The sequence below is a fragment of the Acinetobacter parvus DSM 16617 = CIP 108168 genome (assembly GCF_000368025.1).
Classification (GTDB): domain Bacteria; phylum Pseudomonadota; class Gammaproteobacteria; order Pseudomonadales; family Moraxellaceae; genus Acinetobacter; species Acinetobacter parvus.
The window spans coordinates 574,978-632,648 of the sequence record NZ_KB849212.1 but is presented as its reverse complement, the minus strand read 5'-3'; the positions used below and the strand labels follow the sequence as shown (position 1 = coordinate 632,648).

Annotated in this window: 50 protein-coding genes and 2 pseudogenes (1 of these 52 running past the window's edge); 30 read left to right on the top strand and 22 right to left on the bottom strand. The window is 40.6% G+C overall.

Features of this window, described 5'->3' with window-relative positions; genetic code table 11:
• Positions 1 to 570, top strand: partial view of an alanine racemase gene (locus F988_RS09560; protein ID WP_004682723.1) — the final stretch only. Its footprint begins 594 nt before the window's first position; the window shows 570 of its 1,164 coding nt (coding positions 595-1,164); its start codon lies beyond the left edge, outside the window; it ends in the stop codon at positions 568 to 570.
• Positions 571 to 617: 47 nt separating this feature from the next.
• Here the strand turns inward: F988_RS09560 and F988_RS09555 are convergent, their stop codons facing one another.
• The gene (locus F988_RS09555) at positions 618 to 1,058 is read right to left on the bottom strand and encodes a universal stress protein (protein WP_004682722.1); all 441 of its coding nucleotides are present in this window, start codon (positions 1,056 to 1,058) and stop codon (positions 618 to 620) included.
• 180 nt (positions 1,059 to 1,238) lie between these two features.
• Here F988_RS09555 and F988_RS09550 point away from each other — a divergent pair, with 180 nt between their 5' ends.
• The 4 genes from F988_RS09550 (at position 1,239) to F988_RS09535 (ending at position 4,844) form a co-directional block, all read left to right on the top strand.
• A complete protein-coding gene (locus tag F988_RS09550) occupies positions 1,239 to 1,529 on the top strand; it encodes a hypothetical protein (RefSeq protein ID WP_026040014.1) in 291 nt (96 codons plus the stop codon).
• Positions 1,530 to 1,638: 109 nt separating this feature from the next.
• Positions 1,639 to 2,130 carry a DUF2505 family protein gene (locus tag F988_RS09545; RefSeq protein WP_004682721.1) on the top strand — a complete coding sequence of 164 codons (492 nt, stop codon included), beginning with the start codon at positions 1,639 to 1,641 and terminating at the stop codon, positions 2,128 to 2,130.
• A gap of 206 nt (positions 2,131 to 2,336) precedes the next feature.
• A complete protein-coding gene (gene def / locus F988_RS09540) occupies positions 2,337 to 2,819 on the top strand; it encodes a peptide deformylase (RefSeq protein WP_004682720.1) in 483 nt (160 codons plus the stop codon).
• Positions 2,820 to 2,906: 87 nt separating this feature from the next.
• Complete coding sequence (locus tag F988_RS09535) at positions 2,907 to 4,844, top strand: DNA cytosine methyltransferase (protein ID WP_004682719.1); 1,938 nt, start codon at positions 2,907 to 2,909, stop codon at positions 4,842 to 4,844.
• A 58-nt stretch (positions 4,845 to 4,902) separates the two neighbouring features.
• On the opposite strand, the gene metH is transcribed toward F988_RS09535, so the two are convergent.
• Positions 4,903 to 8,589 (bottom strand): methionine synthase, encoded by a 3,687-nt coding sequence (gene metH / locus F988_RS09530; protein WP_004682718.1) that lies wholly within the window; start codon positions 8,587 to 8,589, stop codon positions 4,903 to 4,905.
• Positions 8,590 to 9,026: 437 nt separating this feature from the next.
• On the opposite strand from metH, the gene F988_RS09525 reads away from it, so the two are divergent.
• Positions 9,027 to 10,655: an inorganic phosphate transporter gene (locus F988_RS09525; RefSeq protein WP_004682717.1), complete on the top strand. Its 1,629-nt coding sequence runs from the start codon at positions 9,027 to 9,029 to the stop codon at positions 10,653 to 10,655.
• Positions 10,656 to 11,366: 711 nt separating this feature from the next.
• Here the strand turns inward: F988_RS09525 and F988_RS09520 are convergent.
• Together F988_RS09520 and radA are read right to left on the bottom strand one after the other, a co-directional pair.
• The gene (locus tag F988_RS09520; protein ID WP_004682716.1) at positions 11,367 to 12,359 is read right to left on the bottom strand and encodes a Tim44 domain-containing protein; all 993 of its coding nucleotides are present in this window, start codon (positions 12,357 to 12,359) and stop codon (positions 11,367 to 11,369) included.
• A 104-nt stretch (positions 12,360 to 12,463) separates the two neighbouring features.
• Positions 12,464 to 13,852: a DNA repair protein RadA gene (gene radA, locus F988_RS09515; RefSeq protein WP_004682715.1), complete on the bottom strand. Its 1,389-nt coding sequence runs from the start codon at positions 13,850 to 13,852 to the stop codon at positions 12,464 to 12,466.
• 282 nt (positions 13,853 to 14,134) lie between these two features.
• Between radA and F988_RS09510 the strand changes: the two genes are divergently transcribed.
• From F988_RS09510 to gyrA, 9 genes are all read left to right on the top strand, one after another.
• Positions 14,135 to 15,550 (top strand): amino acid permease, encoded by a 1,416-nt coding sequence (locus tag F988_RS09510; RefSeq protein ID WP_004682714.1) that lies wholly within the window; start codon positions 14,135 to 14,137, stop codon positions 15,548 to 15,550.
• Between the two features lie 121 nt (positions 15,551 to 15,671).
• Positions 15,672 to 15,884: an LPS translocon maturation chaperone LptM gene (lptM, locus tag F988_RS09505; RefSeq protein WP_004682713.1), complete on the top strand. Its 213-nt coding sequence runs from the start codon at positions 15,672 to 15,674 to the stop codon at positions 15,882 to 15,884.
• 22 nt (positions 15,885 to 15,906) lie between these two features.
• The gene (gene lysA, locus F988_RS09500; RefSeq protein ID WP_004682712.1) at positions 15,907 to 17,157 is read left to right on the top strand and encodes a diaminopimelate decarboxylase; all 1,251 of its coding nucleotides are present in this window, start codon (positions 15,907 to 15,909) and stop codon (positions 17,155 to 17,157) included.
• Positions 17,158 to 17,163: 6 nt separating this feature from the next.
• The gene (dapF, locus tag F988_RS09495; RefSeq protein WP_004676767.1) at positions 17,164 to 18,018 is read left to right on the top strand and encodes a diaminopimelate epimerase; all 855 of its coding nucleotides are present in this window, start codon (positions 17,164 to 17,166) and stop codon (positions 18,016 to 18,018) included.
• Positions 18,019 to 18,163: 145 nt separating this feature from the next.
• A complete protein-coding gene (gene xerA, locus F988_RS09490; RefSeq protein ID WP_010589147.1) occupies positions 18,164 to 19,051 on the top strand; it encodes a site-specific tyrosine recombinase/integron integrase in 888 nt (295 codons plus the stop codon).
• A 428-nt stretch (positions 19,052 to 19,479) separates the two neighbouring features.
• On the top strand, positions 19,480 to 20,229 hold the full coding sequence (locus F988_RS09485; protein ID WP_004682710.1) for an electron transfer flavoprotein subunit beta/FixA family protein: 750 nt from the start codon (positions 19,480 to 19,482) through the stop codon (positions 20,227 to 20,229).
• A gap of 17 nt (positions 20,230 to 20,246) precedes the next feature.
• A complete protein-coding gene (locus tag F988_RS09480; RefSeq protein ID WP_004682709.1) occupies positions 20,247 to 21,182 on the top strand; it encodes an electron transfer flavoprotein subunit alpha/FixB family protein in 936 nt (311 codons plus the stop codon).
• Positions 21,183 to 21,267: 85 nt separating this feature from the next.
• The gene (locus F988_RS09475; protein WP_004682708.1) at positions 21,268 to 21,783 is read left to right on the top strand and encodes a DinB family protein; all 516 of its coding nucleotides are present in this window, start codon (positions 21,268 to 21,270) and stop codon (positions 21,781 to 21,783) included.
• A 296-nt stretch (positions 21,784 to 22,079) separates the two neighbouring features.
• Positions 22,080 to 24,815, top strand: a complete 2,736-nt coding sequence (gene gyrA / locus F988_RS09470) for a DNA gyrase subunit A (RefSeq protein WP_004682707.1) — start codon at positions 22,080 to 22,082, stop codon at positions 24,813 to 24,815.
• A gap of 24 nt (positions 24,816 to 24,839) precedes the next feature.
• On the opposite strand, the gene F988_RS09465 is transcribed toward gyrA, so the two are convergent.
• Genes F988_RS09465 through F988_RS09450 form a run of 4 tightly spaced genes read right to left on the bottom strand, consistent with a single transcriptional unit; the run spans position 24,840 to position 29,752 of the window.
• A complete protein-coding gene (locus tag F988_RS09465; protein WP_004682706.1) occupies positions 24,840 to 25,952 on the bottom strand; it encodes an ABC transporter permease in 1,113 nt (370 codons plus the stop codon).
• Positions 25,949 to 27,079 (bottom strand): ABC transporter permease, encoded by a 1,131-nt coding sequence (locus F988_RS09460; protein WP_004640160.1) that lies wholly within the window; start codon positions 27,077 to 27,079, stop codon positions 25,949 to 25,951. The genes F988_RS09465 and F988_RS09460 overlap by 4 nt, the downstream gene beginning before the upstream one ends.
• Before the next feature lie 3 nt (positions 27,080 to 27,082).
• Positions 27,083 to 28,243 (bottom strand): HlyD family secretion protein, encoded by a 1,161-nt coding sequence (locus F988_RS09455; RefSeq protein WP_004682705.1) that lies wholly within the window; start codon positions 28,241 to 28,243, stop codon positions 27,083 to 27,085.
• Positions 28,244 to 28,255: 12 nt separating this feature from the next.
• Entirely contained in the window at positions 28,256 to 29,752 is a 1,497-nt protein-coding gene (locus F988_RS09450) for a TolC family protein (protein WP_004777299.1), read from the bottom strand.
• A 313-nt stretch (positions 29,753 to 30,065) separates the two neighbouring features.
• Between F988_RS09450 and serC the strand changes: the two genes are divergently transcribed.
• Entirely contained in the window at positions 30,066 to 31,145 is a 1,080-nt protein-coding gene (gene serC, locus F988_RS09445) for a 3-phosphoserine/phosphohydroxythreonine transaminase (protein ID WP_004682703.1), read from the top strand.
• A gap of 77 nt (positions 31,146 to 31,222) precedes the next feature.
• On the opposite strand, the gene F988_RS15220 is transcribed toward serC, so the two are convergent.
• Positions 31,223 to 31,366 carry a hypothetical protein gene (locus F988_RS15220; protein WP_004676793.1) on the bottom strand — a complete coding sequence of 48 codons (144 nt, stop codon included), beginning with the start codon at positions 31,364 to 31,366 and terminating at the stop codon, positions 31,223 to 31,225.
• Positions 31,367 to 31,402: 36 nt separating this feature from the next.
• A complete protein-coding gene (locus F988_RS09440) occupies positions 31,403 to 32,341 on the bottom strand; it encodes a hypothetical protein (RefSeq protein WP_004682702.1) in 939 nt (312 codons plus the stop codon).
• 200 nt (positions 32,342 to 32,541) lie between these two features.
• On the opposite strand from F988_RS09440, the gene F988_RS09435 reads away from it, so the two are divergent.
• Positions 32,542 to 33,015, top strand: coding sequence for a YaiI/YqxD family protein (locus tag F988_RS09435; RefSeq protein WP_004676796.1), 474 nt, complete (start codon positions 32,542 to 32,544; stop codon positions 33,013 to 33,015).
• A 10-nt stretch (positions 33,016 to 33,025) separates the two neighbouring features.
• A complete protein-coding gene (locus F988_RS09430) occupies positions 33,026 to 33,919 on the top strand; it encodes a DMT family transporter (protein WP_004682701.1) in 894 nt (297 codons plus the stop codon).
• A gap of 19 nt (positions 33,920 to 33,938) precedes the next feature.
• Here the strand turns inward: F988_RS09430 and F988_RS09425 are convergent, their stop codons facing one another.
• Positions 33,939 to 34,523 carry a PilZ domain-containing protein gene (locus tag F988_RS09425; protein ID WP_004682700.1) on the bottom strand — a complete coding sequence of 195 codons (585 nt, stop codon included), beginning with the start codon at positions 34,521 to 34,523 and terminating at the stop codon, positions 33,939 to 33,941.
• A 25-nt stretch (positions 34,524 to 34,548) separates the two neighbouring features.
• On the opposite strand from F988_RS09425, the gene F988_RS09420 reads away from it, so the two are divergent.
• From F988_RS09420 to F988_RS09410, 3 genes are all read left to right on the top strand, one after another.
• Positions 34,549 to 35,784 carry a lipoprotein-releasing ABC transporter permease subunit gene (locus tag F988_RS09420; RefSeq protein ID WP_004682699.1) on the top strand — a complete coding sequence of 412 codons (1,236 nt, stop codon included), beginning with the start codon at positions 34,549 to 34,551 and terminating at the stop codon, positions 35,782 to 35,784.
• The gene (gene lolD, locus F988_RS09415) at positions 35,777 to 36,463 is read left to right on the top strand and encodes a lipoprotein-releasing ABC transporter ATP-binding protein LolD (RefSeq protein WP_004682698.1); all 687 of its coding nucleotides are present in this window, start codon (positions 35,777 to 35,779) and stop codon (positions 36,461 to 36,463) included. Before F988_RS09420 ends, lolD begins: the two co-directional genes overlap by 8 nt.
• 87 nt (positions 36,464 to 36,550) lie before the next feature.
• Positions 36,551 to 38,977: a DNA internalization-related competence protein ComEC/Rec2 gene (locus tag F988_RS09410; RefSeq protein WP_004682697.1), complete on the top strand. Its 2,427-nt coding sequence runs from the start codon at positions 36,551 to 36,553 to the stop codon at positions 38,975 to 38,977.
• Position 38,978: 1 nt separating this feature from the next.
• On the opposite strand, the gene F988_RS09405 is transcribed toward F988_RS09410, so the two are convergent.
• The gene (locus tag F988_RS09405; protein ID WP_004682696.1) at positions 38,979 to 39,935 is read right to left on the bottom strand and encodes a lysophospholipid acyltransferase family protein; all 957 of its coding nucleotides are present in this window, start codon (positions 39,933 to 39,935) and stop codon (positions 38,979 to 38,981) included.
• Between the two features lie 142 nt (positions 39,936 to 40,077).
• Between F988_RS09405 and sppA the strand changes: the two genes are divergently transcribed.
• Together sppA and F988_RS09395 are read left to right on the top strand one after the other, a co-directional pair.
• Complete coding sequence (sppA, locus tag F988_RS09400) at positions 40,078 to 41,100, top strand: signal peptide peptidase SppA (protein ID WP_004682695.1); 1,023 nt, start codon at positions 40,078 to 40,080, stop codon at positions 41,098 to 41,100.
• Between the two features lie 165 nt (positions 41,101 to 41,265).
• Entirely contained in the window at positions 41,266 to 42,057 is a 792-nt protein-coding gene (locus F988_RS09395; RefSeq protein WP_004682694.1) for an alpha/beta fold hydrolase, read from the top strand.
• A gap of 37 nt (positions 42,058 to 42,094) precedes the next feature.
• Here F988_RS09395 and purN read toward each other — a convergent pair whose 3' ends face one another.
• Both purN and purM read right to left on the bottom strand, forming a co-directional pair.
• On the bottom strand, positions 42,095 to 42,736 hold the full coding sequence (gene purN, locus F988_RS09390; RefSeq protein ID WP_171055677.1) for a phosphoribosylglycinamide formyltransferase: 642 nt from the start codon (positions 42,734 to 42,736) through the stop codon (positions 42,095 to 42,097).
• A complete protein-coding gene (gene purM / locus F988_RS09385) occupies positions 42,733 to 43,803 on the bottom strand; it encodes a phosphoribosylformylglycinamidine cyclo-ligase (RefSeq protein ID WP_004676817.1) in 1,071 nt (356 codons plus the stop codon). The genes purN and purM overlap by 4 nt, the downstream gene beginning before the upstream one ends.
• Positions 43,804 to 43,936: 133 nt before the next feature.
• Between purM and cxpE the strand changes: the two genes are divergently transcribed.
• The 6 genes and pseudogenes from cxpE to F988_RS09355 all read left to right on the top strand — a co-directional run bounded on the left by cxpE (position 43,937) and on the right by F988_RS09355 (position 51,521).
• Complete coding sequence (cxpE, locus tag F988_RS09380) at positions 43,937 to 45,130, top strand: chloramphenicol efflux transporter CxpE (protein ID WP_004682692.1); 1,194 nt, start codon at positions 43,937 to 43,939, stop codon at positions 45,128 to 45,130.
• A gap of 20 nt (positions 45,131 to 45,150) precedes the next feature.
• The gene (gene hda, locus F988_RS09375; RefSeq protein ID WP_004676821.1) at positions 45,151 to 45,849 is read left to right on the top strand and encodes a DnaA regulatory inactivator Hda; all 699 of its coding nucleotides are present in this window, start codon (positions 45,151 to 45,153) and stop codon (positions 45,847 to 45,849) included.
• 438 nt (positions 45,850 to 46,287) lie between these two features.
• Positions 46,288 to 46,740 (top strand): annotated as a pseudogene (locus F988_RS09370) (CSLREA domain-containing protein); the annotation flags it as partial.
• A gap of 41 nt (positions 46,741 to 46,781) precedes the next feature.
• Positions 46,782 to 47,603 (top strand): IS5 family transposase, encoded by an 822-nt coding sequence (locus tag F988_RS09365; protein WP_004682690.1) that lies wholly within the window; start codon positions 46,782 to 46,784, stop codon positions 47,601 to 47,603.
• Between the two features lie 10 nt (positions 47,604 to 47,613).
• Positions 47,614 to 49,071, top strand: a pseudogene (rbtA, locus tag F988_RS09360) (rhombotarget A); the annotation flags it as partial.
• A 14-nt stretch (positions 49,072 to 49,085) separates the two neighbouring features.
• Positions 49,086 to 51,521: a CSLREA domain-containing protein gene (locus F988_RS09355; RefSeq protein WP_004682688.1), complete on the top strand. Its 2,436-nt coding sequence runs from the start codon at positions 49,086 to 49,088 to the stop codon at positions 51,519 to 51,521.
• 89 nt (positions 51,522 to 51,610) lie between these two features.
• Here F988_RS09355 and F988_RS09350 read toward each other — a convergent pair whose 3' ends face one another.
• The 5 genes from F988_RS09350 to F988_RS09330 all read right to left on the bottom strand — a co-directional run bounded on the left by F988_RS09350 (position 51,611) and on the right by F988_RS09330 (position 54,882).
• Positions 51,611 to 52,000: a DUF3106 domain-containing protein gene (locus F988_RS09350; protein ID WP_004682687.1), complete on the bottom strand. Its 390-nt coding sequence runs from the start codon at positions 51,998 to 52,000 to the stop codon at positions 51,611 to 51,613.
• On the bottom strand, positions 51,990 to 52,313 hold the full coding sequence (locus tag F988_RS09345; protein WP_004682686.1) for a hypothetical protein: 324 nt from the start codon (positions 52,311 to 52,313) through the stop codon (positions 51,990 to 51,992). The genes F988_RS09350 and F988_RS09345 overlap by 11 nt, the downstream gene beginning before the upstream one ends.
• Positions 52,300 to 52,917 carry an RNA polymerase sigma factor gene (locus F988_RS09340; RefSeq protein WP_004676830.1) on the bottom strand — a complete coding sequence of 206 codons (618 nt, stop codon included), beginning with the start codon at positions 52,915 to 52,917 and terminating at the stop codon, positions 52,300 to 52,302. Before F988_RS09340 ends, F988_RS09345 begins: the two co-directional genes overlap by 14 nt.
• Positions 52,918 to 53,074: 157 nt before the next feature.
• Positions 53,075 to 53,851 carry a TrmH family RNA methyltransferase gene (locus F988_RS09335; protein ID WP_004682685.1) on the bottom strand — a complete coding sequence of 259 codons (777 nt, stop codon included), beginning with the start codon at positions 53,849 to 53,851 and terminating at the stop codon, positions 53,075 to 53,077.
• 56 nt (positions 53,852 to 53,907) lie between these two features.
• Complete coding sequence (locus F988_RS09330; protein WP_004682684.1) at positions 53,908 to 54,882, bottom strand: class 1 fructose-bisphosphatase; 975 nt, start codon at positions 54,880 to 54,882, stop codon at positions 53,908 to 53,910.
• Positions 54,883 to 55,055: 173 nt separating this feature from the next.
• Here F988_RS09330 and F988_RS09325 point away from each other — a divergent pair, with 173 nt between their 5' ends.
• Positions 55,056 to 55,250 carry an NF038105 family protein gene (locus F988_RS09325; protein ID WP_004682682.1) on the top strand — a complete coding sequence of 65 codons (195 nt, stop codon included), beginning with the start codon at positions 55,056 to 55,058 and terminating at the stop codon, positions 55,248 to 55,250.
• A 38-nt stretch (positions 55,251 to 55,288) separates the two neighbouring features.
• Here F988_RS09325 and pal read toward each other — a convergent pair whose 3' ends face one another.
• From pal to tolA, 3 genes are all read right to left on the bottom strand, one after another.
• Positions 55,289 to 55,855: a peptidoglycan-associated lipoprotein Pal gene (gene pal / locus F988_RS09320; protein WP_004676838.1), complete on the bottom strand. Its 567-nt coding sequence runs from the start codon at positions 55,853 to 55,855 to the stop codon at positions 55,289 to 55,291.
• Positions 55,856 to 55,877: 22 nt separating this feature from the next.
• Positions 55,878 to 57,161 (bottom strand): Tol-Pal system beta propeller repeat protein TolB, encoded by a 1,284-nt coding sequence (gene tolB / locus F988_RS09315; RefSeq protein ID WP_010589505.1) that lies wholly within the window; start codon positions 57,159 to 57,161, stop codon positions 55,878 to 55,880.
• A 99-nt stretch (positions 57,162 to 57,260) separates the two neighbouring features.
• On the bottom strand, positions 57,261 to 57,671 hold a 411-nt coding region (gene tolA, locus F988_RS09310), incomplete at its 5' end, for a cell envelope integrity protein TolA (RefSeq protein ID WP_004682680.1).

Here is a 57,671-nt window from a genome sequence, read left to right as displayed (position 1 = left end):
AAAAAGCCAGGACAGGCGTATCAGCAATCACAACAGGTTTATTCCGAATATCAAAAACTGATTCAAAAACAGTTTCCTACGTTGTGGAATGATAATCTTTGTTTCAATGGCGGGGGCAGTCCTACTTTTAGTTTTCATACCACAGAAAGTGTTTGCAATGATCTGTCTTTTGGTTCGATGTTATTAAAACCAAGCGATTTTGACAGTCAGTTTTTAGCCGCTTTACGGCCAGCTTTATGGATTGCTACGCCAGTATTAAAAGTATTGTCTTATACCCAACTTCCCGCCATGTCTGTACTGGATAAACTGCCACACAAATCTAAAGCCCTATTTATTTATGGCGGCTATTGGCTGGCCAATTATGTCTATCCGAAACAAGCACATCCGCATTTTCTATATGGACGGAGTAGCAATCAGGAGTTAGTCAATGTTCCAAGAGATTGTGATATTCAGGTCGATGATTTTGTATTTTTAAGACCAACGCAAAGTGAAGCGATTATTCCGCAATTTTCAACTTTAAATTTATATCAGCGAAATACCTTTAAAACATGGCAAAGCTTTCGAGAATAAAAAAAAGCCTTGCACAATAACAAGGCTTTAGACATTCACATAAGCGCTTATTGCTTTACAATCAGCACAGGAATATGTGATTCAGTTAAAACGGCACGCGCAACGCTACCCAATAGCAGACGTTTTACCCCTGTACGCCCATGCGAACCCATAATGATAAGATCGGCTCCCACTTCATCGGCGCCAAAGATAATACCCTCACTGGCTGGGCCATGATGAATTTTGGTTTGAACCTCAATTCCATCGCGAATGAAAGATTGAGAAATATCTTGTAGTTGGGTTTTAGCATGCGCTTCAGCCTGCATAAAATGATCGGTAATGGCTGGTACCACTTGATAAAAATCAACACCGACATATGGATCAACGGCCACCACGCTGAGTACAGTTACTTTTGCCCCTGATAATTTTGCTAAAGACAGTGTATGTTCAACTGCTGCATAAGAAATTGGAGAATCATCCACAGCGACTAAAATATTTTGATAAGACATATTTATTCCTTATTATTTATCGTTGTAAAAAGATAAAAGTACGATATAGGTTGATAACATATTGAACGCGGTCTAGCAAAATATAACGCTAGGAATATCATGGTATTTTTGTAATTCGGCTAAATATTAACTTTAGACACGATGCTGAATTTAACACTATTTAAAATCATGGGAACATTTGTGCTACTGAGTCTGGAAGCATTTAAACAGCAAAAATTTGATCAGATGGCCGCCAAAATTATGGATGACCCTGATAGCTATCTGGCTTTTGACTCCGTTTCGGATTTTTATAAAGCCACATGGCTGGATGAATTTCCACAGGGCACCACATGGTCAGCGACAGGACTGGATGATGGTGCTGAACACTTCTATGCCATCATTGAATACGGCAACCATTACCTATACATCAGCCATATTGAGCACGTAACGGTAAAACTATGTATGCGGTATCATTACAATAAAAATAACTAATCCGTGCAGTCACCCATTTTTTTCAAGAAAATTCTTTGTTCTACAAGAGACAGTGCTATAATTTTGTACAATCCCGAAATCCTAAATACAATGAAACGGAAGTTTAAAGATGGCACATCAATTTACAGTTAACGAAACAATTCACGGTGTTTCAATTGAAGATTTTTCAAGACTGGTTGCCGACACCTCATTGCATGAAGCAGTGTGTAAACGTATTCCAGGTGAGAATCTGGAAATTATTGAATCCAACATCAATGGCGACATTTATACCCTACGCCGTGAATATAACCTTGATGTAAATATTCCAGAAGTTGCGAAAAAATTATTAAAAAATGCGTTCCGTTTAAAACGTTCAGACATCACCAATTTGAAAAACCTGACTTCAACGGTTGAGCTGGGCGCAAACCTGCCACTGGAAGCGAAAGCTGAGCGTAAGGTAACAGGTAACGGTAACCAAGTAGACATTACTCTGACCTGGACGGTAAAGGTGAAAGTACCTTTGATCGGTGGAATGCTTGAAAAGCATGCAGAGGGCGAAATTCGCAAGTTTAGCCAACTTGAGATTGAAATTGTTGAAGATGAATTAAAGAAAAACCTTTAATTTAGATGCGATAAAAGAACTCTCCGTCAGGGGAGTTTTTTGTTTTTAGAAGCGTAGAAAATAGGGCAGAAGCGCAAGAATGACACCAACCACACTGAGTAAAGCGGTACTTTGACAAGATTCTTAAATGAAAATTATGGCAACCCGATTCAATATCCAATACGCTATTATTTACGATTTGATCAAAACAATTATAAGGTTATGCGATGAGCGTGATTTTACCTGTGGCACAGCGTGGTGAAGAAATTTTAAAGCTGAAAGCGGCATTGGTGTCAGATGTGGAATTTAATAGTAAATGGTTGATGGCACTTGCGTCCGCCATGCATGCGACCATGCTTGAGCGCAATGGTGTGGGGATTGCGGCACCACAGGTTTATATTTCCAAGCGTGTGATTATTGTGGCGTCCCGACCTAATCCACGTTATCCCGATGCACCTGAAATGGATGCTGTTGTGATGGTCAATCCTGAGATTTTAGAGTTTTCTCAAGCGACCTGTTTTGGTGAAGAGGGGTGTTTGAGTGTGCCGAATGAACGTGGACAGGTTGAACGTGCTCAAATGGTTAAATTACGTTATTACACTTTACAGGGTGACGTGGTTGAAACCAGCTACGAGGGTTTTCCTGCACGAATTGTGCAGCATGAAGTTGATCATTTGGATGGGGTGTTGTTTGTGGAAAGAATGCATTGATTATTGATCATACGTTTGTCAATACATTTAACAATCCGATTTTATATTTGGCTATAATAGGACAATGATTTTTTTAGCTTGCAGTGAATGAGTACAAATTTAGAATTTGATTTTTCTGAAAAATTTAAGTTTATAGACTTATTTGCAGGGATTGGTGGTTTTCATCTTGCTTTATCTCAATTGGGTATGCAGTGTGTTTTTGCATCAGAATTTGATGAACATGCCAGAAAAACCTATTTAAAAAACCATAAAATTGATGAAAAAGATTTTAATCGAGATATTCGTTCAGTCTCCTATGAATTGATTCCTGAACATGACATCTTATGTGGCGGATTCCCTTGTCAGGCCTTTTCTCATGCAGGAAAAAGAGAGGGGCTAATTGATGGGGCCAAGTCGGAAAGAGGCAATTTATTTTATTGTATTTTGGAAATTTTATCGAAAAAAAGGCCCAGAGCATTTATTTTGGAAAATGTACGTGGACTGGTGAATCATGATGAAGGCCGTACTTTTCAAATTATCAGGCATGAGCTGGAGTCGTTAAACTATTCAGTTCACTATAAAATCTTAAAGGCTAGTGAATACGGCCGTCCACAACATCGCCCACGTATCTTTATTGTTGGGTTTAATAAAGATTTGGTTGAGACTCAGCAGGCGTTTCAATTTCCAGCACCAGTCCCACTTAAATTAAATATGTCGGATGTATGGGAAGCAGAATGTAGTCGCGAAATTGGTTTCACCTTAAGGGTCGGTGGTAAAAGTTCACCGATTAATGATCGCCGTAACTGGGACGGTTATCTGGTCAACCATGAAGTGCGCCGTTTAACCCCTAAACAGGGAAAACGGATGATGGGTTTCCCTGATGATTTTGAGTTTCCTGTGAATCAAACCCAGGCCATGAAACAACTGGGGAATAGTGTCTGTGTGGATGTGGTCTATCATGTAGCAAAAGCAGTGCAGAATTATTTACAACAACATACCATACAGCGTACAGAGGAAAAGGATTTAATGAAATTCAATAAAGGTGAATGGAGTGAATTATATGCTTTCCTGAAGCTTATGCATGATAAAAAGTTATCATTTGGTAATGCTCGGCTAGAAGAAAAACAACCCAATGAATTTATTAAAATTTATGCTCTACAACATATTGGTTCCAGTAAATTTTATGTCATTGGTGACGATCACTTAAAAATTATTGAGGGAAATCAAACGTTTGATTTAGGCTCTATTCAGCATATTTTAAATGATGAAGTGCTTGCCCAGATTAAGAACACTATTCTAAATCCTGAAACAAAAACTTTTAATATTGAACAACAGAGTTTATTGGAATTATTAAAGATTAGCTCTTTTAAAGGCAACTCATATACTAAAGCTGATTTAAATATTTCTTTTGAATTTCAAAATCAAAGTTATCGATATGACCCATTGGGAATAAAATCATTTTTAGGCAGTGCGCCAACACTACTCAATGCAGGATCGACAACCAATTTTATTTATGAGGTGAAGAATTTTAGAGGTACATTACAGGATGTTAATCAAATTGAAACTTCATCAAAAATAAAGGATCGTTTAACTAAAATTGAAGAATTAGGAGGGCAACTCGAATTTTATAAATGTGAAAATGACGTATTTAATGATAATTTACGAAAAGCAGACTCGCTAATGCCAGAATATTTGGCAGAAACAGTACTTAAATATTATAAAGGTCAAGGGCGTTATTTAAGAGATTTAGTCGATGATGAAATCAAAACGATTCGGGTTAAGGATTTTCTAAAAGCAATTTTATTAGGCATGTTCTCTGGTACGCCGTGGGATGGTGCTTATACCTGTAATGGTTTGGTTGTGGTCAGAAAAGATGGTGATCTTTTACTTTATCATGTAATAAAAGATGCAGATTTAAAAGAATATTTATTTTTAAATACCAAACTGGATACAGCTTCCAGTACACGTCATCGTTTCGGTACGATTTACCAGGAAACCAATGGTAAATATTATTTTAAACTGAATTTACAAATCCGTAACACCTGATGATTTAAAATCCCCTCTATTCTTTTAATAAAGGGGATCGTTTTTGGTGTGTGCTTAATTAGGCAATTGAATCATCTAAATTCGGCGCTAACCACCGTTTCGCTTCATCTAAAGTCCAATTTTTCCGTTTGGCATAATCTTCAAGCTGATCTTGTGAGATTTTTCCTACGTTAAAGTAGTCACTGTCAGGATGAGAATAATAGAAACCACTCACAGAAGATGGTGGCATCATGGCAAAGTGTTCAGTCAGCTTGGTGCCAATTTTTTCCTCAGAACCTAACCAGTCAAACAACACGGCTTTTTCCGAATGTTCAGGGCAGGCAGGGTAACCAGGTGCTGGACGAATCCCCACATATTTCTCTTTGATCAGTGCTTCATTATCTAACACTTCATCGGCTTTATAACCCCAAAATTCTTTACGAATCCGCTCATGCAAATGCTCTGCAAAAGCTTCGGCAAAACGATCCGCCAAAGACTGTACTAAAATTGCAGAATAATCATCGCCTTTGGCTTTATATTCATTTGCCAATTCTTCTGCACCAAAAATGGATACAGTAAAACCGCCCAAATAATCTTCTGGTTGAGCAGATGGCTTAATATAATCCGCTAAAGACAAGTTTGGTTTACCTGTGACTTTATCGGATTGTTGGCGTAAATGTTCAAAGGTATGTGTGACATTCTGACCATATTCATCAAATACACTCACGGTATCTGCATCGGTACGTTGTGCAGGATATAAACCAAACACGGCACGGGCATCAAAACGCTGATTATCAATAATGTCTTTTAACATGATCTGTGCCTGATTATATAAATCAGTTGCTGCTTCACCAACAATTTCATCTTCTAAGATTTTCGGGAATTTGCCTGCCAAACTCCAAGAGATAAAGAATGGAGTCCAGTCAAAATACGGTACTAAGGTTTCAAGCGGATAATTTTTAAGAACCTGTGTACCTAACGTATTTGGTTTTGGTGGTACATAGTTGTCATCAATTTTAAAGCCATTTTCAATGGATTCTGCATAGCTTAGTTTGGCTGCTTTCGGTTGCTTATTGGCTAAACGTTCACGAATCTTGGCATATTCCGCACGATGTTCAGCAATAAAGTTACCACGCATTTCTTTAGACAGTAGGGTAGTCGCCACACCCACTGCACGAGAGGCATCTGCTACATAAATCACCGCATCATTTGAATATTGCGGATCAATCTTCACTGCGGTATGGGCTTTCGATGTGGTTGCACCACCAATCAGTAAAGGAATGGTAAAACCTTTACGCTGCATTTCTTTGGCAACAAACACCATTTCATCCAGCGATGGTGTAATCAAACCAGATAAACCAATGATGTCACATTTCTCATCAATCGCGGTTTGCAGGATTTTTTCAGCAGGAACCATAACACCTAAATCGACAATATCATAGCCATTACAGCCCAACACCACGCCCACGATATTTTTACCAATATCGTGTACATCGCCTTTTACGGTTGCCATCAACACTTTACCTTTAGACTGGCTACCTGTTTTTTCCGCTTCAATGTACGGATTCAACCATGCTACAGCTTGCTTCATAACACGTGCAGATTTAACCACTTGAGGTAGGAACATTTTACCTGAGCCGAACAGGTCACCGACCACGTTCATGCCATCCATTAATGCACCCTCGATCACATCAAGAGGGCGTTTGGCTTTTAAACGGGCTTCTTCGGTATCTTCATCAATATAAGTGGTAATCCCTTTAACCAGTGCATATTCAAGACGTTTCTCAACTGATTGATTGCGCCATTCAAGGTTCTCAGCTTCACGTTGTGCGCCACTATGACCACGGAATTTTTCTGCAACTTCAAGCAATTTCTCTGTGGCTTCCTGTCCACTTTCACCCTGATTTTGGTTTAGAACTACATCTTCAACTGCATCTTTTAGTTCTTTAGGAATATCGTCATAAATCGCCATTTGACCAGCGTTCACGATCCCCATCGTCATGCCTTGTTTAATGGCATGGTAAAGGAATACTGAGTGAATTGCTTCACGCACAGGTTCATTGCCACGGAAAGAGAATGATACGTTGGACACACCGCCTGAAATCATGGCATGTGGCAAGTTTTGTTTAATCCAGCCTGTCGCTTCAATAAAGTCAACGCCGTAGTTATTATGTTCTTCAATTCCTGTTGCGACAGCAAACACGTTTGGATCGAAAATAATGTCTTCGGCAGGGAAGCCCACATCATTCACTAACACATCATAAGAACGTTTACAGATTTCACGTTTACGCGCAGCCGTATCTGCCTGACCTGTTTCATCAAAGGCCATCACAATAACCGCTGCACCATATTGTCGGCATAAACGGGCTTTTTCGACAAACTCATCATAACCCTCTTTAAGGGAAATTGAGTTCACCACAGGTTTACCCTGAACGCATTTCAAACCCGCTTCAATGATTTCCCATTTTGATGAGTCAATCATGATTGGCACACGTGAGATATCTGGTTCAGAAGCGACAAGGTTAAGGAAATGCACCATCGCATTTTGCGAATCGAGCATCCCTTCATCCATGTTGATATCGATGATCTGGGCACCAGCTTCAACTTGTTGCTGAGCGACTTCTAAAGCTTCGGCAAAGTTTTCTTCACGGATGAGACGCAGGAATTTTTTTGAACCTGTGACATTGGTACGTTCACCGACATTGACAAATAAAGAGTCATCATAAATGTTAAATGGCTCTAAACCGCTGAGGCGGCAAGCAGGTCTGGTTTCAGGAATTTGACGTGGTTTTATATCTTTAACAGCATTGTAAATGGCACGGATATGATCTGGTGTGGTACCACAACAACCACCTGTAATATTGATGAGACCACTTTCAGCAAATTCTTTTAAGAAAGCTGCGGTTTGCTCTGGCGTTTCATCATATTCACCAAAGGCATTCGGTAAACCCGCATTTGGATGGGCAGAGACAAAAGTATCGGCAACATCAGCAATAGTTTTCACATGCGGGCGCATCGCATCCGCACCCAAGGCACAGTTAAAGCCAATCGAAAGTAAATCGCCATGACGTACTGAGTTCCAGAATGCTTCTGCGGTTTGACCTGTTAATGTACGACCAGATGCATCGGTAATGGTCCCTGAAATCATTAACGGCAATTCATAACCGATTTGCTTAAATACTTCCTTAACCGCAAAAATCGCTGCTTTACAGTTCAGCGTATCAAATACTGTTTCAATCAGAAGAATATCGGCACCACCTTCGATGAGGGCATGCGTTGCTTCAATATAGTTTTCTTTCAGTTCATCAAAAGTAATGTTACGGAAAGCAGGGTCATTGACGTTTGGTGAAATGGAACAGGTACGGGAAGTAGGACCAAGTACACCTGCAACAAAACGTGGTTTATCTGGGGTTGAGTACTTTTCACAAGCAGCTTTAGCTAAACGTGCTGCTTCACGGTTGATCTCGGGAACGAGGTCTTCCATGTGATAGTCCGACATGGAAACACGTGTGCCGTTAAAGCTGTTGGTTTCAATAATGTCTGCGCCAGCATCCAGATAGGCTTCATGAATGCCCTGAATAATCTGTGGTTGTGTTAGCACCAATAAATCATTGTTGCCTTTAAGGTCTGATGCCCAATCTGCAAAACGTTCACCACGATAATCTTCTTCTTGTAATTTATGGCGTTGAATCATGGTTCCCATTGCGCCATCAATAATCAGGATACGCTGGGCAAGAAGTGATTTCAGGGTGGCAAGTGTGGACATAAGGAACCCCAGTACATAGCAAGTTTAAAAAGCAGTCGCATTGTAACAGAAGCTACGCCAAAGCGTGTATTTTCAATGCCCAGTCAGGGTGATTCATCAGACTAAATGGAGAATGTCATAAAAGCTTCATGAAATTGCAATAATTTCGGTGAATAATGCTTTAAAAGACAACATATATTTCGAAATATGATAAATAAGTTTCATATTTTGTTGTGTTTGTTGCAAAATCAGACAAACAGTTTTAGTTTAAAAGTATTTTTATTAACATGCTGTTTTTAATAATTAAATTTTTAAAAAAGAGTGAGATTGTCCTAATAAAATCCCAGAAAATGTGACAAAACTATGAAATTTTGGCTTCATGTGACAGTACTTTGTCATATAATTGTCATAATTTAATTAAACAATACAGGGGATTTAATTATCCTCTTGCCGTCTACATGAATTCTAATCTTCCTCCTGTTTCGGATTCACCGCTTGCCAGTTCACAGGCAAAATCGACGAATGTGCATGTCCCTACACCGAAATTCTTTATGCCGGTGTTTTTAACAATTATTATTGCAACACTTATTTATATTGGTTTTCAGGTGAGCGCTGACTTGGCGCACGTTCCAGCATTAAGTTTATATTCAGTTATTCTTCTATCAACGGCACTTTTTATTGCGCTGGGCTTTGAGTTTGTTAATGGTTTTCACGATACAGCAAATGCTGTAGCGACGGTGATCTACACCAATGCATTGCCTGCACCTGTGGCCGTCATGTGGGCGGGCTTCTGTAACTTCCTTGGCGTTATGGTGGCGAGTGGTGCGGTTGCATACGGTATTATTGCCTTGCTTCCTGTTGAACTCATTATGAATGTGGGAAGCGGGGCTGGTTTTGCCATGGTGTTCGCCATGTTGATTGCCGCAATCTTATGGAATTTGGGGACCTGGTTTCTGGGCATTCCAGCATCAAGTTCACATACCCTGATTGGTTCAATTTTAGGTGTAGGCATTATGAACTACATTCTAAATTCGAGTAACGGTGGTGCATCTGGCATAGATATGGATCAGGTGATTAAGGTCGGTAAGGCCTTACTGTTCTCTCCACTGATTGGTTTCGCCTTTGCGGCCATCGTCTTTTTATTGGTAAAAACAGTCTTTAAGCGTCAACTGGAATTATTCCAGCCGCCAGAAGGCAACAAGCCACCACCACCATTAATCCGTGCCATCCTGATCTTTACCTGTACAGGGGTAAGTTTTGCCCATGGTTCAAATGATGGTCAAAAAGGTATGGGGCTGATCATGTTGATTCTGATTGGTTTGGTGCCGTTGGCGTATTCTTTAAACAAGAATCTTGATGCAAAACACTTGCAGTCATTTGAACAGCTTTCAGTACAAACAGCGACAGTACTGAATGTCAATCAAAATGAATTATCTGATGAGAAAGCGCGTGCTGTACTCACTAAATATATTCAAACCAAAGAGCAAACACCTGAAGTTGTTCCAGCACTTGCCAGCATGACTGCACATTTGGGTGAGCGTGTTGCCAATTATGGTGACTTGAAAGCCATTCCAGAGGCAGCGGTCAGTGAAATCCGTAATGATATGTACCTAAGTACCACCACATTCAAACGTCTGGATAAGGCTCAGGCTTTACCTGGAATGAATCAGGATCAGGCAAAAGTTGTCAAAGAATACCGTAGTAACCTGGATTCATTCCTGCAATACATCCCGAACTGGGTGAAAGTTGCGGTGGCCTTGGCCTTGGGGCTGGGTACGATGGTAGGCTGGAAACGTATCGTGGTGACTGTAGGCGAGCGTATTGGTAAGAACCACATGACCTATGGGCAGGGGATGTCGGCTGAACTTGTTGCAATGAGTACCATTGCTGCTGCTGATGGCTTGGGTATGCCTGTATCCACAACACACGTTTTAAATAGTGCGGTTGCAGGTACCATGGTTGCCAACAAGTCTGGACTCAACTTTGCGACAGTGAAGACAATACTTTCTGCATGGATATTTACCTTGCCAGCAACGATTGCAATCTCAGGTGGATTATACTGGCTGTTCCTACAGTTTGTATCATGATTTGATTTGCTTTAAAGCTAAATCATTTTAAAAAGCTTTGCCGAGGCAAAGCTTTTTTTATGGGTCATAAGATAGTGATAAGTTGAATATTTAAAATAAACATGCGAAAAATTCTTTTAGAAAATTAGGCTTAGCTTGTTTATAGATGAAATTAAAACAGACGTACACAAGGGTAATTTTTTATGGCAATTTAGATACGATACGGACAAAAACCAAGAATATTAGGTTCTAACTCAAATAGATCTGTTCTAATTTGAATGCCTGAATGCCTGAATGCCTGAATGCCTGAATGCCTGAATGCCTGAATGCCTGAATGCCTGAATGCCTGAATGCCTGAATGCCTGAATGCCTGAATGCCTGAATGCCTGAATGCCTGAATGCCTGAATGCCTGAATGCCTGAATGCCTGAATGCCTGAATGCCTGAATGCCTGAATAAGCTAAGAAGATTTACTTGAACCTATTACAAAAATAGTTTCATTCCCCAAACGAGGAATATTTTTACTCTTGATTATCCGCTAAGATAACTAAGATATACAGTTTACTTAACGGTCTGTTTAAATCTATTTAAAAATATAGACAATCGAAATTAGAGTTTACACTCCGCCATTCTCCAAAAAAGAGTGGCTTTTTTTATTTCGATCTCTAAAAAATCGACAAAAAAAGAGCTGTCGAAACAGCTCTTTGCATGTATTACATGATTTTCGATTAAATTAAGCTTGTTGAATACCGGCAACAACCCAATCCTGTTGTGAACCAGCAGGTTTAACAAAATGCCAGATTTCAGTAAATGGTTGAGGCAGGCTGTTTAAATCTTCACTGACTGTACCTGTAAAACGCACGCTGACAACATATTGACCATTTTCAGTTGCAGTGTCTGCCACCATTGCATTCAGGTTACTAAATTCAGCAACATCCTGATCCTGATTGGCCATGATGTCCTGATACATTGAATTAAAAAGCTCAGGTGTTAAATAACGACGAATTTCTTCAACATTACTTGCACTATTGATAGATTGAATGTGGTTGAAACGCTGACGTGCAACACGCAGGAATGCAGCAGGTTCAGTACCATCAGGAAGCTGATTGCCATTACTCATTGAAGCACCACCAAATGGCGCTTGAGTTGCTGCACCACCAGCAACGGATTGACCAAAAATATTGGTATTGTCGCCTGTTTGGCGGGCATTGGCCTGAGGTGGCGTTTGGCGGCCAAAATTATTCTGACCACCATTGTTTGGTGCATAAGGATTATTCGCCGCTAATTTTTTTTTTGCGCCCAATTTACGGAACACAAAGAAAGCGATAGCAGCTGCAAGAAGAACCCAAAGCCAGCTAGGAATGCCACCTTTTTCTTCTTGTTGAGCTTGTTCAGCAGCTTGTTCAGCAGCTTGTTGTTCTGTTGCAGTTGGATTCTTATCATCAGCAAGCGCATTTGCAGCAACAGCACCTACAGCAGCACCTGCCACACCAGCAGCAACCATTGAACCTACACCAGGACCTGATCGTTGAGGTGCGGTTTGCTGAGGTGCTGGCGCTGCTTGACGTGGTTGTTGGTAAGACTGGTTATAAGACTGACTAGTTGAGCTAGAACGGCTCATCCCATGGCTTTTACCACCGCCTGCACGCTTTGCTTCCGCAAGTGGGGCAGCAACCAAGGTTGCCATTAAAAGAGCTGTCATCAAGCCACGCTGGTGTACTTGCATCGAAAATTCCTATCTAAATCCAATTTGTAAATGTATTTATGCAGGTATTTATGCGTAATTTCAACCAGAAAAGTATGTTTTTTTATGTCAAAGCCTGTTTTAGCCTAGCCTAATTCATCGCTCAGTTGCATGGCCTCAGTCAAGGCCTCATGTAAACGTGCCACAGCAATGATCTGAACACCGTCAACTGATTTTTGTGGTGCATTGGCCCTTGGTAAAATCACATATCTAAAACCATGCTTGGCGGCTTCCTTTAAACGTTCCTGTCCATTGGGAACAGGACGGATTTCGCCAGACAAACCCACTTCACCAAAAACGGCCAATTGTTGTGGCAAGGCCTTACCACGTAGGCTGGAGGCACAGGCTAGTAACACGGCAAGGTCTGAACCTGTTTCGGTAATTTTTAAACCACCGACCACATTAACATAGACATCCTGACCAGACGTTTGCACACCGCCATGACGATGCATTACGGCAAGTAGCATATTTAAACGGTTTTGCTCAAGACCCAGTGCCACACGTCTTGGCTGTCCATGTGCATCATCCACCAGTGCCTGTACTTCAACCAGCAGGGGACGAGTACCTTCGCGGCTAATCATCACAATTGAACCAGGAATGGCTTCATCATAACGACTGAGAAAGATGGCGGATGGATTGGCGACTTCACGCAGGCCTTTATCGGTCATGCCAAACACACCCAGCTCATTGACTGCACCAAAACGGTTCTTTACTGCCCGAATCATGCGGTAACGCGAGTCAGATTGTCCCTCAAAGTACAAGACACAATCGACCATATGTTCCAGAACACGTGGCCCCGCAAGTGAACCCTCTTTGGTGACATGGCCTACAATAAACAATGCTGTACCACTATTTTTGGCAAAACGGGTGAGTAGGGCGGCAGATTCACGAATTTGTGACACGCCACCAGGCGCCGACTGTAGGGTTTCGGTATAAAGTGTCTGAATTGAATCCAGAATTGCCACGACAGGCTTTTCCTGTGCCAAAACCTCACAAATACGTTCCACACAGGTTTCTGCCATTACCTTAAGCTGATCTGTGGGAAGATCAAGGCGTTGTGCGCGTAGTGCGACTTGAGAAAGGGATTCTTCGCCTGTGACATATAAGGCATTGCTTTTCTTGCTTGCCATGTGTGTTGCGGTCTGGAGCAGAATGGTCGATTTGCCAATACCAGGATCACCGCCAATCAGCACCACAGAACCTGTGACCAGCCCACCGCCGAGCACACGGTCAAATTCACTGATTCCTGTAGAGAGGCGGGTTTCACGTGAGACTGAAATTTGATTCAGTGTGGTGATGTTGGCGAGCTGACCTGCATACCCCCCCATTTTGGGGCGGGCACGATGGGAAATTGTTGATTCTAAACGTACCTCGGTCAAGCTGTTCCATTCACCACATTCTGAACATTGTCCTGCCCACTTGGGGTGATCAGCGCCACACTGTTCACAACGATAAACTGTTTTAACTTTGCTCATATTTAAGATACGTGATGGATCAATCAAAATTATTGAAAATGTAGCAATAGCGTATCCGAAATACAAATTTTATCTACAGACAGTCGCCAAAGTTGAGTTTGGCACGTAAACTGCTAGGCACAAGGAATGCCAGTTTAAATATAAAGGAGAGGAAAATTGAGTGAAAAAGCAACTAAAAAACCTGAAATTTTAAAAATCTGAAGAAAATCTGCAAAAACTTTTTCTATTGTTAAAGTTTTTAAGCTAATTTTGTGACATAAAAACTGAGAGTTGAATATAACAATGTCAAATGAGTTTCTTGAGCCATCCAGTGAAAATGGAGGGCTGCACCGTAGTTTGTCCAACCGACACTTACAGTTGATTGCAATTGGTGGAGCAATTGGAACAGGATTGTTTATGGGATCGGGCAAAACCATTAGTTTGGCTGGTCCATCCATTCTGTTCATTTATGGCCTAATTGGTGTGATGGTGTTTTTCGTCATGCGAGCATTGGGCGAACTGTTGTTATCCAACCTGAATTATAAATCTTTTATTGACTTATCCACTGATTTAATTGGTCCCTGGGCGGGTTATTTTGTGGGCTGGACCTATTGGTTGTGTTGGGTCACCATTGGTATCGCCGATCTGTCTGCCATTATCTACTATCTGGAATTTTTCAATGGGGGGGAATCCTTTACACCAATGGGTGGATTGCTGATCAGTACGGTTGCAATTCTATTTGTACTTGGACTGAATCTGGTCACTGTGAAGCTGTTTGGTGAAATGGAATTCTGGTTTGCAATGGTCAAGATCACCGCGATTATTGTGTTGATCGTCGTTGGTCTATGGATGATTTTTACTGGATTCACTAGCACATCAGGTACTGTTGCAAGTGTCTCAAATCTCTGGACGCATGGTGGCATGTTCCCGAAAGGTCTGGATGGTTTTCTGGCTGGATTCCAGATTGCCATCTTCGCCTTTGTTGGGGTGGAACTGGTTGGTACAACTGCTGCTGAAACACAGGACCCAAAGCGCAACTTACCTAAAGCAATTAACTCAATTCCAATCCGTATCATTATTTTCTATGTATTGGCATTGTTTGTGGTGATGTGTGTTACTCCGTGGGATCAAATTAACCCTAAAGTCAGCCCATTCGTGAATATCTTCTCACAGGCAGGTGTTGCCTCTGCTGCAATTATCATGAATCTGGTGGTGCTGTCCTCGGTCATGTCATCCATGAACAGTGGGGTATTCTCAACCAGCCGTATGCTGTTTGGTTTATCAACGGATCAACAGGCACCAAAATTATTTGGTAAATTGTCTAAATCTGCCGTTCCTTCAAAAGCATTGGTTTTCTCATCAATCTGTATCTTTATTGGTGCATTTGTACAGTTCATTTATAAAGTACAGACGGGAACCAATGATGAAGTGACAGCATTTACTCTAGCAACCACTTTATCAACCATCCTGTTTATCTGTGTGTGGATTATCATTATGTGGAGTTATATCAACTACCGCAAAAATAGACCTGAGCTGCATGCACAATCAACTTTTAAACTCCCAGGTGGCGTGTTTACCTGTTGGGTGGTGATTTTATTCTTCCTTGCAACCATCTATTTCCTTGCGCTGGATGAAACCACGCTGGAATCGTTAAAGGTCAGCCCAATCTGGTTCGTTATTTTGGCAATTGGTTATATCTTTTATAAAAAGAAAAACTAGCAAATAGCAGAATCTTTTTCTAAAAACGTCAGCGAAACGCTGGCGTTTTTTATGGTTTTAGGCTTTAGCCAATCTAATGATCACGCTATACTGCTCCGAATTGTAAAAGTTAGGTGCTCAGATGCTTAAAGTCATTTGTTCCATCAGTTTATTATTGAGCAGTATGCTACTCACGGCATGTGGTCAGTCAGGGGCGTTGCAATTGCCATCGGACCCAAACCATGACAAACGCGCAACATACCTGCTGTATAAAAATGAAGCCGCTCAGGCCAAGGCTTCATCTAATGTAAATACTGAAAGTCAGGCAACACAATCACAGATCACCTCACCTTAAGTTTGTAAATAAGGACATCTTCATGAGTTTCACTCGCATTAATGGGGTATTGCACGCTGAGCAATGTTCATTGGACCAGCTCGCACAGCAATTCGGCACGCCTTTATATGTTTATTCGAAAGCAACTTTTGAGAAGCATTATCTGGATATGCACCGTGCCTTTGATTTTATTGATCATCAAATCTGTTTTGCAGTGAAGTCAAACTCAAATATTGCAGTGTTGAATGTTCTGGCAAAATTAGGTGCTGGTTTTGATATTGTGACGGGTGGAGAATTAGCGCGTGTGCTTGCGGCTGGTGGAGATCCAGCAAAAATTGTGTTCTCTGGTTTAGGTAAATCCGAAGCGGATATTGAAAAAGCTTTGACCGTAGGTATTGCCTGTTTTAATGTGGAGTCGCATGCCGAGCTGGATCGTATCCAGAAAGTAGCGGCGAAACTTGGTAAAAAAGCCCCAATTTCCTTACGTGTTAATCCAGATGTGGATGCGAAAACCCATCCTTATATTTCAACAGGCTTAAAGGAAAACAAGTTTGGTATTCCAAGTGATACAGTGAATGAGACCTATCAATATGCAGCTTCACTGCCGAATCTGGAGATTGTCGGGATTGACTGCCACATCGGTTCGCAATTGACTGAGACCAAACCATTTGTTGATGCGCTGGATCGGGTCATTTTAATGATTGAGCAGTTGAAAGGCTTGGGTATCAACCTCAAACATATTGATATTGGTGGTGGTTTGGGGGTTTGTTATAAAGATGAAACACCACCAAGCGTTGAGGAATATGCCAATGCGATGCGTCCAGCTTTGGAAAAACTGGGCTTAAAAGTCTATATGGAGCCAGGGCGTAGTATTTCTGCCAATGCAGGTGTATTACTCACCAGGGTGGATTTACTTAAACCAACCAATCACCGTAACTTTGCCATCATTGATGCAGCGATGAATGACTTAATTCGCCCCGCTTTATATGAAGCATGGATGGATATTCAGTCGGTGAATCCAAATCCTGATGTTGAAGTCAAAACCTGGGACCTGGTTGGTGCAATCTGTGAAACTGGCGATTTTCTCGGTAAAGAGCGTGATTTGGCATTGCAGGAAAATGATGTTCTCGCTGTATTGGGCGCAGGTGCCTACGGTTTTGTCATGAGTTCAAACTACAATACCCGTGGTCGCGCTGCCGAAGTCATGGTCAATGGTGATCAGGCCTATGTAATTCGTGAGCGTGAAAGCATAGAATCACTTTGGGAAAAAGAGTGTTTGTTGCCTAAGGAGTAAATTAAGATGTATTTAGAATTTACCAAAATGCATGGTCTGGGCAATGATTTTATGGTTGTTGACCTGATCACGCAGCGCGCTTATTTAGATGCGGTTACTATTCAGCGTTTGGCAGATCGTCATTTTGGCGTGGGTTTTGATCAACTGCTGATTGTTGAGCCACCTGATTTTCCAGATGTTGATTTTAAATATCGAATTTTTAATGCTGATGGTTCAGAGGTGGAACAGTGTGGTAATGGGGTACGTTGCTTCGCCCGTTTTGTGCATGAGCGTCAATTGACCACCAAAACCAAAATTCGTGTGCAGACCAAGGCTGGGATTGTTGAGCCAGAGTTAGGTGCAAATGGTTGGGTTCGGGTCAATATGGGACCGCCAAAATTTCTTCCTGAAGAAATCCCATTTATTACTCAGGAACATGAAGATGCTGAGGGCTTATATCAACTGGAACTTGCAGATAATAAAAGCATCAATATTGATGTGGTGAATATGGGCAACCCACATGCGGTGACTATTGTACCTGATGTATTAACTGCTGATGTTGAGCGTATCGGCCCACAAGTAGAATCACACGCACGTTTTCCTGCACGTGTAAATGCGGGTTTTATGCAAATCATTGATGAAAAGCATATCCGTTTGCGTGTATATGAACGTGGTGTGGGTGAGACCTTGGCCTGTGGTACAGGGGCTTGCGCGGCTGCGGTCAGTGGTATGCGCCGTGGCTTGCTTGCCAATGAGGTTGAGGTTCAGCTTGCAGGCGGTAAGCTACATATTGCCTGGCGTGAGGGTGATGTGGTCTGGATGACAGGTCCAACCACGCATGTCTATGATGCGCGTCTGGATTTAAGATATTTTCAAGGCTAAGGTTAGAATAAATAAACACCCTGAGTTGCAGGTTGTTTGTTTTTTAAAATAAAAATTAATTGCAAAGGGCAAAAATGAATAACTTGATTTTTCTAGCTGATGCATAAGGGGGTTGAGTGTGCAGACAGCTTTGCAACTCCTTTCCATGTGGTTAAAAGAGCGGATGATTCAAAATCAGTCTGAACACACCATCACGGCCTATCAACGAGATCTCACTGATTTCTTTAGTTTTTGTGAAAATAAACAATTACAATTACAGGATGTTGAAGCTTCAGACTTACGTGAATATTTAGCCGAGCGTGTTGAACGCGACCACCTGAGTTCCAGTAGCCTGCAACGTCACTTGACCTCCATCCGCCAATTTATGAAATGGGCTGAGCAAGGACAATATTTACAGCAGAATCCCTCAGAAGATTTTAAGTTAAAACGTCAACCCCGTCCCTTGCCAGGCATGATTGATATTGAAACCATCAATCAGATTCTGGATCAGCCTGCACCTGAAAAACCAATTGAGCAGCAATTATGGTTAAGGGATAGGGCGATGCTTGAGCTGTTATATTCGAGTGGTCTACGTTTAGCCGAGTTACAGGGTTTAACTGTCAAGGATATTGATTTTAATCGACAATTATTACGCATTACAGGTAAGGGCAATAAAACCCGAATTGTGCCTTTTGGAACCAAAGCTAAACAAAGTCTGGTTGAGTGGTTAAAAATCTATCGGATATGGCAGGGTGGTTTTGTAGCAGATTCAGCCGTGTTTATTTCACAGAAAGGTAACGCGCTGACCCCAAGACAGATTGAAAATCGGGTCAAATTACAGGCCCAACGGGCAGGAATCAGTGTCGATTTGCATCCACATTTATTACGACATTGTTTTGCCAGTCATCTGCTTTCTGCCAGTGGCGATCTACGTGCAATTCAGGAAATGTTGGGTCATAGTAACTTATCCACCACCCAAATCTATACCCATCTCGACTTTGAGCAATTGATGAATGTATATGACAAAAGCCATCCTCGGGCACAAAAAAGCTGAATCCTGATATATTATGTTGCAAAATTGGACGTTAAATAGGCAACTCATTTTACAGAGCACACTTAAACAATGTTCTTACTTTATTGCCCATTTTTTGCAAAAAGTGCTGAGTATTTGGATTTGCCCGAAATGATCAGTTACAGAACATCTGCTTTTTGTCTGCAAGATCTATTTTAGCTTGTTGAATTTTATAAAAATATTAATAAAATCAAAATGTAATATTGATAAGAGCGGATAGCTCAATTGAGTTGATTTCTCAGTGCTCTAAATTAGTGAACTGAGCATTTCATCTTTTTTACAGCCACATGGGAAATTGTGACTTGACCGAAATGCCAAATACATTGCAAGATAGAGCACCTAAAAAGTTTCGATCGAAGAGTTAGAATGCTCTTCACTACATTTACTTGCTTAGAACAGCCGAGGATTACATGAAGGCTCTTGTCGCTGTAAAACGTGTGGTTGATGCCAACGTTAAAGTTCGTGTTAAGCCGGACAATAGTGGGGTTGACCTTACCAACGTTAAGATGTCAATCAACCCATTCTGTGAAATCGCAGTGGAAGAAGCGGTTCGCTTAAAAGAAAAAGGAACGATTTCAGAAATCGTTGTTGTTTCAGTGGGTTCTAAAGACGCGCAAGAACAAATCCGTTCTGCAATGGCTTTAGGTGCTGACCGTGGTATTTTAGTTGAAACTGCTGACGAAGTTGGCGCTTTAGAAGTTGCTAAAATTCTAAAAGGCGTTGTTGATGCTGAAAAACCAGAACTTATTCTTCTTGGTAAACAAGCAATTGATGATGACTCTAACCAGGTAGGTCAAATGCTTGGCGCTTTACTTGGTGCTGGTCAAGGTACTTTTGCATCTGAAGTTAAAGTTGACGGTGGTAAAGTACAAGTTACTCGTGAAATCGACGGCGGTTTACAAACTGTTGAGCTTGCACTTCCTGCAATCATCACAACTGACTTACGTCTGAATGAGCCACGTTATGCTGCTCTTCCAAACATTATGAAAGCGCGTAAAAAACCGCTTGATATTAAGTCTCCTGCTGATTATGGCGTTGCAACTGGTACTAAACTTAAAACAATTAAAGTTGAAGCACCTGCTGAACGTAAAGCTGGCGTACAAGTGAAGTCTGTAGACGAGCTTGTAGAAAAATTGAAAAACGAAGCGAAAGTGATCTAATACAGAAGGATACAATCATGAGTATTTTAGTTATCGCTGATCACAACAACCAGACACTTAACGGTGCAACTTTAAACGTTGTTGCGGCAGCTCAAAAAATCGGTGGTGATATTACTGTATTAGTTGCTGGTTCTGGCGCTCAAGCAGTTGCTGATGCTGCTGCTAAAATTGCTGGTGTGAGCAAAGTATTACTTGCTGACAATGCTGCTTATGCGAACCAATTGGCTGAAAACGTTGCTAGCTTGGTTGCTGACATCGCAAAAGGCGGTTACAAATACGTATTAGCTGCTTCTACAACAACTGGTAAGAACATTCTTCCACGTGTTGCTGCACTTCTTGACGTAAGCATGATTTCAGACATCATTGCTGTTGAATCTGCAAATACTTTCAAGCGTCCTATCTATGCTGGTAACGCGATTGCAACTGTTCAATCAGATGAAGCGATTATCGTAGGTACAGTTCGTGGTACAGCATTTGATGCTGTAGCTGCTGAAGGCGGTTCTGCTGTAGTCGAAGCTGTTGCTGAGGTGAAAGATGCTGGTATTTCTAAGTTTGTAAGTGAAGAAATCGTGAAACTTGATCGCCCAGAATTAACTGCTGCGCGTATCGTTGTTTCTGGTGGTCGTGGTGTAGGTTCTGGTGAAAACTACCATAAAGTACTTGACCCATTAGCTGATAAGCTTGGTGCTGCTCAAGGTGCTTCACGTGCTGCTGTAGATGCTGGCTTTGTACCAAACGACTTCCAAGTAGGTCAAACAGGTAAAATTGTTGCACCTGACTTGTATATTGCTGTTGGTATCTCTGGTGCGATTCAGCACTTGGCAGGTATGAAAGATTCTAAAGTTATTGTTGCAATCAACAAAGACGAAGAAGCACCAATCAACAGCGTTGCTGACTACTGGTTAGTGGGCGACTTGAACACTGTTGTACCTGAATTGGTATCTAAACTTTAATTCGCTCTGAATAAAGTTGAAGAACGCCCCGAAAGGGGTGTTTTTTTATGTTAAAAATAAGAATAAATAAATGAGAGCATTACCGATGAATTATACTTTTAAGACCTATTTTCTGATGCTGGCTCATTATAATCAGTGGGCAAATCAAAAGTTATTTTCTACGCTCATCGGCTTAACAGAGGAGCAATTAAATCAAGATTGTAAAGTTTATTTTAAATCCCTTATGCAAACGGCAAATCATGTGTTGGTAGGAGATATACTTTGGTTTGAGCGTATCAAAGGTGTTGTTGCATCAACATATACTTTGGATGAAATTCTTTATAATCAACTCGCCCAATTAGAGAATGCTCGAATTGAACATGATCAAAGTCTGATAAATTTTATTCATGAACATGATGAAGTTTCATTCCATCAAACCATTGCTTATGTCCGTCGAGGTCAAATTTATACTGAGCCTTTGATTGAGATATTGGCACACCTATTTAACCATCAAACGCATCATCGAGGTCAAATGCACAGCATGATCTTTGAGCTAACAGCAAAGTCCTTGGAGCTAGACTTAATTTTCTTTCAAAGAGAATATGCCTATTTATACCGCTGATTTTAAAAAACTGGATTGAAGATTTTATTAAAAATGCCTTTATTTTGATTAAAAAGTAACCTTTTATTCTGTTCACTGAAAAATGGAAAACTAGATTTTTAACTTATTAATTCTAATAAATTTTTTATTGTAAAAAAATGCTATTTTCAGATTAGCAAACTCCCAGTTAACCTGTCATTTATGCTATAATTTTTCGCTATATTTTTTAATTTTAGTTCAAGTTTTTGGATTAAATTTTTGCAAGATTGAAGACATAAAAACAGGTGGAACCATCGACCTGTAAACAAGGAGTATGCATGAGCGTATCGGAAATCAGACCGATTGCCATTGAGGACGAACTCAAGCATTCATATCTAGATTACGCCATGAGCGTAATTGTATCTCGTGCATTGCCAGATGTGAGAGACGGTCTAAAACCTGTTCACCGTCGTGTATTGTTTGCGATGCACGAATTGGGCAATGATTATAACAAAGCATACAAAAAGTCTGCTCGTGTTGTCGGGGACGTGATTGGTAAATATCACCCTCATGGTGACAGTGCGGTATATGAAACCATTGTTCGTATGGCGCAGAATTTTAGCTTGCGTTACATGTTGGTTGATGGTCAAGGTAACTTCGGTTCTGTCGATGGGGATAGCGCAGCAGCAATGCGTTATACCGAAGTTCGTATGCAAAAGTTGACCCATGAAATCTTAGCAGACTTAGAAAAAGATACTGTTGATTGGGAAGATAACTACGACGGTTCTGAGCGTATTCCTCAAGTGATGCCGACACGTATTCCAAATCTTTTGATTAATGGTGCGACGGGTATTGCAGTCGGTATGGCGACCAATATGGCGCCACACAATATGACTGAAGTGGTCAATGCTTGTTTAGCCTATGCCAATAACCCAAATATCTCTATTGAAGGTTTGATGGAGCATATTACGGGGCCAGATTTCCCTACGGGCGGTATTATTTACGGTAAATCAGGCATTGTTGATGCCTATCGGACTGGTAAAGGCCGTTTGCATATTCGTGGTAAATATCACTTTGAGGAAGACCCAAAAACAGGCCGTACCACCATCGTCTTTACTGAGATTCCTTACCAAGTTAACAAAGCAAAAACCATTGAGCGTATTGCCGAGTTAGTCAAAGAAAAGAAACTTGAAGGTATTTCCGAACTGCGTGATGAGTCTGATAAAGAAGGCATGCGTATCGCGATCGACCTGAAGCGTGGCGAAAATGCAGAAGTTGCAGTGAATAATTTATTCCTGCATACACAACTTCAAAACTCGTTCAGCATTAACATGGTCTGTCTGGATAATGGTCAGCCTAAGTTGATGAACCTGAAAGACATCATTGCGGCGTTTATCCGTCACCGTCAGGAAGTGGTGACCCGCCGTACCATGTTCGAATTGCGTAAAGCACGCGAGCGTGGACATATCTTGGAAGGCTTAACCGTTGCCTTGGCCAATATTGATGCCATCATTGAAACCATTAAAACTTCTGCTAACCCCGCTGAAGCACGTGAGCGTTTACAGGTAGGTGAGTGGGCTGGCGGTGGCGTGGTGGCATTGCTGGAAAAAGCAGGTGCGATCTCTGTTCGTCCAGATGAAATTGAAGGCGAAGACCCAACTCGCCCATTTGGTTTGTCAGGTGAGATTTATCGCTTGTCACCTACGCAAGTTGCAGCAATCTTAGAATTACGTTTGCACCGTTTAACGGGTCTCGAACAAGACAAGTTACATGCAGAATATTCTGAAATCTTAGGTCAAATCGCTGAATTAAAAGCAATTCTCAATGATTTTAATTTATTGATGAATGTGATTCGTGAAGAGCTTGCTTTAATCTTGCAACAATATGGTGATGGGCGTCGTACTGAAATTGTTGAATCAGGCGTTGATTTCTGCCGTGAAGATTTGATCCCAGAAGAACAAGTGGTATTGACTGTTTCTCAAACAGGTTATGCGAAAACTCAACCACTTTCTGACTATCAAGCGCAACGTCGTGGTGGTCGTGGTAAGTCCGCTACTGCAATGAAAGATGATGACATCATCCAGCATTTGATTGTGGCATCAAACCATGCAACTGTCTTGTGCTTTACTGATGTGGGTAAAGTTTATCGTTTACGTGTCTTCGAAGTACCTCAAGCATCTCGTGGTGCCAAAGGTCGTCCGATCATTAATTTATTACCTTTAGATGCGAATGAAACTGTAACTGCAATCTTGCCGTTGACAGAGTTCCCAGAAAATCACTATGTATTTATGGCAACGGCCTCAGGTACGGTGAAACGTGTGGAATTGGCACAATTCAGTAATATCCGTGCCAATGGTTTACGTGCAATTGAACTGAATGAAGAAGATACCTTGATTGGTGTTGCGATTACTGATGGTAATCAGCAAATCATGCTGTTCTCGAATGAAGGTAAAGCAATTCGTTTTGCTGAAACAGATGTTCGTGCGATGGGACGTACTGCCAAAGGTGTGCGTGGTATGCGTGTCAGCTTTGCCAGCAATACCATTGAAGCTGAAGATGCTGACGTTGAAAATGATGATAGCGATGACAATGATGATTCGTCTGATTCAAATGTATTGAGCCGTATCGTATCTCTCGTTGTGGTACCTGAAACAGGTGAGGTGCTGTGTGCGAGTGCCAACGGTTATGGTAAACGTACTCCAGTGAATGACTTCCCGACCAAGAAGCGTGGTGGTAAGGGGGTAATTGCGATTAAGACCTCTGAACGTAATGGTGAGCTTGTCGGTGCGGTATCAATTGATGAAAGCAAAGAGCTTATGTTGATTTCTGATGGTGGTACCTTAGTCCGTACTCGTGCTGCCGAGGTTGCGATGACTGGTCGTAATGCTCAAGGTGTTCGTTTAATTCGTCTCAGCGATGCAGAAACATTAGTTGGTGTTGTTTCAATTGATGCTGTTGAAGTGGAAGATGAGGACGAATTAGAGCTGATCGAAGGCGTAGAAAATCCAGAGGCGCAAACAGCAACTTCAGAAGAAGTTGCAGTAGAACCTAAAGATGATACTCCAGAAGCTTAAGTGATAAGTTGTTAAAAAAGGAAGCTAATTAGCTTCCTTTTTTATTGGCTTTAGCATGACTAAACGATAATAAGAGCAAGCCAACAAGATTCCACCAAGAGTTGCTAAATAAATCAGTTTAGGTATCACGATTGCTGTAGGTACTCCCATCTGATTTAATTGCACAAACATTTGAACACCATGTGTAGATGGAAGAGTCCAAGCTAAGTATTGCATCCATTCAGGCATAGCTGCATGTGGCCAAGCAGTACCTGTTAATAAGAAAAGAGGGACTGAGGTGACAACAATTAAATGTCCTACACGTTCAGGCATATCTACTAAAGATCCAACCAGCATCGCTAGACCGATAATACAACTTACATAAACTGGCGTTGCAAGCAGCGTTCCCCAGAAATTTCCACCATGAGGATAGTCATAAAGCCAAAATGTAAAACCGAAGAGATATAAACAACCAAGACAACCTATTGTGAGAATTGCTGTAAAAGTTGCCCAAAACTCGATTGGTTTTGCGATCCAACCTGATTCACGATAGCTCGCAATCAACATAGCCAGACCTAATAACAGTGTCTGATGAATAATTAAACTCGCAACAGCGGGAAAAATATAACTTCCATATCCAGATAATGTATTAAATAACGGAATATCGTGGATTGGCAGCTCAATTTCAAATTGGGAGGCTTCGCCAAATTTTTCCAAATGCTCTTTCAGTGTATATTCGATCGAGGTCGCAAGACCTGTAGCAGCTTCTTTAGTTTGTAAAAAATATGCTGTACTGAGATAAAGCCCAATCCCTCCCATTTCACCACGTCTGAGGCTTTGACTCAGGTTTTCTGGAAGTAATAAGATCGCTTCAGCTTTTTGGTTTTTCACCATTTGTTCTGCTTCAAGGAAGTTCCCTGTGACAGCCTGTATCTGGATATGGGGGCTACTAGCAGTTTGACTAATAATTTTAGAGCTTAAAACACTTTGTTCTTCATCAACAATCACGATCGGAATATTTTCTGCAACTTGCGCTTTATAGGCAGTTGGATAGAAAAAGCTATACATGAGGATAGAGGCAATCAGTGTGGTAAACACTGAGTTATTTTTCACAATATTTTTGAAAGTTTGTTTGTAATAAAAGAAAAATGATTTCATGAGTGAATCTCCTGAACATTTTTCCTCAATAAACGAAGACTTAATAAGCTAAATATCACTGCAAAAACGAGCAGAATAATGAAAGGTATAACTGAAATAATGACATCGCTTCCAATCACCCATTGCTCAGTTTGTAATTTTGCGTAAGGGGTAAATGGAATAATCATTGACCATAATTGTGTAAATGCAGGAGCATTATTTAAGGGGAGTGTGACACCTGCGAAACTCATGGATGAGCCACCATATAGTGCGATAAAACCAAAACTTTTAGGCAGGTCTTTGGTAGCTAAGATAACGCTACTGCTGATCATGGCATAGGCAAAATAAAACACAAACTGAGCGATCAAAAGAAAGCTAAGTGAGCCTGCGATAAAATAACCTTTGACCTGGCTGAGCCAGAACATCCAGCACCATGTCCAGAAACAAAAAATCAGCACATAAAGCAAAATTTTTCCAAAAAATCGAGAAACAATCTGTGTTGAACCTAGCCATTCTGCAAAGGTATGACGCTTAAATTCTTGCCCGATTGCGAATGCAATACAACAACACAGCAATAAATGGAGTACTGCAGGAACAATGAACGGTCCTAAAAATAGCTCATAACTCATGCTGGGGTTATATAGCATCGAGACTTTGACATGTGGCGTAGGGAATTCAGCATAAGGGATTTTATTTGCTAAATAACTGTTACCTAAATAGTCGCCAATGGCATTGAGGGTGCTACTTTGCATTGCTGAAGCAATGGTATTGCCAATAGTAAAAAAAGATTGGTTATACGCCATACTAATTTGAGCATTTTTTGCCTGAACAAGTCGTTGCTCCGCACCTTCAGGAATGAAAACAAAACCCCAAACCTGAGTACTATTAATCATACGTTCAACTTCGTCTTGACTTGAACTGATAGTCTTTACACTTAGACTTGGGTTAATACTGAGGTTATGAATGATTTGTCGGCTTAATTGGCTTTGATCTTGGTCAACAATGGCAATCGGTAAGTGCTCAGCTTTTCCAGCCGAAAGCATGCTGGTAAAAAAGATGATGATCAATAAAGGCATAATGATTGCCATAAATGCATCTACTTTATGGCATTTTAAATAACGCAACTCTCGAAGCATTGCAGCAAACATTGGTTATTTTGCCTCTTTAATTTTAAAAAGTACGCTCATTCCAACTTTAAGATCTGGAATAGATTGCTCAGGTACTAAGTGGAATTTAAAGCTGCGAATATCATAACCACCCGTTTGACGTGTGGTTTTAATGGTTGCAAAGTCTCCTTCAACATCAATGTTCTTCACTTTAAATGTGACTTTTTGATTCAGCGCAGGTACGAAACCATCTAAAGTTTTGTTTTGATATACACTTTCATACATATCTTCACGGACATTTAAACTGACCCACATCTCATGGTCTTCAATAATACTGACGACAGGCACACCAGTTGCGACTAACTCTGTTGGTTTGCCATAGGTTTTCGATACAGTACCGTCGACCGGTGAATAGAGCTTGGTTTCTTCTGTCAATGCATTTGCTTCTTTGACAGCAGCTTGTGCCATGGCGACTTTTGCATCGGCAGTTGATTTCTGTTGTTCGGTGCTACCACGTTTAGCGCGTGCATATTGTTGATATGACGCCTCAGCAGTTTCACGGGCAGAGGTTTGTGCCGCAAGCATCTCATCACGACGTTGACGAGAAATCACACCTTGTTGATAGAGGTTTTCACCTCGTTTATAGGTTGTTGCTGCAAGTTCTGCTTGCGTTTTTAAAGCTTGCCAGTTGGCATACAGAGTTTCAATATTTTCTTGTTGAGAACCACGATAAACGGTTGACTGGAATGCCATTGCACTTTGCAAGGCGGCTTGGGCTTGTTCTTTTTTGGCTTCAAGTTCGGGACTCACAAAGCGAATAAGCGCTTGCCCTTTTTTTACGGCTTGTCCTTCAGTTACATAAAATTCTTCGATACGACTAGGTACTTTGGTGCTGATGTTTATTGTTTCAGCTTCAACTCGTCCTTGTAATTCAACTGCTTGGGGTTGATATGCTTTCCATAAACCATATGCAATTAAGCCAAGCAAAATAAATACAATAATTAGACCAATAATTTTAGCTTTACCTTTCTGGGGTGGTTGCGCTGGTGGTTCCTGAGTATTTGATGGTGTAGCAGTCTTGTTAGTGTCAATTTGTTCTGTTGAAGATGCTTGCTCATTTACGACGTTAGTCGTTTGCGTTTCATCCGCTTTTGCCACGTTATCTGTATCGCGTTTTGAATTGGATGATGATTGATTTTGGCTCATAAATGTCTCCAATTAACGGATAAAATCAGTACGTGGTTGATTAACATAGAGCTTGAACTCGTCAATCGAGCCATAGCTTTGTAATAGGGTTGCTAAAGATAAAATATATTTATATGCATTGATTGCCATTTCACTTCTCAATGCATTCAATGCATTTTGTGCATCGATGACTTGAGTTGCAGTTCCCATACCTTCCTTAAAGGAAAGTTGTTGAATACGTAGATTCTCTTGTGCTGCTTTGGTGTTTTGTGTCAATAGTTGGTGGCTGGTTTGCGAAGCATTCAATTCGCTATAGGATTTGTACAGCACATTTTCAATTTCTTGCTTGGTACGTTCTGTCATGAGTTCTGCCGCATAACGTTTTAGTTCTGCTGCATGTACGTTTTTATTTTTATCGACACCAGAGAATAAATTGTATTTTGCCATAACGCCAATGATCCAATTTTCTTTCTCATCTAAACCATATTCACCAAAAGCAAAGACACTTGGCTTTTTAGCTGCTTGCTGAATTCGGACATTTTCATTGGCTAGCTGTGTGTCCATTTGCAGTTTTTTGATGAGGCTTGAATTTTGGTCGTAGTTTGCAAGTAGCTTATCTAATGAATGATTTTGATCTGTATTTACGAATAGGGGAGTGCTGAGATTTAATGGCGCTTTAGTTTGCAATAAATTTTGTAAACTAAACTGACTCGCTTGTAGATTCGATTGTGCATTTTGATAGGTACGTTGCGCATTATTACGAGCAACTTCAAATTGCATGCGTTGTCCTTTATTTATAAAACCCTGCTTTTCTAACTTTAATGCATTGTCATAATGTTGTTGCATTGCATTTAGATTAAATAAACTGGTGCTTAATAATTGTTGCTGCAATTGCACATTAAAATAGGTCTGAATCATTTCAAAACGCTGAGAATCTTGTTGCTGTTTCTCACTGATGTCAGAACGCTTGGATTGAATACTGGCAATTTGTTTGGCACTACTGATTTTTCCACCTGTATAAAGTGGCATGACCATAGAAACAGATGTTCTCACATCATGATCTTTAATGGTGACATCTAAATTATTGGGTACTTTATTTAATCCATCACTGACGGTTTGATCAAAACCTTGGCTGACTTGATCGATGACTTCTGGTGGGAACACATTTCCCCATTGAGATAATTTGTCATCAAAACCACGTGTAAGTGAGTTTTCTAATCGGCGTTTACTTGACTCTAAAGGAACACTTGTTTCACTATGAAAAGAATAAGCACGTGCATTTAAATCAATTCGCGGAAGCCCTAAATGTTTGACAGCTTCCATCTCTAAGCGAGATGCTTGTTGAAGTGCCTGCTGGGCTTGAGTTGAATATGCATTTTCTACGACAAATTTCTCTGCTTCACTATAGCTGAGTGTCTGAGCAAGTGTAGATGTAGAAAATAAGGCATAACTGATTAAACTAATACAGAGACTTAGCTGTTTTGGAAACCGTGTGACCTTAGAACTCGGTCGATTATGTCGCTTCAACATTATGGTATGTCGCACTTTAATAATATCCTGAGTGAGTCTAAATTCTTTTTATAAAATTAAAATAATATTTTTTAATTAAATAGTTATATTGCTGATGTTGATGTATCAAATTTGTAAAAAGTAGAGTTTTTAATCTAAATATATTTCCTGAAAATTAGATAATTTGCTCATAAATAAATAGAAACGGTTGTTGTTAAAATCAGTCAAATACCCAAAGATGATTGAAATATTTATTGGATAAGCTGCTGCAAGCTACGTCAATCTGTGCTTAAATTCCTATCTCAATTTGTTTCACTTTGACAAGGGAAAATTCATGCGTGCTTATAATTTCTGCGCTGGTCCTGCTGCATTACCTACTGCCGTTTTAGAAAAAGCTCAACAAGAAATGTTGGATTGGCAGGGTAAGGGGCTGTCGATCATGGAAATGAGTCATCGTAGCAATGATTATGTTGCTGTGGCAGAAAAGGCAGAAGCTGATCTACGCAAGCTCATGAATATCCCTGAGAACTATAAAGTATTGTTCCTGCAAGGTGGTGCATCCTTACAATTCTCAGCAATTCCTTTAAATCTGCTTGGAAAAAATAACAAGGCAGATTATATCCATACAGGAATCTGGTCTGAAAAGGCACTAAAAGAAGCCAAGCGCTACGGCGATGTAAATGTTGTAGATGCGGCCACTTTGATTGATGGCAAACATGCGATCACTGAACAAAGCACTTGGAACCTTTCTGATCATGCGGCTTATGTGCATTATGCAGATAATGAAACCATTGGTGGTTTACAGTTCGCCGATGTTCCAGAGGTAAATGCGCCGTTGGTGTGTGACTTTTCTTCAAGTATTTTGTCTGCGCCATTGGATGTGAGCAAATTTGGCCTCATCTACGCGGGTGCGCAAAAGAATATTGGTCCTGCGGGATTAACCATTGTCATTATTCGTGATGATTTGCTGGATCAGGCAAAACCTGAAATTCCAAGCATCCTAAAATATGGCGACCAAGCCAAGAATGGTTCAATGGTCAATACGCCAGCGACCTATGCATGGTATTTGTCTGGTCTAGTATTTGAGTGGCTGCTTGAGCAGGGTGGTGTAGATGCAATCTACAAAATCAACCAGGACAAGGCAAAACTCCTCTATAGTTATATTGATGCTAGCGACTTCTATAACAATCCAATCGCCATTGCAAACCGTTCAATGATGAATGTGCCATTTACCCTGGCTGATGAAGCACTTGAGAAAACATTCCTGAAAGAAGCTGAACAGAAGCATTTACTTAATCTGGCAGGTCACCGTTCAGTAGGTGGTATGCGTGCAAGTATTTACAACGCAGTTCCTTTAGAGGGTGTCCAGGCACTTGTGAACTTTATGGATGATTTTGCGAAACGTCACGGTTAAGCAATAACTGATCTCAAACAAAAGCCCTCAACATTGAGGGCTTTTGTTTATATGTATAAGTTGAAAATGGTCAAAAATTAGAACAAGCCAATTTGATGAAAAATAAGTGCTGCTAAAAACATACCAAGTAAAAAAAAGCAAAAAGCACCAACATCAAGTTTAAGAGTTTCATCACTCGATGGAATAACACTGGTGGTCGTTTGTTCTGGTATAATTTTCATTAGAACGCCTAAAAATGCCACTTATGCGATTTTTTGTCACTTTAGTGCAGTTTTAGCATAAATATTCGCCTGAATCCAGATGTTGCCGCGAATATATTCACCAATGTTAAAGTTTTTATACAAAACATTTTTAGTGGCAATACGTATTAAAATTGCAGATAAATCATCTTCCAATACCAGTGTTACATCATACAGGGTATATTCATCCTGCATAAACTGCATGGTGGTTTTACCCACGATATTTCCCTGAAACCATGCTTCATCTTCCTGACCTAATGTCTCACCATATAGATAGGCGACCATTTTAGAAAAGTCGACAGTGACAGGTTCTTGATCTTCTGGGGTTTTGGGTTGCCACTCATTAATCAGTTCCTGTAGGTTATCGGGGGCAATACCATTATGTTCCGCCAGAATTGCATTTAATGCGCGGTGGTGCTTAATTGAGGCTGGATCATCAACAATGATTTTTTCATCTTTAGAAACGGTTTCCAATTCATATGCCCAGGCATTAAATTGAACCTGATAACTCTGGTTTTTGTCATATTGACAGCGATTTACACTAAATAAACTATCAAAGGCATAAATAACCGTATTTTTATTTAGACTTAATCTTAATACCGCCTGAGTTGCGGAATCACAGGTAATTATTCGTTCAATTTTTGCATCGTATTTATATGGGCTTTCAAAACTCGGAAACGCAGTTTTTAATGCGCGTGGCTTTTGGTCCTCAACCACAATAATTTGATTAATTGAGATCGCCTCACCGCTTGGTCCCTGAATCAGCCAGAATGACTGGTCCATCTCCTGTTCATCTTCACATAGACCCATGGGCATCACAGGTGCATCCAGCGCCAGTCCTAACCATTTGGGAACATCTGTTTCGGGTGTATCAGTCAATAGGTTCCAATGCTCAACATGATTGCCGAAATTTTGATCTTGAATTTTAATAGTTTCAGGACTGTTTTGATTTTTCATAAAAACATAATACAAAGAGATTCAACTTATTTTATTAAATCGAGGGTCGCAGCGTTTTTTCAAGTCTGGATATGTAATTCTATGGAATTTAATTCATTTTTAGATGAAAAAAATACCTGTCTCAACATTGGCAGTATTGTTCACTCCACTGTCATGGCAATCTGCTACACTATATTTTTTCCTTGTTGAGCCTATCCAACGTGCTGCCATTTAAATTGTGGGTGGATGCTGATGCGCTGCCTAAAATTTTGCGTGAGGTGATTTTACGTGCCTCTGATCGTTACCAACTGGAAGTGACTTTTGTAGCCAACCAAAATGTGGGGATTACCCCATCGGTGCGGATTAAATCAATTCAGGTGATGAGTGGGGCAGACCGAGCCGATCAGGAAATTGTAGAACGGATGCAGGAAAATGACATTGTTATTACGCAGGATATTCCGCTTGCCGCCCAGGTAATTGAAAAGGGGGGTATTGCCATTCATCCTCGTGGTGAGATTTATACTACTGCGAATGTTAAAGCCCGTCTGCATTTGCGCGATTTCATGGACACACTGCGTGGCGCAGGTGTGCAGACAGGCGGTCCACCGCCAATCTCGGAACGGGATAAACGTGAGTTTTCAAGCTCATTGGACCAGACCATTTTAAAGCAAAAACGGAAAACAGCTTCTTCTTGAGCCTGCCATTATGCCATCACGTATGAATCTCATGCTTAGCTATGGATTGCTGGTGTTTATCTGGGCAACCACACCGTTGGCAATTGTCTGGAGTGTGGCTGATTTGCATCCTATGTGGGCATTGGTGTTACGCTTTTTTATTGCCTTGCCTCTGGCTGCAACCATTTTAATGCTGTTAAGGATTCAGTTTCCCACGCATAAAATTGCATTATTCAGCTATATCGCAGGTTCATTAAGCCTGATTGGTTCACAGATCTTTACCTATGCCGCCACCGCCTATTTAAGCTCAGGTTTAATCGCATTGATGTTTGGGTTGGCACCGATTATGGCGGGACTTATAGGACGCTTTGCCTTCCAGCAAAAACTGGCAGGATTGCAGTGGCTGGGCATGGGTACATCAATTGCTGGGTTAGCCTTGATCTGTCTCAGCGGTAGCCAGAAGCATGTACAGCCGATAGGGATTGTCCTGATGCTGATCAGTGTATTTGCCTATTCACTCTCGATTTTTCTGGTGAAAAAGATTAATGCGGATGTGCAGCCTATGGCGCAGGCGACAGGTTCAATTCTCGTCTCAACTGTGTTGGCAGCTTTGCTTTTGCCGTGGATTTGGCAGTATGCACCCACTCATTTGCCCTCAGTCAAATCGCTATTGGCACTTGCTTATACTGTGGTTATGGCCTCACTGATTGCCATGTTCTGCTATTTTAAACTGGTGCAGAACCTAAAGGCGACCACACTGTCATTAACAACGGTGATGACGCCAATGCTGGCGATATTGATCGGGGCTTACCTGAACCATGAGCAATTGTCAGCTCAGGTATTTGTAGGTGCTGTGGTAATTTTGTTTGGCCTATTCCTTTATTTCTATAAAGATTTAGGCCTGTATCGCCGTTTAAAGATATAAGTTATATCTCACATTGTGACTAATTCGGCTCATCCTGTTGCGCCTGTTGAATACTGGCAGCCAGCTTGGCACGGTCCTGCGGATGCAGGGTGATGAAATAGGCACCTATACGAAATTCATGTGGTTCTTCTGTTTCATTGCAATAAGCCACTTGGGCAATTGCTGCAATATGAAAGAAATTTTCAGGATGGCTCAGAGTAATATGGATATAGGCATCTTGTGCAAGCGGCTGCGAGCTAAAAAAGCTTAGACCATGTTCAGAAACATTAACCTGCTCAGGTACAGGCAATAGCGACTGCACGATATTGTCATAAAAAGAGCCTGTAATCAGGTTCAGTTTTTGATTAAAAAGGGATAAGATACGGGCAATTTGTTGATCTTTTTCATTTAATTGTTCTAATTCGTAGCCAAGCGCATGATCAAATTGATCTAATTCAGCAAGTAGTAGAAAATAGCGAGGCAATACAAAATGAGAATCATAGGGATCATTCAAGGCAGCATCTATTGGAATGATTTGATAATTGATTCTTAACACGGCATCAATACGGGACATCGTGCGACGTTCAGTTTTGTCGTCAGCAACATGATGCAGTGTATTTTCCATAATAAATCACCTCGGACTAGATGGTATGTTTAAACCAATTTCGCTGTATATAGGGTTGAGATACACTCGTGCTCGGCGGAGTAATCATTTTATTTCTTTCATCGCTCTGGTTTCCATGATTGGTTTAACCTTGGGCGTTGCTGTCCTCATTACAGTGTTATCTGTCATGAATGGTTTTGACCGCGAATTAAAAAATCGTGTTCTGGGAATGGTTCCACAAGCCACTGTTTCTTCTACTCAAATTCTAACAGATTGGCCTGAGCTTGTAAAAAGAGTTGAACGCCATCCGCATGTCACTGGAGTCGCGCCATTTACCCAGTTACAGGGCATGTTGACTGCCCAGGGACAAGTGGCTGGCATTATGGTAACAGGGATTGAGCCTGAATATGAAAAAAAGGTTTCGATCATCCAAAACCACATGGTTTCTGGTGATTTAAATGCATTGAAAAAAGGTGAGTTCGGTATTGTCCTTGGTAAGGATATGACTGATGCACTGGGCTTGGGCCTAAATGACAACGTGACTTTGGTTCTGCCAGAGGCGACACCATCCCCAGCAGGTGTGGTGCCGCGTTTTAAACGTTTTAAGGTCGTGGGTATTTTTAGTGTGGGGGCAGAGGTGGATTCAATGGTCGGCTATATCGCCCTGAATGATGCCTCAACCTTGTTGCGTCTGCCAGATGGTGCGCAGGGCGTGCGCTTAAAACTGGATGATATTTTTGCTGCCCCTAGAGTGGCCAATGATATTGTGAACCAGTTGCCAAGCAACTTCTATGCATCCAACTGGACCTATACGCATGGCAATTTGTTCAATGCGATCCAGATGGAAAAGACTCTAGTCGGTTTATTATTGGTGCTGATTATTGTAGTGGCCGCATTTAACATCGTTTCATCGTTAGTCATGGTCGTGACTGATAAAAAATCTGACATTGCAATCCTGCGTACCCTGGGTGCCTCACCTTCCATGATTACCAAAATCTTTATGGTGCAGGGCACAGTGATTGGGGTTATTGGAACGATTGCAGGGACAATTTTAGGTGTGACCTTGGCCTTGACCATCAGTGATATTATTTCATGGTTCAATACTGCTTTAGGCTTGAACCTGTTTGATGCCTATTTTGTGCATTACCTACCATCCTATCTCAGATGGCAGGATGTGGTGGTGATTGTCACAGTTTCATTATTGTTAAGCTTCCTTGCCACTATTTACCCTGCATTGCGTGCAGCCAAAGTTCAACCAGCCGAGGCGTTGCGTTATGAGTAAGATTGTTTTAGAAGCCAAAGACATCTATAAACATTTTGATGATGGCAAAACTAAGGTTGAAGTGATCAAAGGCTTGTCACTGCAAGTGAACGCGGGTGAGTTCGTCTCTATTGTCGGTTCGAGTGGTTCAGGTAAAAGTACACTGCTGCATGTGTTGGGTGGTTTGGAACAACCCTCACAGGGACAGGTCTTTTTACAAGGACAACGTTTTGACAATCTAGGTGAAGCGGAGCGTGGCTATAAGCGTAACCAATATCTGGGTTTCGTTTATCAGTTCCATCATTTACTGCCTGAGTTTTCGGCGCTGGAAAATGTGGCAATGCCGTTAATGTTGCGCCGTGAAAGTAACTTTAAGGATGTGAAGAAACAGGCTGAATACTTGCTTGATCGTGTCGGTTTATCGCATCGTTTAGACCATAAACCTGGTGAGCTTTCAGGAGGTGAGCGCCAGCGTGTGGCTTTAGCCCGTGCCTTGGTGACCAAGCCTGCTGTAGTGCTTGCGGATGAACCAACAGGCAACCTTGACCGTAAAACAGCCTTGAGCATTTTTGAGTTACTGACTGACTTGAAAAAAGAGCTGAATATGGCAATGTTGATTGTGACGCATGATGAGCAGTTGGCACAGTCAGCCGATTCAATTCTGCATATGCAGGATGGTTTATGGATTAATCCAAAATAATTTATTTTGCTTAATCTCTTGTTAAAGCCCTGAAAACGGGCTTTAATTTTGCGTTCAGAAAAATCAAAAACTTAATTAAAAAATCACATGTTAAAAATTATTTTATTGGGCTGGATTGCTGGTATTGCAATCATGGGCAAAAGTCTGCCTTTTGTGGACCAGACATGGTGGATCTGGCTGCTTTTGGCAATCGCAATATTCAGTTTTGGCTTATATGCAAAACGATTCTATCTGAATCAGACTTTATATAAATTTCTTATCCTGATCAGTGCCAGTTGGGCACTCTTTTGCGGTGGATATCATTTTGCAGATACGGCTTTAGAACATCGATTGCAACTCAGGGAGCTTGAACTACAGCCATTTGAGGCCATTGTTTATATTAAAAACCTAGATGAACTGACAGAAGATGGACACAAACAAATTGCGGAGGTGCTCAATCGGCATGCTCAACCCGTAAATTGGTTTCTGTATTTAAAGAAAAATAAAGATCAAACTTTTCAGTCTCAATCCTTACAGCTTGGTCATTATTACCGAGTCTACGGCAAGATTAAGCCAGCACATAGTTATGCAGTTGCAGGCGCATTTGATCAGGAAAAATGGTTTTTACAGCAAAATGTGATGTCTGCATTTTCCGTACAGCAGATTCAGCCTTTAAGCCCTGACGAGATTTATGCCTTGGGTTATCAGCAGCACTTAAAGCAGCAACAGGGCTTTCGGACTAAGTTACTGTTAAATGTTGAAACAAAACGTTTGGCATTTCGGCAGATGCTACAAAATTCAAACCTACAGCACAAAGGTCTGCTTTTGGCCTTGCTGACAGGTGATGAAAGTCTATTATCCAATACTTTAAAACAACAGTTTCAACTGATCGGCATCTCTCACTTATTGGCGATTTCAGGGCCTCATGTATTGATTTTTGCCTTAATGTTGACTTGGATTTTGCAAAGATTGGTGCAACGTTATTATCCGAAGTTGTATTTGTGGCAACCACGACAGATTTTAGTGCTACTGCCATTTGGGTTAAGTGTTCTGTTATATGTCGCTTTTGTCGGTTTTGAAATTCCAGCAATTAGAACTTTGTTAACTGTCATCGTTGCCAGCCTTTTTATTTTATTTCGGCAAGAGATTCAACCTTTTGCATTGCTGGTGTATAGCGCAAGTTTGTTATTAATTTATGATCCATTTAGCATTTTATCGGCAGCTTTTTGGTTGTCTTATGGCGCATGTTTTATTCTGCTCAGGGTTTATCAAACCATCAATAGCTTACCCAAAGATCAGGTGGCAACAAAAAAACAAAAAGCTATTTTTGCAATAAAAGTTTTGATCGAGTCTCAATGGAAAATATTCGTTGCCTTATTGCCTTTGGTCTTGATTTTCTTTCAGCAAGTTTCATGGATTGCACCACTCACTAATCTGATCGCCATTCCAGTCTTAAGTGGCTTGGTTGTGCCTTTGGATATTATTGCCGCTTGTGTCTGGCTGATCATTCCAGCATTGGGGCAATTATTTTTTCAGCTCAATGATATTTTATTATCTTTGTTAATATGGATTTTAAATGGATTACAGCAAATTTCTCCTGATATGTATGGTGTCAGTTGCACACCATTAATGATGGTCAGTTTGATTTTGGGTTTAATCATTTTATTTATGCCCAAAGGGACGCTGCCAAAAGCCTGGGCTTTGGTTTGCTTTTTACCTATTGTATGGGGGGTAAAATCACAACCCACGATTTTAAATATTCTGGACGTGGGGCAAGGACAATCGGTTCTTTTACAGCATCCTGAGCAGATATTAATGATTGATACAGGTGGGTCATATGATGAGAGCAAGTTTAGTTTAGGTGAACGGGTGGTGATTCCATTCTTACGCCAACAGGGTGTTCGACATCTGGATCATGTGATTCTATCGCATCTCGATCAAGACCATAGTGGCGCATTTCCTGCGATTCAAAATGCCTTTGCAATCACCCAGGTTCAGTCCAATGAACGCAGTGACAAAATGCCGTTTCAGGATAATTTTTCATTTTGTCAGCAGGGTCAAAACTGGTCATATGTAAATGTAAAAGTTGAAATTCTATTTCCACGCCCTGAGCAATTGGTTTATGCAAAAGATCAGCAAAATGAACAGTCTTGTGTGCTGTATCTACAGTTTTTGGATGCCCAGCCGTATCAAAACTTCCTCATTATGGGCGATGCAGGCTGGGAAACTGAATATAAATTGTTGCAACAATATCCTGATTTGAAAGTGGATGTCTTGCTACTTGGGCATCATGGCAGTAAACACAGTTCAGCCTATGATTTTCTGGCAACATTAAAACCGAAACTTGCGATTGCTTCGGCTGGTTTTAATAACCGTTATGGGCATCCAACTCAGGAACTACAAAACCGTTTGCAGGCGTTAAACATTCCTTTGCTTACGACAGTACAGGCAGGAACCATCAGTTTTGTATTTGAAAATGGCAAAGTGGAGCTAAAGCAACAACGTCAACAGGTGAAATGGCTGGAAAGAAAATAGCCTAAGCATTTTCCTGAGATAGGTTTTGTTGACGAACTTCTGCAACCTTAGTCAAAGCTTCATTCTCGTCAATATCATAAATTTTCTTGAGGGTAGGGTTGGCGCTAAAACGTTTATAACTCCAGTGGTAATGTGCAGGGTAGCGTTGAATTAGCTGCTCCAGAGTCTGGTGAATGATCAGCGTGCCATCTTCGGCACTTCCCTCATAAATCTGCGGATTGATCGGTTCAATATGCATATCAAAACCATCTTGTTCATTTCTCATGGTATAGAGTAGGAGCGCTTTGGCCTTGGTTTTTTGAATGAGTTTTGCACTCAGACTGCTTGAGGCGAGTGGAATACCAAAATAGTTGATCATTTCACCGCCATGATCAGGTGTGTGATCAGGCAAAATAATAGTTGTCCCACCTTGTTTCAAGGCCTTAAAAATCTGCCGAACACCGCTTTCATCAGTAGGGACAAGATGAGCCTGTTCACGACTGCGCGCGTCACGGACAAATTGGTCAGCATCAGGATTTTTGACAGGTTTATACAAAATAGTCATCTGTGTATATTTTGAGACCCATGCATTCATCGCTTCCCAAGTTCCAAAGTGAGGAATAATCAAAACCAGACCTTTTTGTTCTGCCAATGCTGCATGGAAATAATGTTCACCATGAATCTTGTGAATTTGTTGAATATTCTTTTGACTGGAAGCTCCCCAAATACTGACAAACTCAAAATAAGAGGTCAATTCATTGCGAATTGCCTGTTTGGTCAGTTGTTCTCTCTCTGGTTCAGCCAAGTCAGGAAACACAATCTGGATGTTGAGTCGAATGATTTTTGAAAGTTTGGAAAGCTGAAATGTGGTAAGTAAGACTGCAACCAAACGTGCAAAAAAACGTCCTAACTGAATCGGCTGGCGACTAATGAGCTTGAGTAGGCGATAACTTGAATGGTTTGAATTTGGCTGAGTCATTTATTTATTGCAGATTGGAAAATTACAAGAGACCAGTATAATGCAAAAAATAATTATAAGTTCAAACAAGTTATTTAAACAGTTTTGTGCCCATCAGCGTATATAATAAGGCCACTTTTAAAATACATTGGATTGGAATCTTATGTCCGATTGGCCACCAAAACCACAAAATGAATCCACAAATTTAAATAATGTGACAGGCAAAGAATGGCAGATTTTAGAAAAAGCTGTCTTGGCTTCTGTCGAAGAACAACGCCGTAGCCGCCGTTGGAGTATCTTTTTTAAATGTTTGGGTTTTGCTTATTTACTGATTGTGCTGATTGCAATGAGTAAGGGATGTTCGACCAGCACAGAAAAATCAACCAGCAGCATTGGCAGCAGTCATTTGGCAATTGTTGATATTGTTGGCACCATTGATTCCTCTGCGGGTCAGTCTACAGTCAATAGTGAAGATACCAACAAGGCTTTAAAACGGGCATTTGAAGCAAGTGGCAGCAAGGCAATTGTCCTCAATATCAACTCACCTGGTGGATCACCTGTGCAGTCGGATGAAATCTGGCAAGAAATTCGTTATCAGAAAAAACAGCATCCGAATAAAAAGGTCTATGCTGTCATTGGCGATATGGGGGCTTCTGGTGCCTACTATATTGCCTCGGCTGCGGATGAAATCATTGTAAATCCATCAAGCTTGGTCGGGTCAATTGGTGTGATCATGCCGAACTATGGTTTAAGTGGTTTAGCACAGAAATTGGGTGTAGAAGACCGTACCTTAACATCGGGCAACAACAAAGATATCCTGAGTATGACCAAACCGATTAATCCTGAACAGCGTGCGCACGTTCAGGCGTTGCTGGATAATGTTCATGGTCACTTTATCAATGCGGTTAAAGAGGGACGTGGCAAACGTTTAAAATCGAATGATCCAGCGGTTTTCTCTGGTTTATTCTGGACGGGTGAACAGGCAATTGCACTTGGTGTTGCAGATCGTAGTGGTAGCATTAGCACCCTGATGCGTGAGTTAAAGGTTGATCAAAAAGTGGATTATACCGTTCAACGTAATCCTTTAGAGTCTATTTTGGGGCGTATGGGTGCAAAGATTGGCGAGGGGATTAGTAGCTCTCTTGCAGCACAACTGGAAACTCAGCAAAACGCGAAAATACAATAACATATCTGATGCATCGCTTCGATAAAAGCGCTGTGTTGATCTTAATCAGGCTGTGTATATCACAGCCTTTTTATTGTAAAAATAACTGTACAGTTCTCTCTTTAATTTGCAATACATGTGTAGAACGAGATAATTGACCAATCAGTGAAAATAAAAGACAAGCTTATGAAACCTTTGATTCATTTTGCCCATGCCAATGGTGTTCCATCAAAAGTCTATCAAAAACTGTTTGATCAGCTCAAAGATCAATATGACATTATTTATGTGGCAGAAATTGGAACAGATAAGCGTTATCCAATTACACATGGCTGGGCATATTTGGTTGACCAGATCATTGATAGCATTGTGAGGCAGGCCCAGGGACGAAAAGTCATTGGTCTGGGACATTCCCTGGGTTCAGTACTCACCTTGATGGCAGCGTATCGCCGACCTGAACTTTTTTCACAAGTGATTATGCTCGATCCACCCCTGATTATTGGCAAGGCCTCGTTATTTTTTCATCTTGCAAAAATCTTCAAACCGAAGCTGGTCGACAAAATTACGCCAGCAGGCTTGTCGGTACGCCGACGCGATCACTGGGAATCTCGTGAGCAAGCGGCTGAGCTACTAGGTTCGAGAGGGTTTTATCAACATTTTGATGCAGACTGTTTTCAAGCCTACATTGATCATGCGTTGACCAATGATCCACAGCGTGGTGGTGTGACTTTAACCATTCCAAAAGATGATGAAGTGGCGATGTTTAGAACCACACCGTCAATGTGGTGGTTGCCAATGCCTAAACCACCTGTTCCTGTACATCTCGTGGTTGGCAGTGATAGTGTGTTCTTAAAAGAGAAACTTCCTCAAGTAGCAAAAAAGAAATTAGGAATCCCTTTTTCTGTCGTGGAGGGTGGGCATATGTTTCCTTTGGAGCATCCTGTGGAAACTGCCGAAAAAATTAAAAATCTGGTTATTTAACGCAAATAAAAAACGCATCCGAAGATGCGTTTTATTTTTAAAACTGGGCAAACTGAATTGGTTTTTCTAATAGTTTCTGGTTGAAATAAGCCTGACCATTTTCCCAGGTGAGCTGACCATTACATAACCATTGTGCTACTTGAGGATAAATAAAATGCTCAAGCTGATGTACACGTTGTGCCAAACTTTCTGCTGTATCCTGTAAACTCACCTGAATCACAGACTGGGCAATACTTTGTCCCGCATCCAGTTCAGCTGTTACAAAATGAACGGTACAACCATGCAAGCGATCTCCAGTATTTAATACACGTTGATGGGTATTCATCCCTTTATAAAAAGGCAGCAGAGAAGGGTGAATATTTAACATTTTACCTTGCCATTGACTAACAAAGTTTGGCGTTAAAATCCGCATAAAACCCGCAAGAATCACAAGATCAACTTGCCATGCCAACAGTTGCTGATGCATGGCTACATCAAAACTTTCCCGATTGGGAAAGTTTTGATGGGAAATCACAGCGGTGGCAATATTGGCGTCCTCGGCACGTCGTAATGCATAGGCATCAGCTTTGTTGGAGAGAACACCAACGATTTGCCCTGACAACTGTTTATCATGTTGGGCGTCGATCAGGGCCTGTAAGTTGCTACCATTACCAGAAACAAGTACCGCAATTCTCATTATGCAAAGATCACACGAATTTTTTCGTCTGCACCCTCAACTGATTCAGCATTTTCCTGAATGTGACCAATTTTCCAGGCTTTTTCGCCTTGAGCTGTTAATACTTCAATGGTTTTATCCGCTTCGCTTGCATCAACAGCAATCACCATACCAACGCCACAGTTAAAGGTACGATACATTTCAAAGCGTTCTACATTACCTTCACGCTGCAACAACTGGAATAATTCAGACCATTCCCAGCTAGACTCATCAATCACAGCTTGTGCGCCATTTGGAAGAACACGCGGTAAGTTACCTGGTAAACCACCACCAGTAATATGTGCCATAGCATGTACATCGACTTGTTTGCAAAGCTCTAACACTGGTTTTACATAAATACGGGTTGGTTCCATTGCAACATCTGCAAGTGGACGACCATCAACAATTTGAGTTAGGTCTACATTCTTAACATCTAAAATTTTGCGTAGCAATGAGTAACCATTTGAATGGGCACCACTTGAAGCAACGCCAATCAACACGTCACCAGATTTTACTTTGGAACCATCAATAATTTTGCTCTGTTCAACCACACCCACTGCAAAACCAGCGAGATCGTAATCTTCGCCCTCATACATGCCTGGCATTTCGGCAGTTTCACCACCGACCAATGCACAGCCAGCAAGCTCACAACCTTTACCAATACCTGTCACTACATTTGCAGCCACATCAACATTCAAATGACCCGTTGCATAATAGTCCAGGAAGAACAATGGTTCAGCACCACAAACCAGCAGGTCATTGACACACATTGCCACCAAATCTTGACCAATCGTGTCGTGACGATTTAGATTTAACGCTAAACGTAATTTAGTCCCTACGCCATCTGTTCCTGAAACCAATACAGGTTCTTCATAACCTTTTGGAATTTTGCATAGGGCACCAAAGCCACCTAAACCGCCCATGACTTCAGGACGAGTGGTACGCTTAGCGACAGATTTGATACGATCGACCAGTGCGTCGCCCGCTTCAATGTCGACCCCCGCATCTTTATAGCTTAAACCAGTATTTGGGGTAGAAGTTGAGTTGCTCATAGTGAAGTCTCCGCATTGGCGGCAGATTATAACCCGAATATACGAAACTCTTCTGTTATTTATGCCCGAAAATGCTATCTTTATTAAAAATTTTTTCCATTTATAACGATTACACCAAGAAAGGCTAGATTTTATGCAAGATCAGGTATTGCGTCGTATCTTTATTCTCGCAGGACTCGCATTACTACTCTGGGTATTATATCTGTTGAAGCCAGTGGTATTGCCATTTGTAGGGGCATTCTTTATTGCCTACCTGTTTAGTCCGCTTGTCGATACCCTTGTAAAGTTTAGGCTGCCACGCTGGCTGGCCATTAGTATTGTATTCGTTGGGATTGGTACCACTTTAACTGTGGTGTTATGGTTTCTTGTGCCGTTGGTCTGGAAACAGCTCATGTATGCGCGAGACAGTATTCCAGCAGGGATTCATTGGATTAACTCAACCTTTCTGCCTTGGGTATCCAAAACCTTTAATGTTATTCCAATGGAACTGGATACCGAACAAATTTCCAAAACGATCATGGAATATGTCCAGACCAATTATAGTGCGGATAGTATTCAAACCATGTTGCTACGTCTAGCTCAATCAGGTCTGAATTTTATTCAACTGGGCGGGGTGGTGATTTTAATTCCAATAATTTCATTCTATTTCCTTCTTGATTGGGAAAGAATGTTGCAAAGCTTTAGACGCTTGATTCCTCGGCCTTACGAAGCATCGACCTTGAGAATTGTGGGTGAATGTCACAGTGTATTGGGTGCATTTGTGAAAGGGCAGTTTCTGGTGATGTTATTACTGGGAATTGTATATGCTGTTGGATTGCAGTTGATTGGGCTGGAGGTTGGCCTGATTATTGGGATGATCGCTGGTTTGGCGAGTATCATTCCTTATCTAGGTTTTGCGGTTGGTATTATTGCAGCGGTTATTGCCACCTTGTTCCAATTTGGACTGGACTGGACACAGCTTCTCTTGGTCGGTGTTGTGTTCATGATTGGACAAATGGTTGAAGGATATATTCTGCAACCTTTCTTGTTGGGCGATAAAATTGGCTTATCTCCAGTTGCGGTGGTGTTTGCAGTATTAGCTGGCGCACAACTGGGTGGTTTCCTTGGGATGTTGATTGCATTGCCTGTCGCAGCAGTGATTGTGGTGTTGTTAAAGCATGCGCGTGATAATTACGAAAAAAGCCGTTTTTATGGGTTACCGATTGAGATGAGTATTTCCCAGGGTGGAATTCAGCACATCAATGTTGATGCGGGTGATGTAGAAATTGATATTGAAATTAAAAACTCTCAAGATACAGGCACTTCAAATTCAAATGACTTTAAGTAATTGGGGAACACATTAACGATATGCGTCAACTGCAACTGGATATAGAACCACAACTGGATGCCCGAATCAGCGATTTTTCAGGTCCAGGCTGGGGAAATGTGGTTGATGCGGTCCGACAGTTACATGCAGGCTTGGTCAGCCGATTTTATGTCTATGGCGGAGCTGGAACAGGCAAGAGCCATTTGCTGTCTGCAATTTGTGATTCATATCTGGAATTAGGCCGCCGAGCAATAAAAGTATCTTTGCTGGAACTATTGGATGCGCCTATAGAGGCCATTACCTCTTTAGAGTTTTACGAATTGGTTGCTTTAGATGATATTGATGCAATCAGTGGGGTCCCTCATTGGCAGAAAGCAGTTTTCCATTTAATCAATAATCATGAAGGGCAACTGGTATTTTCTTCCCGTGTGGCACCTATTGAATTAAAACTTGAACTACCTGATTTGCAGTCCAGACTAACGCAGGCGGTAAGCGTAAAAGTTCCAAATGGAAGTTCATATGCAGACCGACAAGCCTTACTTCAGTCTGTTATGATAAGACGGGGTATTCATTTTGATCAGCAAATCGTTGACTATTTATTGAATAATGGCCCGCATCAAGCGTCAGTATTGTTACAAACGCTGGCCCAACTTGAAAAAATGCTAAAAGGCGAAAAAACCAGGCTTTCCAATATGACACTCAAGCAAATCTATGCATTGATTGATGAATATCGTCAATAATTTGACATCCTCCCCGACCTAAAGGAGGGGGATTCCTACTGCTAGATGGCAATGTCCTGCCACGAAACAGATACTATAGTTCTCTGCTTCTTATTCCAATGTAGTCCTACCTTTCGGATTGCAAAGAGCGCACGGATTACAATGGGGAAAACTGTTTTTTTCGTGTTGTATCAGTCTGCTGACTAAAAATATACAACATAATTATCATAGCACATGGATTACTAGATCCAAATGTTTTTAGCAATCCTAGCTAATCCCCACAAGGGGGACTAGCGGATTGCAGCCTTATATCCTCGGGCTAAACCCCGAGGTTTTACGGCTATTCGGATAAAATTTCTTGAGAAATTGTGAGAGCTATGACAAAGTACGCACAAAGGATGTGGTTGCAAATTTAAATTTTGCAATACCAAGAAAAATGAAAAATAGAAGGAGATCGGTATGCTCAAACGGACGCTTGCCTGCGCTTTATTTGCGGTTACTGGGCATGTTTATTCTGCGGATATTCAAGTCACAACGTTGGTTGATGAAGACAAGGATGATACCGTTTGTTCATTACGAGAAGCCGTAGAATTTTTAAATAAACGTAGCCAGACAGCTTTTGAGAATGGTTACCATGGTTGTGGTAACAAGGAAGCTTCCTCTACTATTTTATTGGGGCGTGATAAAGAATATATATTAAATAAGGCTCTACAAATTAAAACATCTATGACCATTAGTACTGCTGCCAGTGGGGATTTTAATAATGATAAGAAAGGATTAAATAATGCAACTATTAAAATGGTTGGTACAGAACGCTTATTTACGGTTGATGATGAAAGTGTCGAAAATAGTTTGCTAGCGGTTAGTCTTATTGAGTTAAATTTACAAGGTTCATCCACCAAAGTAAATAATAGACCTCTTGCGAAAGTAAAAACTGCCTCAATATAGATTCCATGAAATATCAGAAATTAAACCGTTTTTCAGATTCTGAATTCAAGCGCTTGGTTGGCGTACCTCGACCAGTTTTTAGTGAAATGGTCGAAGTTTTAAAAGAAGCAGAATCACTTAAAAAGAAATTAGGGCGTCCTCATACTTTAGCTATAGAGGATCAATTATTATTAACACTCAATTACTTACGGAATTACAGCACTCAATTGGAATTGGCTGCAAATTACCATATCGCTGAAAGTAATGTGAATCGAACCATTAAAAAGGTTGAAGATGCATTAATGAAATCAAGGCGTTTTACCCTGCCAAAACGAAGCATTACAACAGCAGACGAACAATTTAACTGGGTCATTATTGATGCTACAGAATGTTCAATAGAACGTCCCAAAAAAAATCAGAGTAAGTTCTACAGTGGTAAAAAGAAGAAACATACGCTAAAAGCCCAAGTGATCTATCATCCGAAGAGCAAACAAATCATAGGAGTAGATATATCTTCTGGCAGTCAGCATGATATTAAATTGGCAAGAAAAACAGTTAAGAAATTCAAAAATTGTGAATATGTTATGACCGATTTAGGGTATTACGGATTAGAGCAAGATGGCTTTAAATTGTTGATGCCAATCAAAAAAAAGAAAAAATTTCCATTATTTAAAGTTGAGAAAAAGTACAATAAAATGATTGAAAAAATACGAGTTGTGATCGAACACATTAATAGTCAATTGAAAAGATTTAGAATACTCAGTGAACGCTATCGAAATAGACGGAAAAGATTCGGTTTGCGCATTAACTTAATTGCCGCACTGGTAAACCGGATGAACTTGCAATAACGACTTTCGCAAGAGGTCTAATGGTGGTTTAATTCTAAATCGTGAAGCATTAACAATTCAATATTCTCGTCTGACTGGCGGTAATGCTAATAATGGTGGTGCAATTTATAATGCAGGTGTTTTATCTGATACACAGAAAACTGTAGGAACCGTAGCAATTAGTAATAGTATTCTTCAGAATAATAAGGCTGATCAAGGTGCTGCACTTTATACAGATATGCCATATTACCGTATCACTCAATCTGTAATTAGAGATAATACCATTACGACAAAAAATGGTTCATTGTTGTATACAAATATAGGTTTTAAAGATCCAACCATTGGAGTAAATATTTTATACAATGGCGCTTCTGGTTTGCGTAATTCAACTATATTTAATAATACAGGTGGATATGTTGCCAATATTCGTGAGGGGATGGTTTTAAATAATGTGACCATGATCAGAAACGATGCTGGTCTATATCTGCAAGCACCTAAATGGATCGTTAAAACCACAACAACAGATGAAAATGATGAGAAAAAAGAAACAAATACTGATTTAGTGAGTGCTTCTATTTCAAATAGCATTATTGTTGGAAATGGTGAGAACACATGTGGTTTGAAAACAGATCCAGAAGACTCAACAATTGTACAGAGTAATTTAATAGACTCAACTTGCGATTTTAGCAAATTTGATAAGTTACTTGATCGTAGAAACTTTAGTGTGGGAGACAATAAACTGATTGCAGGGAATAATATTGTAGATCAGAAATGTGACGCCCCACCTGCAAGTGGTCTGTTATGTCCGTATTATACACCTAAAGATCAAATGCTTGGATTCTTTAAACCACGTTTATTAATGGCTTATAATCAATTGTCAGACTCTTTAATTGTTAATAAAGGCCGAATTTATAGTGATGGTGGTGCTGTTGGTTTAGCAAGTTGCGAAGGAAGTGATCAGCGTGGAAAGAATCGTAGTGGTTATGATGAATTATGCGATTTAGGGGCAATTGAATTGGTCATTAACCGAGGGGATATCCCAATTGTTGGTCAAGATATTCTGTACGGTGAGATTGCGAAGTTTAGTATTGCAGACAGTTTATTGGATGGTGAATTATTAGATCCAGCTTCCTGTGAACAAGTCTTGGGTAAACGTTCTGATGGGCAAGCATGGCAGTGGGGATGTTTAGAAATAAAACAAACTGCCACTCCATCTAAAGGTAAACTGACTTTGGATCAAGATGGCAACATTACTTATGTGCCAGACAGTAATTGGCATGGGGCGGATAAGTTTAATTTACGTGTAATGACTACAACAACACGTTTAAATGATGTTTCTAATTATTATATTGAAATCCCAACAACGATTGTACAAGATCCACCAAATAACTTTAAAAGTAAAACCGTGAATGTTTCTGGGGGAAGTATGGGTTTTGGTGCAATATTTATGTTGTTAGGTTTAGTTGGAATACGCCGTTTTAAATCATAATCAAGGATGATGAGATGAAAAATTATAAAAAAGCTCTATTAGCAACTATGGTAATTGCTGCTATGCCCCTTTTGGCTGCAACAAGTAATACCCCAATTAATGTTACAACTTTCGATGATGAGGATGGTGATAACCTAAATGCTTGTTCTTTAAGGGAAGCATTGAAAACTGCAGAAACACGTAAGTCGTTTGGTGGATGTGAAGTTACTGATATACTTTCAACTACTCAGAAAGTGATTCAGCTTAAGGCTGGAACATATGTGTTAAATACAGAGCTGACTCCAAAAGCTGATGTGTCAATATGGGGGGAAAGTCCTGTAGATTGGCAGAAAAAGAGTGTTCTTACTAATGATTATCCAGCTCAAACTGACCTAAAAACTACGATTGAAGTCAAAAATAATAGTCGTATTTTCAATACGACTTTAGCTAATAAAGCTTTAGCCTTAAGCAATATTATCTTAAGAAATGGTAAAACTCCAGATCGGGGAGGGGCAATCTATGCAGGCGCCAATGTTACATTGCAAAATACTAAAATCTTAAATTCACAGGCTGGTCTGGGCGGAGGAGCCATATTTTTGGCGGGACCTACAGCCTCACTTTCTATAACAAATAGCTTAATTCAGGATAACCAGTCACCAATTGGTAGTGTACTGGCTATGAGTTGCTTTAATGATAATGTTTATTCAAAGCGTGATATTAGTATTACTGGAAGTAGTTTAATTAGTAATGGTTCTAATAGTTCAAAGAGCGTGTTGGATTTCTGTGGGGAGCCCAAAGTTACTTTATCAACCAATACAATTGCTAAAAATATTGCAGATATAGCAATCGGTAATTTAATTCAATTTTCAGGAAATACCAAAGCAAGTGATACGCCAAATAATAACTCTAGTGTATTAAGTAATAGCAGTAGTTTGGAATTATTGAATAATACGATTGTCGAGAATACGGTAAATACAGCATTATTATATGATAAGTTGGGAACAAAACTACTTGGCTTTAATGTGCTGGCCTATAATAATGGAAGTTATGCTTGTCGTTATTTATTGGGTGATGCAGCTAAAGAAGAAAAAGTTGGTTTTAACATAGTTTATAATATCTTGTCTCTTAAAGGTGATAATAAGTGCGATGTTCCAGATCAATCCTTAAGTGATAATAAAACGAATATTGATATTAGTAATACAAATGATATCCGAACATTACTCAGTCCTCTACAGAATGCTTCTGAATATACGGCATTCCTACCTTTATATTATCCTAAAAACAATAATACTGAGACAGATCTGATTAATACGGGGGCAATAGGCTGTAGTTCTACAGATCAACGTGGTATTGCACGTATTACGGATGGGACTTTATATTATGATCCAGATGCACGAAATAGTTGTGATATTGGTTCAGTTGAATTGATGAAACTTACTGCAGGAGATTTAGTGGACTTATCAAATGGTTCATTATTAGCTTTAGTTGCAAGCTATCAGCAAGAATATGACTTTTTTGAAAATTTAGTTGAAAAGCCTAATAACCCTGATTTTTTAACTTATTATAAAATTCGTTTGCAAGAATACAAAGATTTATTAGAAAAAACTAAGGGAAATTTAAAATATCGTGGAATTTATATAGACTTAAAGAAATATCAGCTTCCATTGCCACAAGAAGTTGAATTAACGGATGGTAATCATCAATTAAATTTCTTTAGTCCAGAAAATTATAAAGTAACTGTTGAAGCATTGGGGATTGGACAAATCAATGATACTGGTGAAACAGTAAAACCTGATCCAAACTTACATTGTGAATGGAATGAGGACCTAGAGCAAATTCTTGTTTATAGAACTGATGATGCAATTACTCAAGCTGGGGATAAAGCTTTTTGTAAATATACGATTCAATCTAAAAATGACGAAAGCGTAAAGTCTTCTGGTTTGATTCAAGCTGCATTTGTTAATATGGCTCCTTTGGCTAAAGATACATCAGTAACTTTAAAGTACAGACAGCATGAAAAAGCGACTTTAAATTTATTAAGTTTTGCCAATGATGACGGTGATACAGGTGAGGGGGGCAAAGGACCTGACAGCAATCCAAATAAACCTGCTTTCTGGAAAAATGCAGATGGAGTTGAGTTACCAATTCGTTTAACTAATATACCAAACAGAGATTTGACCATAACAGCAGATCGTAAAGGGGCTTGTCCTGAACCAGATGATAAAGAAATCTGTTATGGCGGTAATATTTATGTTCAGGAAGTAAATACACTTAACCCATTTAATTTCTCATTCAATTATCAAGTGTATGACGCAGATGGTACTGCTTCAAATACTGCAACAGTGAGTGTCATTAGTACAGCCACAACAACTGATGATACTCGTCCTGCGGGTAGCGGTGGTGGCAGTATGGGTATTTTCTCAATATTTGGGTTATTAAGTTTACTGGCTTATCGCCGATTCAGAAAGTAGAAACAATGAATCAAAAAATAGCGCTAAAGTAGCGCTATTTTTTATATTCTGAGTAATCCTCTAGGGATAAGCTTAAGTTTAAATTATAGTCAGTGCTCAGAATATTTACTTAGATATTCATCTCTAATTGTTACACGTTCTTCCAAACTTGCATTTTGCATGCGTTTACGTAAGTTATTTCGCTCCTGAGTGCTCATTTTCTGCCAGATGTCACGCATTTTTTGTTTTTCATCATCTGGTAATTGCGTAAACCATTCCATTCTTTGCTGGAGTTGTGAACCTTGGTCTGTTGGAATTTCTTTCAATGTTTGGTAGCGTTTAATTAAGATACGCTGTTCTTCAGGGGATAAATCATCCCATGCTTCTTCAGTTGTCGGTTTGCTGAGTTTAGAGAAAACCCAAAACCGTTCTGAACCAGCAAAACTGGTTTGTAATAAACCCAATGTACACACAACAAGTGCTAACTTTCTAGCTGCCATGTGGAACTTTACCCTCACCCAAGACCATTAACATTTCCATATCTTCAACCATTTGTGGCGAAAGCTTTGGATTTACGATGACCTGATTTTGTGGTTTATCTGTAAGTTGCAAAGAACTTGGAAGAACCACAATACCCATAATTGCAGCGGCAAATGCAAAACCAGTCATTTTCCAGATACTGTAAAAAGACGTATGTTTCTTTTGAACAGAATCGAGAACATGATTCATCACCAACATTTTATTGTGATGTTGTTCTCTTGCGAGTTGATCAAGCTTGGAAGTCACTTGTTTGGTGAATTCATCTTTTTTCATTTGATGATCCTCCCGTATGTGGGTTTAAATGCTCTAAAGCGATTCTGAGTCCCTGAATTGCACGGTGATAATGTGTTTTCACACTGCCTTCACTGCAATCCATGATTTGAGCTGTGGTCATGGTATCAAAACCCTCCCACGCTCTTAGCATAAATGCCTGTTGTTGACGTACTGGTAATTGATTGATTGCAGCCTGAATTTCTTCCATTGTGACTTCCTGATCTAGAAAATCGAATGGATTAGGGGTGGATTCATCTACAACATCAATAATTTCTTCGTCATCATCCAAATTAATTTTTTTAAATAATGAAAATGGGTTTGCACGGCGTGCTTCTTTGCGCCGCCAGTCCTGAAGTTTGTTATTTAAAATGGTATAGAATAGCGGATACCATTCTTCGGTACTTTTATCTGAATATGATTTATGCAATGAGATAAAGGCTTCCTGAACCAGATCCATTGCAATGCCTTGTTGTCCCTGGGTTGCACTTTCCATCATCACAAGCGCACGACCTGTCACGTCTTGCATAAAAAAACGCAGACGTTGTTCAACAGTACTGCGGTCAGTACCATTATCGGTTCGGGCCTGTTTCGGTGCTAAATCCATAGAGATGGAAAATCCTGTCATGGATACCCACCATTATTTCAATTCATTAATTCTATAACGTTGAAAAGGGTGGATGCGTTGACAACTCAAGCAATTATTTTTAGTAGTGTAATGGATTTTCTCAGCAGAGAAAGTGTATTTAAAATAATTTAACCTTTTACTGGCGTTGGCGAACCATTTCAAACAGACAGATTGATCCCGCAATTGCAACGTTCAAGGACTCCTGACCACCAGGTTGGGGAATGGTGACAGCCTGGGCATGTTCAAGGGCATAGTCACTTGCACCTTGGCCTTCGTTACCTAGAATCCAGACACAGGGCTGGGTTAAATCCTTGCCATATAAACTGGTGGAACGGTGGGAGCTGGTGACAAACACGGGAATATTAAATTTTGGTAAAATATCTGTAAGTTGATAATTCTCAAAACAATGTAAACTAAAATGTGCGCCCATGCCTGCACGTAGTACTCGAGGAGACCAAAGTAATGCTGAACCTTGGGTACAAATGACTTGTTTAACATTGGCCGCTGCTGCTGAGCGTAATAATGTACCCACATTACCTGGGTCCTGAACATTTTCAAGAATCAGGGTGTCTTTGCTAAAATCAATAGTTTGAATATTTGAGGGTAAGTCAATAATGGCCAAACAGGGTAGGGTTGTACCCAGTGTACTAAGGTCTTTATATAAAACCTCACTGATCACAAAGATATGCCCTTTGTGCAATTCAATTATCTTTTGCAAATCTGGATGGGCTAAGGCCTGTTCAGTGGTAAATAAGGAAAAGATTTTCTTTTGTTGTTGTAACCATGTTAGGCACAAATGTGTTCCTTCGAGTACCGTTTGTTGATGTTTTTTTCGGGCACTGTTGAGTTCGATGAGTCCACGCAAATGTTTGATTTTTGCATTGTCTTTTGATTCTAAAAAAATAACCGCCATAGGGTAAATATCCAAAAGGGCATTACAATTTATAATGCCCTGATTATTAAAAATAATTAATGATAACTTGTTACGCGTTCCACTTCATTTTTAGAACCGATAATTACAGGCACACGTTGGTGTAACTCAGTTGGCTGGATGTCCATAATGCGAACACGGCCTGTTGTACATGCACCACCAGCCTGTTCAATCAGCATGCTCATCGGGTTTGCTTCATACATCAGACGTAAACGTCCAGCTTTTTTCGGATCTTTTAAATCGTAAGGGTAAAGGAAGATACCACCACGGCACAGGATACGATGAATATCACCCACCATACAGGCTACCCAACGCATATTGAAATCTTTTTCACGGACTGAGGTTTTTCCAGCAAGTAGTTCATCAATATAACGTTTTACAGGATTTTCCCAGTGGCGTTGATTGGATGAGTTGATAGCGAATTCCTGAGTATCTACTGAAACCTGAACTTGTTCAGTCGTAAGCAGGAAAGTTTGTGTCGTTGGATCAAATGTGAAGAAAGTAACACCTGCACCTACAGTAAGAACCAGCATGGTGGATGGCCCATACAGTACATAACCCGCAGCGACCTGTGCTGTGCCTGCCTGCATAAAGTCAGTAGATTGGGTTACGGCATTTTTAGCAGGTAAAATTGAGAAAATCGTACCCACACACATATTGATGTCAATATTGCTCGAACCATCAAGTGGGTCAAACAAAACCAGATATTTACCATTTTCCTGTGCAGGCGTAAAGTCATCCAGCTCTTCAGAAGCCAAGCCACCCACCTGTGGATGAACTTTGAGGGCATCAATCAGGTAATCATTTGAAATGACATCCAGTTTCTTTTGTGTTTCGCCCTGAATATTTTCATTACCCGCACTGCCTAAAATACCTGCCAAAGCACCTTTTTGCAGAGCCTGATCAATGGTCTTGCATGTGTCTGCAATTGTTTCAATGACCTGAGCCAACTCTGGTGTCAAATTCCCATTTTGTTGTTGTAAATATTGGGACAAAGTAAGGTTTGACGACATATTGAATAGCTCCGATTTTGCTGCATCAAAATTGATAAAAGAATGCCGCTATTCTAGATGAGAATGCCAAAAAATAAAAATTATCTTACTTTATTTATGTTGCTTTTATGATTACAAGTCTTCATTTACATGCTATGTTGGATGCATATTAGACAGGATGTTTGGAGAATAAAATGTCAATCAAGAATTTTGAAGCAACCCCAACCCCAAGTGAACCAATTAGTTTGGATGAAATTTCCAAGGAAAATGTGAAAGATGCCTGGAAAGATTATGAAGCCAAGCCTGAGTATAAGAATTTTAATAAGCACGATATGATTGAGTCGATGCAGTCATCTAAACAGGATGATAATATCCAACAACAGCTATAAAAAATGCTCACATCATGTGAGCATTTTTTCTTAAAGTATTATCTTAATAATGGCGGAACGGCTTCATAGTTGATTTCCACACGGCGGTTTTCTTTCCATGCAGCTTCATTATGGCCCTGATTGACAGGAGCCTCCTTACCATAGCTTACAGCTTCAAGCTGCTGTGGGTTTACACCATTGGTGATTAAAAAGCTTTCTACCGCTTTAGCACGGCGTTCGCCAAGTGCCATATTATATTCACGTGTACCGCGTTCATCGGTATGGCCTGTTAAAGCAACTTTTGAATTGGCATTTGCAACAAGAAATTGAGCATGTGCCTGTAATGTTAGATAATCTTCTTGGGATAAGTCGCTGCTGTCATAGTCAAAATGTACAACACGTTTTGCTAAAAATGCTTTATTCGCTGCGGTTACGCCTTTTGAGGACGCACCTGCCAAGTTTTGTGCATTTAATGCAGCATCTTCACTGAGACCATCGGTACTTACCGTTGTTGCACTGTTTGGTGTATTGCCTGCGGTAATTTCAGCAGCAGGTTTACGGCTGGCACAGCCTGTAAAAACCAAGGTCGCTGCGAGTAGGGGGAGTGTCAGATATTTAATATTCATATGTTTCTCCAATCAATCAAATTTATTTGGGTGCCCAAGCTGGTTCGCGAACTTCACCTTGCTCACTTGGTAAGTTCATACGGAAACGACCATCTGTTGACATGATAGAGAGTAAGCCGCGCTCTCCCTCACGTGTCGCATAAACCACCATTTGCCCATTGGGTGAGAAGCTCGGTGATTCGTCCAGACTGGTTGGTGTCAGGATATTGGTAATGCCTGTATTAATATCCTGAATGGCAACTTTATAATTGCTTCCACTTGGACGATGAACTAATGCAATTTTTTTACCATCCGCACTTAAGGTGCCACGGGCATTGAACGCACCCTTGAATGTTAGGCGTTTAACCGAGCCATCATCAAAACGATAGCTATAAATTTGTGGAGAACCACCACGGTCAGAAGTGAAGATAAATGACTTGCCATCTGGTGCATAACGTGCTTCGGTATCAATCGCTGAATCGTTGGTCATCCGCTTGACTTGGCGGCTAGCTAAGTCCATTTGATAGATTTCAGGGTTACCATGCATTGAAGCGGTAAAGAGCATGGACTTGCCATCTGGTGAAAAGCTTGGTGCGCCATTCAAGCCCCTGAAGCTTGCTAAAACTTCACGCTGTCCTGAAGCCAAGTCCTGAAGATAGATTGCAGGACGTTTGGTTTCAAAAGAAACGTAAGCGATTTTCTTTGCGTCTGGGGTCCAGGCAGGAGAAAGGATTGGATCACGTGACGAAAGGACGGTTTTAGGTTGTTCGCCATCGGTATCAGCAACCTGTAGGGTATAACGTTGAGCTGGGGTTGCCTGATTTCGCAGTACATAGGCAATACGCCCACTAAAGTCACCTGCAATACCTGTCAGTGCCTGATAAATCGCATCACTGATCATATGTCCCGCCTGACGGATGCGTGAACTTGGTACAGTCAGGACCTCATTGAGTAGGTATTGCTGTTTTTGTACATCATACAACTGGTATTGAATTTCAAATGTATTGGCATCAACAGCTTTCATTTGTCCGACAACGACATAGGGAACGCCAGCATTTTGCCAGTCGCCAGCCTGAATCTGATCAATACTTGCAGTGGCAGGTAAATTTTGTGATGCACTGGTAAAACGACCTGAACGGTTTAAATCGCTTTCAACAATTGGATAAATCGCCTTGTCATTGGTAAATGGCACAATCGCAATTTTAGGCGCCTGTTCAGGGGCTTTGGCAATTTCAAGATGGAGTTGTGCAAAAGTTGTTGCTGGAACAACGGTGCTAATGGCAGTAAAAACTGCTAAGGAGATGAGATGTTTACGAGTCTTGTCCATAATTACAATAATTTGCATAGTATTGTTGTGGCTGTTGATTATTTAACATAGTTACATGCTTTGTGCTATGACAGGCATGTAACTATTCACGATAAATTACTATTGTGCAATAAATGTGATGGAAATTCGGCGAAGTTGACTCACAATATCAGGGTCATCAGGCATTGGTAAAGGTGACGCTCGTTTAACAGCATCCTCTACGCTTGCTTTCAAATCAGAATCACTACTATTGGCAACCACAGATTTTACGTTCCCATTAGCATCAAGTGTAATATTAACATTAATAGATTTTCCTCGAGAGGCTAAAGGGACTTCCCAAGCTCTGGTAATCTTATTTTTAAAAGCTGCTTTAGTTGAATCAGCGATTTTTTTACTTTCCGCTTTTTTCTGAGCAGCTTCTTGTTCAGCTTTTTTAGCGGCAGCAGCTTTGGCTTCTTCTGCATCCGCTTTTGCTTTAGCGTCGGCATCGGCTTTACGTTTTGCGTCTGCCTCTGCTTTTGCCTTAGCATC

Bases quoted from the DNA above. Each gene is read 5' to 3' on its own strand.
- F988_RS09525 (WP_004682717.1), top strand. From the start codon at position 9,027: ATGAATTCTAATCTTCCTCCTGTTTCGGATTCACCGCTTGCCAGTTCA.
- purM (WP_004676817.1), bottom strand. From the start codon at position 43,803: ATGAGCAACTCAACTTCTACCCCAAATACTGGTTTAAGCTATAAAGAT.
- F988_RS09350 (WP_004682687.1), bottom strand. From the start codon at position 52,000: ATGGCAGCTAGAAAGTTAGCACTTGTTGTGTGTACATTGGGTTTATTA.
- F988_RS09365 (WP_004682690.1), top strand. From the start codon at position 46,782: ATGAAATATCAGAAATTAAACCGTTTTTCAGATTCTGAATTCAAGCGC.
- F988_RS09355 (WP_004682688.1), top strand. From the start codon at position 49,086: ATGAAAAATTATAAAAAAGCTCTATTAGCAACTATGGTAATTGCTGCT.
- gyrA (WP_004682707.1), top strand. From the start codon at position 22,080: ATGAGCGTATCGGAAATCAGACCGATTGCCATTGAGGACGAACTCAAG.
- F988_RS09340 (WP_004676830.1), bottom strand. From the start codon at position 52,917: ATGGATTTAGCACCGAAACAGGCCCGAACCGATAATGGTACTGACCGC.
- xerA (WP_010589147.1), top strand. From the start codon at position 18,164: ATGTGGTTAAAAGAGCGGATGATTCAAAATCAGTCTGAACACACCATC.
- tolB (WP_010589505.1), bottom strand. From the start codon at position 57,161: ATGGACAAGACTCGTAAACATCTCATCTCCTTAGCAGTTTTTACTGCC.
- F988_RS09520 (WP_004682716.1), bottom strand. From the start codon at position 12,359: ATGCAAGTACACCAGCGTGGCTTGATGACAGCTCTTTTAATGGCAACC.
- F988_RS09335 (WP_004682685.1), bottom strand. From the start codon at position 53,851: ATGGCGGTTATTTTTTTAGAATCAAAAGACAATGCAAAAATCAAACAT.
- F988_RS09555 (WP_004682722.1), bottom strand. From the start codon at position 1,058: ATGTCTTATCAAAATATTTTAGTCGCTGTGGATGATTCTCCAATTTCT.
- F988_RS09395 (WP_004682694.1), top strand. From the start codon at position 41,266: ATGAAACCTTTGATTCATTTTGCCCATGCCAATGGTGTTCCATCAAAA.
- dapF (WP_004676767.1), top strand. From the start codon at position 17,164: ATGTATTTAGAATTTACCAAAATGCATGGTCTGGGCAATGATTTTATG.
- F988_RS09420 (WP_004682699.1), top strand. From the start codon at position 34,549: ATGTTTAAACCAATTTCGCTGTATATAGGGTTGAGATACACTCGTGCT.
- F988_RS09460 (WP_004640160.1), bottom strand. From the start codon at position 27,079: ATGTTTGCTGCAATGCTTCGAGAGTTGCGTTATTTAAAATGCCATAAA.
- F988_RS09345 (WP_004682686.1), bottom strand. From the start codon at position 52,313: ATGAAAAAAGATGAATTCACCAAACAAGTGACTTCCAAGCTTGATCAA.
- F988_RS09510 (WP_004682714.1), top strand. From the start codon at position 14,135: ATGTCAAATGAGTTTCTTGAGCCATCCAGTGAAAATGGAGGGCTGCAC.
- F988_RS09480 (WP_004682709.1), top strand. From the start codon at position 20,247: ATGAGTATTTTAGTTATCGCTGATCACAACAACCAGACACTTAACGGT.
- F988_RS09475 (WP_004682708.1), top strand. From the start codon at position 21,268: ATGAATTATACTTTTAAGACCTATTTTCTGATGCTGGCTCATTATAAT.
- F988_RS09455 (WP_004682705.1), bottom strand. From the start codon at position 28,243: ATGAGCCAAAATCAATCATCATCCAATTCAAAACGCGATACAGATAAC.
- metH (WP_004682718.1), bottom strand. From the start codon at position 8,589: ATGTCCACACTTGCCACCCTGAAATCACTTCTTGCCCAGCGTATCCTG.
- lptM (WP_004682713.1), top strand. From the start codon at position 15,672: ATGCTTAAAGTCATTTGTTCCATCAGTTTATTATTGAGCAGTATGCTA.
- F988_RS09465 (WP_004682706.1), bottom strand. From the start codon at position 25,952: ATGAAATCATTTTTCTTTTATTACAAACAAACTTTCAAAAATATTGTG.
- F988_RS09450 (WP_004777299.1), bottom strand. From the start codon at position 29,752: ATGTTGAAGCGACATAATCGACCGAGTTCTAAGGTCACACGGTTTCCA.
- sppA (WP_004682695.1), top strand. From the start codon at position 40,078: ATGTCCGATTGGCCACCAAAACCACAAAATGAATCCACAAATTTAAAT.
- F988_RS09325 (WP_004682682.1), top strand. From the start codon at position 55,056: ATGTCAATCAAGAATTTTGAAGCAACCCCAACCCCAAGTGAACCAATT.
- serC (WP_004682703.1), top strand. From the start codon at position 30,066: ATGCGTGCTTATAATTTCTGCGCTGGTCCTGCTGCATTACCTACTGCC.
- F988_RS09330 (WP_004682684.1), bottom strand. From the start codon at position 54,882: ATGTCGTCAAACCTTACTTTGTCCCAATATTTACAACAACAAAATGGG.
- F988_RS09410 (WP_004682697.1), top strand. From the start codon at position 36,551: ATGTTAAAAATTATTTTATTGGGCTGGATTGCTGGTATTGCAATCATG.
- def (WP_004682720.1), top strand. From the start codon at position 2,337: ATGAGCGTGATTTTACCTGTGGCACAGCGTGGTGAAGAAATTTTAAAG.
- F988_RS09485 (WP_004682710.1), top strand. From the start codon at position 19,480: ATGAAGGCTCTTGTCGCTGTAAAACGTGTGGTTGATGCCAACGTTAAA.
- radA (WP_004682715.1), bottom strand. From the start codon at position 13,852: ATGAGCAAAGTTAAAACAGTTTATCGTTGTGAACAGTGTGGCGCTGAT.
- F988_RS09535 (WP_004682719.1), top strand. From the start codon at position 2,907: ATGAGTACAAATTTAGAATTTGATTTTTCTGAAAAATTTAAGTTTATA.
- F988_RS09440 (WP_004682702.1), bottom strand. From the start codon at position 32,341: ATGAAAAATCAAAACAGTCCTGAAACTATTAAAATTCAAGATCAAAAT.
- cxpE (WP_004682692.1), top strand. From the start codon at position 43,937: ATGCAAGATCAGGTATTGCGTCGTATCTTTATTCTCGCAGGACTCGCA.
- F988_RS09545 (WP_004682721.1), top strand. From the start codon at position 1,639: ATGGCACATCAATTTACAGTTAACGAAACAATTCACGGTGTTTCAATT.
- lysA (WP_004682712.1), top strand. From the start codon at position 15,907: ATGAGTTTCACTCGCATTAATGGGGTATTGCACGCTGAGCAATGTTCA.
- hda (WP_004676821.1), top strand. From the start codon at position 45,151: ATGCGTCAACTGCAACTGGATATAGAACCACAACTGGATGCCCGAATC.
- pal (WP_004676838.1), bottom strand. From the start codon at position 55,855: ATGAATATTAAATATCTGACACTCCCCCTACTCGCAGCGACCTTGGTT.
- lolD (WP_004682698.1), top strand. From the start codon at position 35,777: ATGAGTAAGATTGTTTTAGAAGCCAAAGACATCTATAAACATTTTGAT.
- F988_RS09430 (WP_004682701.1), top strand. From the start codon at position 33,026: ATGCCATCACGTATGAATCTCATGCTTAGCTATGGATTGCTGGTGTTT.
- F988_RS15220 (WP_004676793.1), bottom strand. From the start codon at position 31,366: ATGAAAATTATACCAGAACAAACGACCACCAGTGTTATTCCATCGAGT.
- F988_RS09405 (WP_004682696.1), bottom strand. From the start codon at position 39,935: ATGACTCAGCCAAATTCAAACCATTCAAGTTATCGCCTACTCAAGCTC.
- F988_RS09425 (WP_004682700.1), bottom strand. From the start codon at position 34,523: ATGGAAAATACACTGCATCATGTTGCTGACGACAAAACTGAACGTCGC.